This is a genomic window from Pseudoalteromonas phenolica, assembly GCF_005886345.1.
Classification (GTDB): domain Bacteria; phylum Pseudomonadota; class Gammaproteobacteria; order Enterobacterales; family Alteromonadaceae; genus Pseudoalteromonas; species Pseudoalteromonas phenolica_A.
Genome location: NZ_PNEC01000054.1, coordinates 57,672 through 115,342, shown reverse-complemented (window position 1 = coordinate 115,342; position 57,671 = coordinate 57,672). Strand labels below are relative to the sequence as shown.

45 protein-coding genes and 11 tRNA genes (2 of these 56 cut by a window edge) are annotated in these 57,671 nt (G+C 41.4%); 42 read left to right on the top strand and 14 right to left on the bottom strand.

The window, feature by feature from the left end:
• Positions 1-252: the start of a DUF58 domain-containing protein gene (locus CWB72_RS17410; protein ID WP_138634061.1), read on the bottom strand. The gene continues 696 nt to the left of window position 1, outside the view; 252 of the gene's 948 nt are visible here — the first part of the coding sequence; the start codon lies at positions 250-252; its stop codon lies off the left edge, out of view.
• Between the two features lie 2 nt (positions 253-254).
• A complete protein-coding gene (locus tag CWB72_RS17405) occupies positions 255-1,211 on the bottom strand; it encodes an AAA family ATPase (RefSeq protein ID WP_138634013.1) in 957 nt (318 codons plus the stop codon).
• Between the two features lie 303 nt (positions 1,212-1,514).
• Between CWB72_RS17405 and fadI the strand changes: the two genes are divergently transcribed.
• The 6 genes from fadI to CWB72_RS17375 all read left to right on the top strand — a co-directional run bounded on the left by fadI (position 1,515) and on the right by CWB72_RS17375 (position 7,740).
• Positions 1,515-2,825, top strand: a complete 1,311-nt coding sequence (gene fadI / locus CWB72_RS17400; protein WP_138562208.1) for an acetyl-CoA C-acyltransferase FadI — start codon at positions 1,515-1,517, stop codon at positions 2,823-2,825.
• Entirely contained in the window at positions 2,825-5,023 is a 2,199-nt protein-coding gene (gene fadJ / locus CWB72_RS17395) for a fatty acid oxidation complex subunit alpha FadJ (protein WP_138634010.1), read from the top strand. The genes fadI and fadJ overlap by 1 nt, the downstream gene beginning before the upstream one ends.
• 192 nt (positions 5,024-5,215) lie before the next feature.
• Positions 5,216-5,785 (top strand): elongation factor P hydroxylase, encoded by a 570-nt coding sequence (locus CWB72_RS17390; protein WP_138568089.1) that lies wholly within the window; start codon positions 5,216-5,218, stop codon positions 5,783-5,785.
• On the top strand, positions 5,775-6,902 hold the full coding sequence (locus tag CWB72_RS17385) for an ATP-NAD kinase family protein (protein WP_138634007.1): 1,128 nt from the start codon (positions 5,775-5,777) through the stop codon (positions 6,900-6,902). The genes CWB72_RS17390 and CWB72_RS17385 overlap by 11 nt, the downstream gene beginning before the upstream one ends.
• An 8-nt stretch (positions 6,903-6,910) precedes the next feature.
• Positions 6,911-7,186, top strand: coding sequence for a YfcL family protein (locus tag CWB72_RS17380; RefSeq protein ID WP_130255489.1), 276 nt, complete (start codon positions 6,911-6,913; stop codon positions 7,184-7,186).
• A gap of 104 nt (positions 7,187-7,290) precedes the next feature.
• A complete protein-coding gene (locus tag CWB72_RS17375) occupies positions 7,291-7,740 on the top strand; it encodes an MBOAT family O-acyltransferase (RefSeq protein ID WP_130255490.1) in 450 nt (149 codons plus the stop codon).
• Positions 7,741-7,801: 61 nt separating this feature from the next.
• Here the strand turns inward: CWB72_RS17375 and CWB72_RS17370 are convergent, their stop codons facing one another.
• A complete protein-coding gene (locus CWB72_RS17370; protein ID WP_138634005.1) occupies positions 7,802-9,775 on the bottom strand; it encodes a collagenase in 1,974 nt (657 codons plus the stop codon).
• 177 nt (positions 9,776-9,952) lie between these two features.
• Positions 9,953-10,807: an HDOD domain-containing protein gene (locus tag CWB72_RS17365; RefSeq protein ID WP_138568085.1), complete on the bottom strand. Its 855-nt coding sequence runs from the start codon at positions 10,805-10,807 to the stop codon at positions 9,953-9,955.
• Between the two features lie 190 nt (positions 10,808-10,997).
• Here CWB72_RS17365 and CWB72_RS17360 point away from each other — a divergent pair, with 190 nt between their 5' ends.
• Together CWB72_RS17360 and CWB72_RS17355 are read left to right on the top strand one after the other, a co-directional pair.
• On the top strand, positions 10,998-12,548 hold the full coding sequence (locus tag CWB72_RS17360; RefSeq protein WP_138634002.1) for an AbgT family transporter: 1,551 nt from the start codon (positions 10,998-11,000) through the stop codon (positions 12,546-12,548).
• A 461-nt stretch (positions 12,549-13,009) separates the two neighbouring features.
• Positions 13,010-15,592 carry a TonB-dependent receptor plug domain-containing protein gene (locus tag CWB72_RS17355; RefSeq protein ID WP_138633999.1) on the top strand — a complete coding sequence of 861 codons (2,583 nt, stop codon included), beginning with the start codon at positions 13,010-13,012 and terminating at the stop codon, positions 15,590-15,592.
• Positions 15,593-15,891: 299 nt separating this feature from the next.
• Here the strand turns inward: CWB72_RS17355 and CWB72_RS17350 are convergent, their stop codons facing one another.
• Both CWB72_RS17350 and CWB72_RS17345 read right to left on the bottom strand, forming a co-directional pair.
• Positions 15,892-16,671, bottom strand: a complete 780-nt coding sequence (locus tag CWB72_RS17350; protein WP_138633997.1) for a nucleoside-binding protein — start codon at positions 16,669-16,671, stop codon at positions 15,892-15,894.
• A 246-nt stretch (positions 16,672-16,917) separates the two neighbouring features.
• Positions 16,918-18,231: a Na+/H+ antiporter NhaC family protein gene (locus tag CWB72_RS17345; protein WP_138568081.1), complete on the bottom strand. Its 1,314-nt coding sequence runs from the start codon at positions 18,229-18,231 to the stop codon at positions 16,918-16,920.
• A gap of 481 nt (positions 18,232-18,712) precedes the next feature.
• Between CWB72_RS17345 and dapB the strand changes: the two genes are divergently transcribed.
• From dapB to CWB72_RS17320, 5 genes are all read left to right on the top strand, one after another.
• Positions 18,713-19,513, top strand: a complete 801-nt coding sequence (dapB, locus tag CWB72_RS17340; protein ID WP_138568080.1) for a 4-hydroxy-tetrahydrodipicolinate reductase — start codon at positions 18,713-18,715, stop codon at positions 19,511-19,513.
• Positions 19,514-19,724: 211 nt separating this feature from the next.
• Positions 19,725-20,858, top strand: a complete 1,134-nt coding sequence (carA, locus tag CWB72_RS17335; protein ID WP_138568079.1) for a glutamine-hydrolyzing carbamoyl-phosphate synthase small subunit — start codon at positions 19,725-19,727, stop codon at positions 20,856-20,858.
• Positions 20,859-20,874: 16 nt separating this feature from the next.
• Complete coding sequence (carB, locus tag CWB72_RS17330; RefSeq protein ID WP_138568078.1) at positions 20,875-24,093, top strand: carbamoyl-phosphate synthase large subunit; 3,219 nt, start codon at positions 20,875-20,877, stop codon at positions 24,091-24,093.
• Positions 24,094-24,207: 114 nt separating this feature from the next.
• Positions 24,208-24,684 carry a transcription elongation factor GreA gene (gene greA / locus CWB72_RS17325; protein WP_138633994.1) on the top strand — a complete coding sequence of 159 codons (477 nt, stop codon included), beginning with the start codon at positions 24,208-24,210 and terminating at the stop codon, positions 24,682-24,684.
• Between the two features lie 132 nt (positions 24,685-24,816).
• Positions 24,817-26,037 (top strand): hypothetical protein, encoded by a 1,221-nt coding sequence (locus tag CWB72_RS17320; RefSeq protein ID WP_138633991.1) that lies wholly within the window; start codon positions 24,817-24,819, stop codon positions 26,035-26,037.
• 39 nt (positions 26,038-26,076) lie between these two features.
• Here the strand turns inward: CWB72_RS17320 and CWB72_RS17315 are convergent, their stop codons facing one another.
• Positions 26,077-26,517, bottom strand: coding sequence for a VOC family protein (locus CWB72_RS17315; protein ID WP_138633988.1), 441 nt, complete (start codon positions 26,515-26,517; stop codon positions 26,077-26,079).
• A 172-nt stretch (positions 26,518-26,689) separates the two neighbouring features.
• Here CWB72_RS17315 and CWB72_RS17310 point away from each other — a divergent pair, with 172 nt between their 5' ends.
• From CWB72_RS17310 to ihfA, 6 genes are all read left to right on the top strand, one after another.
• Positions 26,690-27,883 carry a GGDEF domain-containing protein gene (locus CWB72_RS17310; RefSeq protein ID WP_138633985.1) on the top strand — a complete coding sequence of 398 codons (1,194 nt, stop codon included), beginning with the start codon at positions 26,690-26,692 and terminating at the stop codon, positions 27,881-27,883.
• 38 nt (positions 27,884-27,921) lie between these two features.
• Positions 27,922-29,004: a DUF2066 domain-containing protein gene (locus tag CWB72_RS17305; RefSeq protein WP_436409864.1), complete on the top strand. Its 1,083-nt coding sequence runs from the start codon at positions 27,922-27,924 to the stop codon at positions 29,002-29,004.
• Positions 29,004-29,711 carry a DnaA regulatory inactivator Hda gene (gene hda, locus CWB72_RS17300; RefSeq protein ID WP_212747902.1) on the top strand — a complete coding sequence of 236 codons (708 nt, stop codon included), beginning with the start codon at positions 29,004-29,006 and terminating at the stop codon, positions 29,709-29,711. Before CWB72_RS17305 ends, hda begins: the two co-directional genes overlap by 1 nt.
• 83 nt (positions 29,712-29,794) lie before the next feature.
• A complete protein-coding gene (gene pheS, locus CWB72_RS17295; RefSeq protein ID WP_058030551.1) occupies positions 29,795-30,775 on the top strand; it encodes a phenylalanine--tRNA ligase subunit alpha in 981 nt (326 codons plus the stop codon).
• Between the two features lie 13 nt (positions 30,776-30,788).
• Complete coding sequence (gene pheT / locus CWB72_RS17290; protein WP_138633982.1) at positions 30,789-33,176, top strand: phenylalanine--tRNA ligase subunit beta; 2,388 nt, start codon at positions 30,789-30,791, stop codon at positions 33,174-33,176.
• A 2-nt stretch (positions 33,177-33,178) separates the two neighbouring features.
• Positions 33,179-33,475 (top strand): integration host factor subunit alpha, encoded by a 297-nt coding sequence (gene ihfA / locus CWB72_RS17285; protein ID WP_058030549.1) that lies wholly within the window; start codon positions 33,179-33,181, stop codon positions 33,473-33,475.
• A gap of 204 nt (positions 33,476-33,679) precedes the next feature.
• On the opposite strand, the gene CWB72_RS17280 is transcribed toward ihfA, so the two are convergent.
• The 4 genes from CWB72_RS17280 to CWB72_RS17265 all read right to left on the bottom strand — a co-directional run bounded on the left by CWB72_RS17280 (position 33,680) and on the right by CWB72_RS17265 (position 39,119).
• Complete coding sequence (locus tag CWB72_RS17280) at positions 33,680-34,534, bottom strand: Tim44 domain-containing protein (protein WP_138633979.1); 855 nt, start codon at positions 34,532-34,534, stop codon at positions 33,680-33,682.
• A 123-nt stretch (positions 34,535-34,657) separates the two neighbouring features.
• Complete coding sequence (locus CWB72_RS17275; protein ID WP_138633976.1) at positions 34,658-35,545, bottom strand: substrate-binding periplasmic protein; 888 nt, start codon at positions 35,543-35,545, stop codon at positions 34,658-34,660.
• Positions 35,546-35,669: 124 nt separating this feature from the next.
• Positions 35,670-36,638 (bottom strand): cysteine synthase A, encoded by a 969-nt coding sequence (cysK, locus tag CWB72_RS17270; RefSeq protein ID WP_138633973.1) that lies wholly within the window; start codon positions 36,636-36,638, stop codon positions 35,670-35,672.
• Between the two features lie 141 nt (positions 36,639-36,779).
• Positions 36,780-39,119, bottom strand: coding sequence for a DUF5916 domain-containing protein (locus CWB72_RS17265; protein WP_138633970.1), 2,340 nt, complete (start codon positions 39,117-39,119; stop codon positions 36,780-36,782).
• Between the two features lie 210 nt (positions 39,120-39,329).
• Here CWB72_RS17265 and CWB72_RS17260 point away from each other — a divergent pair, with 210 nt between their 5' ends.
• The 15 genes from CWB72_RS17260 to CWB72_RS17190 all read left to right on the top strand — a co-directional run bounded on the left by CWB72_RS17260 (position 39,330) and on the right by CWB72_RS17190 (position 45,283).
• On the top strand, positions 39,330-40,478 hold the full coding sequence (locus tag CWB72_RS17260; RefSeq protein WP_138633967.1) for a dicarboxylate/amino acid:cation symporter: 1,149 nt from the start codon (positions 39,330-39,332) through the stop codon (positions 40,476-40,478).
• Positions 40,479-40,663: 185 nt separating this feature from the next.
• Entirely contained in the window at positions 40,664-41,314 is a 651-nt protein-coding gene (gene uvrY, locus CWB72_RS17255) for a UvrY/SirA/GacA family response regulator transcription factor (RefSeq protein WP_130256995.1), read from the top strand.
• A gap of 9 nt (positions 41,315-41,323) precedes the next feature.
• The gene (gene uvrC, locus CWB72_RS17250) at positions 41,324-43,147 is read left to right on the top strand and encodes an excinuclease ABC subunit UvrC (RefSeq protein ID WP_138633965.1); all 1,824 of its coding nucleotides are present in this window, start codon (positions 41,324-41,326) and stop codon (positions 43,145-43,147) included.
• 41 nt (positions 43,148-43,188) lie between these two features.
• A complete protein-coding gene (gene pgsA / locus CWB72_RS17245) occupies positions 43,189-43,734 on the top strand; it encodes a CDP-diacylglycerol--glycerol-3-phosphate 3-phosphatidyltransferase (protein WP_138633962.1) in 546 nt (181 codons plus the stop codon).
• Between the two features lie 167 nt (positions 43,735-43,901).
• Positions 43,902-43,977 (top strand) — tRNA-Gly (locus tag CWB72_RS17240).
• Positions 43,978-43,991: 14 nt separating this feature from the next.
• Positions 43,992-44,065 (top strand) — tRNA-Cys (locus CWB72_RS17235).
• A 34-nt stretch (positions 44,066-44,099) separates the two neighbouring features.
• Positions 44,100-44,186, top strand: a tRNA-Leu gene (locus CWB72_RS17230).
• Positions 44,187-44,284: 98 nt separating this feature from the next.
• A tRNA-Gly gene (locus CWB72_RS17225) sits at positions 44,285-44,360 on the top strand.
• Positions 44,361-44,391: 31 nt separating this feature from the next.
• Positions 44,392-44,478 (top strand) — tRNA-Leu (locus CWB72_RS17220).
• Between the two features lie 22 nt (positions 44,479-44,500).
• Positions 44,501-44,576 (top strand) — tRNA-Gly (locus tag CWB72_RS17215).
• A 45-nt stretch (positions 44,577-44,621) separates the two neighbouring features.
• A tRNA-Gly gene (locus tag CWB72_RS17210) sits at positions 44,622-44,697 on the top strand.
• 111 nt (positions 44,698-44,808) lie between these two features.
• Positions 44,809-44,884: transfer RNA gene (locus CWB72_RS17205), tRNA-Gly, on the top strand.
• A 104-nt stretch (positions 44,885-44,988) separates the two neighbouring features.
• Positions 44,989-45,064 (top strand) — tRNA-Gly (locus tag CWB72_RS17200).
• Between the two features lie 18 nt (positions 45,065-45,082).
• A tRNA-Cys gene (locus tag CWB72_RS17195) sits at positions 45,083-45,156 on the top strand.
• Positions 45,157-45,196: 40 nt separating this feature from the next.
• Positions 45,197-45,283, top strand: a tRNA-Leu gene (locus CWB72_RS17190).
• A 162-nt stretch (positions 45,284-45,445) separates the two neighbouring features.
• Here the strand turns inward: CWB72_RS17190 and CWB72_RS17185 are convergent.
• Entirely contained in the window at positions 45,446-45,778 is a 333-nt protein-coding gene (locus CWB72_RS17185) for a ribonuclease E inhibitor RraB (protein WP_130255228.1), read from the bottom strand.
• A gap of 307 nt (positions 45,779-46,085) precedes the next feature.
• Here CWB72_RS17185 and CWB72_RS17180 point away from each other — a divergent pair, with 307 nt between their 5' ends.
• Genes CWB72_RS17180 through CWB72_RS17165 form a run of 4 tightly spaced genes read left to right on the top strand, consistent with a single transcriptional unit; the run spans position 46,086 to position 53,215 of the window.
• Positions 46,086-47,807, top strand: coding sequence for an autotransporter assembly complex protein TamA (locus tag CWB72_RS17180; protein WP_138633959.1), 1,722 nt, complete (start codon positions 46,086-46,088; stop codon positions 47,805-47,807).
• Positions 47,807-51,499 (top strand): translocation/assembly module TamB domain-containing protein, encoded by a 3,693-nt coding sequence (locus CWB72_RS17175; RefSeq protein ID WP_138633956.1) that lies wholly within the window; start codon positions 47,807-47,809, stop codon positions 51,497-51,499. The genes CWB72_RS17180 and CWB72_RS17175 overlap by 1 nt, the downstream gene beginning before the upstream one ends.
• On the top strand, positions 51,496-52,323 hold the full coding sequence (locus CWB72_RS17170; protein ID WP_138633953.1) for a substrate-binding periplasmic protein: 828 nt from the start codon (positions 51,496-51,498) through the stop codon (positions 52,321-52,323). Before CWB72_RS17175 ends, CWB72_RS17170 begins: the two co-directional genes overlap by 4 nt.
• A gap of 4 nt (positions 52,324-52,327) precedes the next feature.
• Positions 52,328-53,215, top strand: coding sequence for a peptidylprolyl isomerase (locus tag CWB72_RS17165; protein WP_138633950.1), 888 nt, complete (start codon positions 52,328-52,330; stop codon positions 53,213-53,215).
• 10 nt (positions 53,216-53,225) lie between these two features.
• Here the strand turns inward: CWB72_RS17165 and queF are convergent, their stop codons facing one another.
• Positions 53,226-54,071, bottom strand: a complete 846-nt coding sequence (queF, locus tag CWB72_RS17160) for an NADPH-dependent 7-cyano-7-deazaguanine reductase QueF (protein WP_138633947.1) — start codon at positions 54,069-54,071, stop codon at positions 53,226-53,228.
• Between the two features lie 60 nt (positions 54,072-54,131).
• Here queF and syd point away from each other — a divergent pair, with 60 nt between their 5' ends.
• From syd to CWB72_RS17140, 4 genes are all read left to right on the top strand, one after another.
• Entirely contained in the window at positions 54,132-54,671 is a 540-nt protein-coding gene (gene syd, locus CWB72_RS17155) for a SecY-interacting protein (RefSeq protein WP_138634055.1), read from the top strand.
• A 119-nt stretch (positions 54,672-54,790) separates the two neighbouring features.
• Entirely contained in the window at positions 54,791-55,342 is a 552-nt protein-coding gene (locus CWB72_RS17150) for a hypothetical protein (protein WP_138633944.1), read from the top strand.
• Positions 55,343-55,473: 131 nt separating this feature from the next.
• Complete coding sequence (locus tag CWB72_RS17145) at positions 55,474-56,007, top strand: hypothetical protein (protein ID WP_138633942.1); 534 nt, start codon at positions 55,474-55,476, stop codon at positions 56,005-56,007.
• A 107-nt stretch (positions 56,008-56,114) separates the two neighbouring features.
• Complete coding sequence (locus CWB72_RS17140) at positions 56,115-57,002, top strand: hypothetical protein (RefSeq protein WP_138633939.1); 888 nt, start codon at positions 56,115-56,117, stop codon at positions 57,000-57,002.
• Between the two features lie 105 nt (positions 57,003-57,107).
• Here the strand turns inward: CWB72_RS17140 and nfi are convergent, their stop codons facing one another.
• Positions 57,108-57,671, bottom strand: partial view of a deoxyribonuclease V gene (gene nfi, locus CWB72_RS17135; RefSeq protein ID WP_252371584.1) — the 3' portion only. The gene runs 99 nt beyond the window's last position; 564 of the gene's 663 nt are visible here — the last part of the coding sequence; its start codon lies beyond the right edge, outside the window; it ends in the stop codon at positions 57,108-57,110.

The window sequence follows — 57,671 nt, the reverse complement described above, 5'->3', positions numbered from 1 at the left end:
CGTGACTCGCCAGTCGATGGCACGAATGTCGTCACCATATTGATATTGGCGAACTTCAGCAAACTCCATCCCGCGGCCTTTGTGTGGCGCAAGGTATTGGCCTGCTTGGCTGCTTTGAATGCGCTTTTTCGGTTTTAAAGACAAAAGGTGTGCTTTAGATTTGTAGTAAAGCAATTCTTTTAAGTCGAGCTCAGCGCCATTACTGTGACACTGAGTTAACCATTGCGATGTATCGAATACGGCTTGTTGCATCATTATGGCACTGGGACAAGTTCAAGAATACGGCTGATCACTTGGTCTTTACTGATACCATCAGCCTGCGCTTCGTAACTTAAAATAATGCGGTGACGCAATACATTATGCAGTACTGCTTGAATATCATCTGGCGTCACAAAATCACGTTCATGTAACCATGCGTGTGCGCGGGCACATTTATCAAGGGCGATAGTGGCACGCGGGCTGGCGCCAAACTCAATCCAACGACCCAGTTGCTCATCAAGTTTTGCAGCTTCACGAGTTGCTATGATCAGTTGAACAAGATACTGCTCTAGCGGCTCAGCAAGATGCATCGATAACACTTTCTTACGTGCTTCAAATAAGGTGTTTTGACTAATGGCGGTGAAATCACCTTGATGCTCTTCTAGGGCTTCGCCTCGAGTTAAACGAAGGATGGCAAGTTCGTTTTCAGCGCCCGGGTAGTCGATGTTTAAATGCAATAAGAAGCGGTCTAATTGTGCTTCCGGCAGAGGGTATGTGCCTTCTTGCTCCAGCGGGTTTTGCGTGGCCATAACCATGAACAGATCTGACAGCGGATAAGTGTTCTTACCAACCGTCACTTGTCGTTCAGCCATAGCTTCTAACAGCGCTGATTGCACTTTGGCTGGAGCACGGTTAATTTCGTCGGCCAAGATCAGGTTGTGAAACAGTGGACCACTTTCGAAAACGAATTCATTGGTTTGCTGACGATAAATGTCAGTACCTGTGACATCGGCTGGTAATAAGTCTGGGGTAAATTGCACACGTTGGAAAGTGCCCTCTATGCCTTTAGCGAGGGCGTTAACAGCACGGGTTTTTGCAAGTCCCGGCGGGCCTTCAACCAATAGGTGGCCGTCTGCAAGCATCGCAATAAGTAGCGCTTGGGTCAGTTCTGGTTGACCAATAATCTGCGTATCTAAATATTTTTTCAGAGCTGAGAATTCATTTACTGCCATGGTTTGTCCTTTACTGACAAAATTTTTTGCTTAATTTATAAGGATTCTATCGTTACTTCTCAAGTGTTTGCTATCAATAAACACGAAATTTAAAGGAAGATTACGATATTGATTAGACTGCACTACATCAAATAGTTCCCTTGTTTTGTAAAGATATTTTGCGTCTGGTTAAAAAAACATCTAGGGTTGAGTTTGGTGCTCAATTTATAGCCGAATTAAAATTTTTATTGGCATATTTTTGTTGGTTGTTTAGAATCGATGTAAATTCAACAGGTCAGACCTGTCAGCGGGAGAGCAAATTCAATGTCTGAACAAAACATACTAAAAACAAGAAAAGGCGATAGAATCGCGATTGTCAGCGGTCTTCGTACCCCATTTGCCAAGCAGGCAACAGCATTCCACCATGTTCCAGCGCTAGACCTAGGCAAACTTGTCGTTAATGAGATGCTTGAGCGTCTTAACTTTGATAAAAATGAAATTGACCAACTGGTTTTTGGTCAAGTAGTACAAATGCCTGAAGCGCCAAACATCGCGCGTGAAATCGTACTAGGTACAGGTATGCCAGTATCGGTAGATGCCTACTCAGTATCTAGAGCGTGTGCGACCAGCTTCCAAGCCATTGCCAACGTCGCAGAGTCTATTGTGGCGGGTAACGCCCATGTTGGTATTGCAGGTGGTGCAGATTCTTCTTCTGTATTGCCAATTGGTGTAAGTAAAAAGCTAGCTGGCAGCTTAGTTGATTTAAACAAAGCGCGTACATTAGGTCAGCGCTTGAAAATCTTCAGCAAACTTCGTCTTAAAGATTTATTACCAGTACCGCCAGCGGTGGCTGAGTATTCAACTGGTTTATCAATGGGCCAAACGGCTGAGCAGATGGCTAAAACGCATGGTATTAGCCGCGCGGATCAAGACGCATTGGCACACCGTTCACACTCATTAGCGAGTAAAGCATGGAACGATGGCCTACTTGCAGATGAAGTGATGGCGGCACATGTACCACCTTATAAGTCTTTCATCGAACAAGATAACAACATTCGCCATAACTCAACCATTGAAGGTTATGCAAAGCCTCGTCCTGTGTTTGATAGACAACACGGCTCTGTAACTGCCGCAAACGCAACACCATTAACAGATGGCGCAGCGGCCGTACTGATGATGAGTGAAAGCAAAGCCAAGGCGCTTGGTTATGAGATCCTTGGTTATGTTCGCAGTTTTGGTTTCTCGGCAATTGGCGTACACGAAGATATGCTAATGGGTCCAGCGCACTCAACGCCTATCGCGTTAGACAGAGCGGGGATCACCTTACAAGATTTAGATTTAATTGAAATGCACGAAGCATTTGCTGCGCAAGCACTTGCAAACATGAAGATGTTTGGCAGTGATAAGTTTGCGCAAGAAAAACTAGGTCGCTCGAAAGCGATCGGTGAAATTGATATGGATAAGTTTAACGTTAACGGTGGTTCACTGGCTTATGGTCACCCATTTGCAGCGACTGGCGCACGTCTTATCACACAGAGCTTAAATGAATTAAAACGCCGTGGTGGCGGGTTAGCACTGACAACTGCATGTGCTGCAGGTGGTCTTGGTGCGGCCTTCGTATTGGAGAGTGCATAATGTCAGTATTTAGTTATGAGCTAACGGATAGCAAGGTTGCAGTTGTAACCATTGATGTTGCCGATGAGAAAATGAATACCTTGCGTGCAAGTTTTGCTGATGACCTATCGGCAATCTTAAAGCAGGGCCGTGATGATAACATTACAGGTATGGTGTTCATCAGTGGTAAAAAAGATAACTTTATCGCAGGTGCTGATATCAAAATGCTAGATAGTGCAAAAACGCGTAATGATGCGTTAGAGCTATCTGAAATGTGTCAGCAAGCTTTCTTCACTATGGCAAATCAAGCATACCCGACGGTTGCAGCTATCCATGGTGCAGCATTAGGCGGCGGCCTAGAGTTTGCTCTTGCCTGTGATTACCGTGTATGTACAGACAGCGACATCACAAAACTAGGTTTACCAGAAGTACAGTTAGGTTTATTACCAGGTGGCGGCGGCACACAACGTTTACCAAAACTAGTGGGTATTCAAAAGTCGCTAGAGTGGATGCTTACAGGTAAGCAAGTGCGCGCTAAGCAAGCTAAAAAAGCAGGGCTTGTGAATGATTGTGTACCACAAAGTATTCTGCTTGATGTGGCAACTAAATTTGCAACAAAAGGCAAAGCAAAGCTATCTAAGCCAAAACTAGATAAGTTTAGCTGGGCGCTTGAGTCAAACCCATTTGGTCGTAACATCATCTTCAAAAAAGCAGAAGAAGGTGTGTTAAAGAAAACTGGCGGCCATTATCCTGCACCAATTAACATCATCAAAGCCGTGCGTGCCTCTGTTGAGCTTGACCCAATGAAAGCTTACAAAACAGAAGCAGAAGGGTTTGCTGACTTAGTAATGACTGAGGTGTCTAAGTCACTACGTGGTATTTTCTTCGCGACCACTGAAATGAAAAAAGACTACCAAGACGATGTCGCAAAAGTGCAGCGTACAGCGGTACTTGGTGGTGGTTTAATGGGTGCAGGTATTGCCCATGTAAGTGCGGTTAAAGCTAAAGCCTTAGTGCGTGTAAAAGATGTGGCGCAGCAAGGTGTGAGCAATGCACTTCACTACAGCTATAAGATTTTATCTAAGCGTCAGAAGCGTCGCATTATGTCTCATGCCGACGTACAGCAAACCATGAACCGCATTACGGGGTCGACTGATTACTCAGGTTTTAAGCACGTTGATATGGTGATTGAAGCGGTGTTTGAAGACTTAAACCTTAAGCAAAGCATGGTGGCTGAAATTGAGCAAAACTGTTCATCAGAAACTATTTTTGCTAGTAACACCTCGTCACTGCCGATTGCACAAATTGCTGAAAAAGCAGAGCGCCCTGAGAACATCATTGGTTTACATTACTTCTCACCGGTAGAAAAAATGCCATTGGTTGAGATCATTCCTCATGACGGTACATCTGAGCAAACCATTGCGCGTACGGTTCAATTTGCCCGTAAGCAAGGCAAAACGCCTATCGTGGTGAAAGACAAAGCAGGCTTCTATGTAAACCGTATTTTAGCGCCTTACGTGAACGAAGCGGCAAACCTATTGCTAGCAGGTGAGCCAATCGAGAAGATTGATGCCGCACTGGTTGAATTCGGTTTCCCAGTTGGCCCACTGGCATTGCTCGATGAAGTAGGTATCGACATTGGCTCTAAGATTGCCCCAATTCTTGAAAAAGAGCTGGGCGATCGCTTCAAAGCACCAGATGCGTTTAACCGTTTAATCGACAGCAAACGTTTAGGTCGTAAGACTGGTCGTGGCTTCTATAAGTACGACAAAAAAGGCAAGAAAGTCGATGAGTCTGTATACGAGCTACTTGGTGTAACGCCAAGCCCACGCTTGAATAAGAAAGAAATCGCAGATCGCTGTGTGTCTTTAATGCTAAATGAAGCAGTACGCTGTTTAGATGAAGGCATTATTGCTAACGAGCGCGATGGTGATATTGGCGCAATCTTTGGTATTGGCTTCCCACCATTCTTAGGTGGTCCTTTCACTTACATGAACAAGATGGGTATTGAAAACCTGTGTTCACAGTTAGCAACATTCGCGAACGACAACCCGTTTTTCACACCTGCTGAGTGCTTAATGCCTGCAGAGACTGCCAAGCCTGAACTTGAAGTCGTTGCTGAAGCAGAAGAAGTAAAAGTTGAAGAGGAGCCAGAGGCTGTAAAAGCGGATGAATCTAGCGCTGAAGACAACTTGAAGGCGACAGAAAAGCCAGCTTAATAACAAGATAACTAAGTTATACAAACAGTTATTTCCCTACATTGTTTTGAATCTAAAGGCGTCGTCAGACGCCTTTTTTCGTATCAGCAGAAATGGATGAGGCTCATTTTTACTTTCACGGTAAAAAACCTTACAATGCGGCGCAATTATCGACATCAGCATTTTGGATTTCTAGCTCCTTTGATACACCCAATGACAAACCCAATATCGCACCATATTTCGGATCTGACGCAAACCTTTGATGGCCTGTTTTTTGAGGCTTACAACACACGCTTGATAAAAGGTGAGCATGAGCCGATTTATCTACCTGAAAATGCCGACACTCCGTATAACCAAGTGGTTTTTGCCCATGGCTTTTATGCCAGTGCGCTGCACGAAATCGCTCATTGGTTAGTGGCAGGAGAGCGTCGCCGAGAACTTGAAGATTATGGGTATTGGTATTGTCCTGATGGTCGAAGTGCAGAACAACAATATGAGTTTGAAAAAGTAGAAATCAAACCGCAGGCTATTGAGTGGGCGTTAAGCGCAGCGGCTGGGTTTGATTTTAACGTGTCGGTCGACAATTTAAATGGTGAGCAAACCTGTCGTTTTAGCTTTCAAAAGCGCGTACAGGCGCAAGTGTTCGAGCTATTAGAAAAGGGCTTTAACATTCGCACCGAAGAGTTATTAAAAGCACTGAGTGACTTTTATAAAACCCCATGGCCGTTAACTGAAGCACAGTTTGATTGGCAGTGCCCAGAGGAGTTTTTAGATGCAGTTTAAACTAGGATTGATCATTAACCCAGTTGCTGGCTTGGGTGGTAGTGTGGCGCTAAAAGGCAGTGATGGCAGTGATACTGCAGCCAAGGCGATGGCATTAGGTGCTGAGCCAAAAGCCAATGCTCGAACGGCATTAGCCCTTGAACAACTTAAAGAAAACCAAGCAAACATTCATGTTTATACTGTCAATGGTGAAATGGGCGAGCGACTGGCTAAAGAAATGGGCTTTGAGACGTATGTGGCTTATCAAAGTGCCACTCCGACAACCCCTGAAGACACTGAAGCCGCGGCAAAAGCGCTGTTAGCCGAAGGTGTTGATATGATCTTATTCGCAGGGGGCGATGGCACTGCGCGTAATATTTGTGCTGCCGTTGATGATTCAATTCCTGTATTAGGTGTACCAGCGGGCTGTAAAATTCACTCTGGCGTATATGCAATTACACCAAAAGCTGCGGGCCGAGTCGTCGATATGCTGGTAAAAGGTGAGCTTGTCACTTTAGGTGAAGCCGACGTAATGGACATTGACGAAGAGGCATTTCGTCAAGGTACAGTAAAAGCGAAACGCTATGGCGAAATGCAAGTACCAAGCGAGTTACGCTATGTGCAAAGCGTTAAAAATGGCGGTAAAGAGAGCGATGAATTGGTGCTTGCCGATATTGCCGCTTTCGTGATCAGCGAGATGGAAGATGACGAGCAATATATCATGGGCTCAGGCTCAACAGTTGCAGCTGTTATGGAAGAGCTTGGCCTTCAGAACACCTTATTAGGCGTAGACCTTATCTGTGATCATGAGTTGATAGGTCAAGACATGAACGCCGCAGATTTATTGACTGCCGCAGAAAAAATGCCAACCAAATTAGTGATCACTTTGATAGGTGGGCAAGGCCACATCTTTGGCCGTGGTAATCAGCAATTAAGCCCAGCGCTCATTCGCAAAATTGGCAAAGAAAATATTATGGTCATTGCAACAAAGACCAAGTTGCAAGCGCTGAATGGCAGACCGCTTATCGCCGATACTGGTGATGAAGCATTAGATGAAGAATTAAGTGGTTACATCAAAGTGATCACAGGCTACAACGACCATGTGATGTATGCTGTTGGCCACGAAGAATTAAACTAGGAGATAAGATGTTATTTCAACAATACGTAGAGTCAGCGCAGCAGTTTTTTGATGATTTAGTAGATAGAGCCAGTGACGATGAACTATTCGCTGGTGGCTACCTACGTGGCCATTTTGATTTGGCTGTGGGTTACGCACAGGTTGAAGGTGAAGACTTAACACCTGAAGAGCTAAACGAGCAAATCGAAAAAAGCTTAGTCAAAGCGTATCGCAATGGCGAGCTCACAGATGATGACAAAACCCACGTGGTTAATATCTGGGAACAAGTTAAAGGCTTAGCTTGATCTGAGTTTTAACTTTCAGATTAAAATAAAAAACCGCGATCATTTCGCGGTTTTTTGTTTTTGCGATAGGGTAGAGTCGGAAGTAGAGCTTAGTAGGGGACTTAATGGCAACTAAAATCACTTTGGCGCAGTTCGTAAAGCTACGTAATGGCGTGCCTTTAGGTCATGCTGACTCATTAAAAAACATGTTATCTCGCTCTTTCGGGGCAAGCTCTTTTGCTCAGTTCTGGCAATATTGGAATCCAGTGTGGGGCTACTACTTATCTCAATTTGTTTATCAGCCACTTAAACGCTTCTTTGGTAAATCAATCGCGGTTGTTGCGACTTTCTTTGTCAGTGGCTTTTTACACGATTTGGCCATTATGCTGGTAAAACAACAAAGCAGTATTTTGCTGACGGTGTGGTTTACTTTGATGGGGCTAGCTGTCGTGCTGAGTGAAGCCGTAAAGCTGAGATATGGCACATTACCTTGGTTTGTCAGAGCACTAATAAATGCAGGCTTTATAGGTGCTAGTTTTTATGTCGCTAAGCAATTATTGAGTTTGGTGCTTTAAAAAATAAAAAAGCCATCTACTTGCGTGGATGGCTTTGCTAACTCAAAGGGAAACTATTGAATTAATTTTTCTTCTCAGCTTTTAGTGCATTTTCATGCCAGTACTGCCAATGCATGTGCGCTTTATTTTCAGTTAAGTGTTTAGGCTGTAAATAATCTTTGTACGTATAGCGATAAAACTGACGCGGCTTTTTCGGATCTGTTTTCGCTTCGTCTTTTGTTTGCTCGGCTTTGTGTGCTTGCAACCAAGTTTTGAATTCAGCACCATATTTTTCACCAGACTCATCTAGCAGTTTTTTATAGCCATCGAAAAAGTCGGTACGTAAAAAGTGCGCGAGCTTTAAATAATCATCACGGTGCTTTTCAAACATAAAGCGTACGGCCAAATAGCTCCATTTATAAACGCGGTCTTGTCCATCTTTATATTCAGTGTCGAACACCTCTTGTAGACTCGGCCAGTCCTTCTCATTAAGCTCAAATGCTTTTATAAATGCACGCGGGTTATTGTCGCCTTCAGCAATATATTCGGCTAGGCCTTCAGACCACCAAACCATATTGCTTGGGAAGTGGTTAAAGGTGTCGTATTTATTGAATCGGCCATCTAGATAATGCACAAATTCGTGATTTAGATTCCATACCGCAAACTTAGGGCGTACCCAGAAGTGCTCAAAAGTATAGAAGGTTGCTATGTTATCAGGGTCTTGGGTTGTGCCTTCGATATACATGCCGCCATTATCAGTGTGAATATCAAAGATAAGTTGGCCCCAGCGGTTGTACTCGGCATGGTTATCAAAGATCACGATGCGAAGCTGGTCGTTGAAATCATTCGCGACCGGTTGGCGTTGCGTTGCGAGTTTCTCATGGAAGGTATCAACTTGCTCGTTTAAGCGCTGACATGAATCATCCAACTCTTTTTTACTCATTGCTTGCGCCAAAATGTAAGCACTTTTTGAGCACTCATGCTTAATCTGTAACACATCGGCAATTTTAGGCTCAATACAACGCCCTGCTAACGGTGCTTCACTACACTCTGACTTACCTCTAAACGACGTCACCACATACGGAATGCTATAGAGAGTTTGCTTTTCAAGCTCTGTGAGCATGCTGTTTTTGCCAAGTGCTTGCCATACTTGATTGTCGAGCTTATCTAGTTCGGCTTCAACAGGCAGACTGGTTTTATCGTCGTTTAGGCTCTTTTGGGCTTCTTCGTCTAAGGTATAGTATTCGTTCCAATATTGTGTGGCGTATAAGTTGTAATGCTGTGCCAATGCCCATAATGCGTGTTGCTTAGGCCAGTCATCTCCCTCTCGCACTGCATTTTTGCTGCTAATAAAATTAACTAATGCAGTTTGTAAAAAGTTTTGATGTTGAACGGCGCTCGAAAATGCTTCACTATTTTTACGTTTCGCTTCATAAGGCAGTACCGCACCGGCTCTTAGTATTTCCCACATCGCATAATCGACGGCTTTGCCCATAGATGTATTTCCTTGAGGCAACGCACTTTCACCATAAAGCGTAATCAGCTGACTGAGCGGTTGAATCTGCTCGGCAGTTTTACCTTGTAGCGCCTCATTGAAGTATAAGCGAAATAGTGCAGTGGCGTAGTTTTCATGAATGCGAGCAACCGTCTCATCGATGGTGTAAAAGTCGCTATGCTCAGCAATGGCAAGTAAGGCTTGGTTTAGTGATTCAGCAGTGCCAGATTGCCAGTCTTTGACAGGACCAAAACTACTAAAAATACGCAGGTAATAAGTTAAGCGCTCTAATTTTTGGCTTGTTAGTCCGTGTTGTTTTACTTCTTCACGAATGGCTTCTGAAACCGCGAGCAATAAACCGGCTTTGTGATGATCAAATTCAGTGCTCCATAAAGTATCAAGTTCGGCGTTAACAATGTTTTGCACTAAAGCTTTGGCCTCATCACTTACGACGACAATAGGCGTTTTTGATTCATCAGATGTGTTTTTGGTATCAAGGGTATTACAGCCAACAAGGCCTAGTGCGACACTGGTCGCTAATGCAAGTGCTGTTATTTTCATTGTTATCTGCTCAATAGTAATTATTGGATACAATATACATATTTTTATTGTAGTAAGAAACCTTGTTGGGATAAAACAGCTAAAGCATTGCTTAAATGAGTTCAATTTATGGAAGAGAAAAGGGCAGAGCTAACTAGATTGTAAGCTCTAACGTTGTGATATAATTAGCTTTAAAAGCTAACCAAACTTCTCTTGAAAATAATCTTCAACATCTTCTTTGATGTCTAGATAATCATCTTCTTCTAATTCGAGAGCATTAAGCACTTTGTCTTTAATAAACGGCCAGTCAGGATCGGCAATAAAGCGTTTCTGCGTATGCACAAGGTTTTCGGCCATCTTTAGCGTCGCGAGGGTCATGTGCTCTTCGTCAGTGTGCTTTTCATTGAAATACTCGACATCATGGTGACGTAAAATAAGCTGACAAGTATGCTTTGGCAGATGCCAACTATTCGCTAAAAAGAAGCCAATAACAGCATGATTGGTTTTGTAGGCTTCTTCTTCGTGCTTGACCAGGCTTTTGTCATAATCTCGGTTTGCGGCGCCGAGTACTTTTACATAGTCGTTGTATCTTACGGCAAGCGCGGGAATACCTGCATCATGGAATAAACCTAACATATGAAGGTTTTCGGTGGGTACTTTAGATTTTATCTTCTTGCCAATCAATGTTGCAACATCAGCAATTTCTGTCGCCGTGTCCCAAAAGCGCTCTAGTTTAATACAACAACTTCTTTGATCGAATGCTTGTTTTAGTAAAAAGCCCGTTACAAGTGTAGCAATACTGTTTAATCCTAAAAACATTACCGCTTGGCGGATATCAGTAATAGTTCTAGCAAGGCCATAGCTTGGCGAGTTAATGACTTTTAATACCGCAGCTGAAGTCGCTACGTCTGTTGAGATTAAACTTGCGATGTCATTTAAATCAGGCTCTGGATCTTTGAGCGTTTGCTGAAGCTGAGTCAGCAGCTCAGGTTTAGGCGGTAGATTAAAACCGGATTTAATGTCTTTAAGCACTGAATCATCAATATTTATCATGGTAAATCGGATCCCTCTTATGATTTACGCACATTCTAAGTGAAGTTTTATTACTGATTATTGCGATAACGCAAAAAAATAATTTTATGCTCATTAACTAAGCGGATTGTATGGCCTTTGGGGCCGTTGCCTTGCTTGAGACTAGCAATCTAAGTTAAGGTTAAGTAATTTTGTTTTATTGGAAGAAAGCATGACTCAACAAGCGAATACGGCTCAGCCAACTGGTGCAGTGGCTAAGTTTCTTAATGGCATTGAGCGAGTAGGTAATAAGCTGCCTGATCCAGCCATTATATTTTTATCTGCCATGTTACTCATATGGTTACTCTCTTGGCTATTTTCAACCACGACTTTCGATGCAATCGATCCGCGTACTGGCGAAGCAATCGTTGTACATAACCTGTTAAGCGGTGATGCACTGGCAGGTTTCTTGGCCTCAATGGTTAAAACTTTCACAGGCTTCGCACCATTAGGTGTTGTGCTTGTTGCTATGTTAGGTGTGGGTGTTGCTGAGCACTCAGGCTATATCAATGCTGGCTTAAAAATGATGCTTAAGCGCACGCCGCAGGCATTATTAACACCGTCAATTATTTTAATCGCGATTGTGAGCCACACAGCCACTGATGCAGGTTATGTATTGGTTATTCCAATTGCGGGTGTAATTTATTATGCCATGGGCCGTCACCCTCTAGCGGGTATCGCAGCGGCATTTGCAGGCGTAAGTGGTGGGTTTAGTGCCAACTTCGTACCATCTGGTATTGACCCATTACTACAAAGCTTCACACAAAGCTCTGCACAAATCATTGACCCAACGATTGCGGTTAACCCGTTAAATAACTGGTTCTTTACCTCAGCATCAAGCGTATTTATCATCCTACTAGGTTGGTACATTACTGATAAAATTATTGAGCCACGTTTACAAGCCACTAAAGTAGATGGCGACACAGATAACCTTCCTTCTTTTGATGAAGTCACTTCTAAAGAGCGTAAAGCATTCATGGTTGCGTCTTCTGTGATGATTGCAGGCCTTGCATTATTGGCTTATGCATCAAGTGGTGAAGACTCAGCACTTCGTAGCCCGAACGGTTCACTGACAGACTTTAGCGCACCGTTAATGCAATCAATTGTGCCACTTATATTCTTATTATTTTGGATCCCAGGTGCCATCTTTGGTTTTATGGTTGGTACTTTTAAATCGTCTAAAGACATGATTGATGCCATGAGTAAGGCAATGGGGAGCATGGCTTACTACATTGTTATGGCATTCTTCTGTGCTTTGTTTATCTCTGCATTCAGCCAGTCAAATCTAGGGGCATTATTGGCAATTGAGGGTGCGCAAGTACTTAAAGCTCTTGCTTTACCAAGCTACATCACTGTGATTGGTATTATTTTCTTAACTGCTTTTGTTAACTTATTTGTTGGCTCAAGCTCTGCAAAGTGGGCGTTACTAGGTCCAATCTTTGTGCCTATGCTAATGCAACTTGGTATTTCACCAGACTTAAGCCAAGCGGCTTACCGTGTTGGTGACTCAAGCTCAAACATCATTACTCCGCTGATGCCTTACTTCCCGCTAGTGGTTGTATACTGTCAGAAGTATGTGAAAGACACAGGTATCGGTACACTGATCGCGATGATGCTACCTTACTCAATTGCTTTCTTAATTGGCTGGAGCTTGTTCTTATTGGCTTACTGGGGTCTTGGTATTCCTCTAGGCTTGCAATCAAGCTACACCTATCCAGGCTAACACTTGGTTGATATAGAAATAAAAAACGCTTCATTATGAGGCGTTTTTTATTTTTGAAAAGACATGCATAAAAATTAGAATAATGATTTTTTATGCACTTTTTATTCGCTTTTTATTCACCAACTTTTCAATACCAACTCTTCAACTTTATATCTTAATTCTGTTTACCTTCATTTACCAAATTGAGTTGAAAAATTGTGCATTTACATTAGATAACAACTATTACTGCTAACTTTACAAAGGTTTTCCTATCTTTTCATTTTTATTAAATTGTTGTTTTTAAATGTTTTAATTTGTTTTTTTAAACGTGTTTTCACTGGTTTCTTTCGGGTTTTTTTTGTTGTGTGTATTTTTTGTTGCTCTATTCATTTTTCGTTCAGTTTTGCAATCATACCTTCCTTTCCCAAGACATAGCAGGATTACAAATCAAAATGTGCTTTATGCATTAAGAGGGTATAAATATGAATAAATCAGTAGTAGCCATTTCTATCGCAGCTATTTTACCTGTGTTCTCTTCACAGGCAGTTGCTGAAGAATCTGTTACACAAATAGAAAAAATTCAGGTTACAGGCTCGCGTATTAAGCGTTCAGATATGGAAACATCGAGCCCTGTTACGATTATCGGTGCAGATGAGATTAAGTCATCTGGCGCGGTAACAATTGATGATGTACTTCAAGACCTAACCGCTGCTGGTGGTGCAATGACTAACCCAGGCGTGAACAACGGTTCAGGTGGTAATGCAACAATTAACCTAAGAGGTATGGGTTCGCAGCGTACTTTGGTACTTGTTAACGGTCGTCGTATGATCAACTCAGGTACAGGTGCGGCATCAACGGTAGATTTAAATACCATTCCTGTTGCTATGGTTAAGTATGTAGAAATACTAAAAGATGGTGCTTCAGCAGTATACGGTACAGACGCAGTAGCTGGTGTAGTGAACATCATCTTAAAAGATGACTACGAAGGTGCAGAGCTAAACGTGCAAACAGGCATGAGTGGCGAAGCCGACGCAGAAAAGAGCAGCATTGACCTAACAGTAGGCACAAGCTTCGATAAAGGTAACATGGTATTAGGTATCCAATACCTAGATAGAGGTCAAGCAAGCCAGGCTGACAGAGATTTTTCAAGCTGTCCAATTCAGGAAGTGAACACAGACAAAGGTATTGAACTTGTTTGTGGTGGTTCAACAATTACACCAAATGGTCACCTTTACCTAGAAAATGGTAAAGAACTTCAAGGTTCACCAGATGGTAATTATAAAGAATATGACCCGACTGCTGATGCGTATAACTACTCAGAAGACAGCTATCTGTATACGCCAATGAGAAGCTTAAACCTAACAGGTTTAGTGAACTATGAGTTAAATAGCAATACTACGTTATTTACTGAAGCTATGTATACAAAGCGTTGGTCAGAGCAACAAATGGCGCCACAGCCAATTTGGTTTGACTTTGAATACACAGAAAACATGGGTGAAGGTCTATTAGAGCACGGTGCAGAGTACGGTGAAACAATTCATTACCGTCGCAGAATGTCAGACACGGGCACGCGTGACTTCTCACAGGTTGTAGATACAGTTAGAACGGTTGTAGGTGTTGAAGGTGATTTAGATAACGGCTTTAACTGGGACTTCGCGGTAAACTTTGGCCGTAACGACTCAGTTGATCAGTTATCAAATCTACACAATGTTGGTAGCATCACAGAAGACATCGAAAACGGTAACTTTAATCCGTTAGATGAAAGTCAGTGGCAAGCTGACAACATGGCTGACTACCTATATACAGAGCAAAATACTGGTGGCAGCCAGATGCTAAACATCAGCACGTCTTTAGCTGGTGAGTTATTCGAATTACCAGCAGGCTACATGGGTTTTGCAACTGGCCTTGAAAGACGTACAGAAAAAGCTTGGTATACGCCAGACTCATTAACATCACAAGGTTTAGCGAACGACCCTAAAGTAGAGCCAACCAGTGGTTCTTATGATGTAAGTGAAGCATTCGTAGAGCTTGCTATCCCAGTACTTGCAGAAAAGCCATTTGCAGAGCAAGTTGATATCAGTACAGCCGTGAGAGCTTTTGATTACTCAAGCTTTGGTAGCGACTTAACTTGGAAACTTGGTTTTACTTGGAAAATGAACGACCAACTTATGTTCCGAGGTGTACGTTCAACAGCATTCCGTGCGCCAACGGTTGATGAACTATACGGTGGTAAGTCTCCGTCATTTGAGCAAATCGATCACGCTAAACTTGATAGCCAAGCAGAAGTTATCGTAGGTGGTAATGACGCGTTAACACCTGAAGAAGCAGATACACTAACTTTAGGTATGGTCTATGAGCCATCTTGGTTAGATGGCCTTTCATTCACCGTAGACTACTATGATATTGCGATTGAAAATGCCATTGGTGGTGTTGATAACCAGTACATCGTAGATAACTGTATCGATGATAATGGTCAGCTTAAGAACCAAGGGACTGCGCTATGTGAGTCTGCAAACGTTCAAGTTTCAAATGGTAAAGCGACATTCAATAATCAGTTACAAAACATTGGTGAAGAAACGACTCGCGGTTTAGACGTGAATGTAATGTATAAATTTGATGCAATGGGCTACAACTGGTCTGCAGCATTAGATACGTCTTTCTTACATGAGCGCACAGTAACGAATGCGGGTGAGACAATTGATTACACTGGCTTAATTACTTCAGGTTCAGGTGGTTATGCAGATGTTAAGTCTAACTTAACATTGGGTGTTAAAGCAGATAACTGGACAGCGAGCTATAAAGTAAGATATATCTCAGGTATGGACAGCTACGCGTGTTTAACTGACCCTACGGCATGTTATGCACCGGCAACACCAAGTGTAACTTACCACGATATTTCGGGTAACTACTTTGTGAATGAGTCAGTAACTGTATCGGCAGGTATTAATAACCTATTCGATAAGCAGCCTCCTTATTTCACAGGTAATAATGACTCAAATACAGACCCATACACGTACGACACATTAGGCCGTTACTTCTATGCGGGTATGAACGTTAAGTTCTAATCGAAACAGTTCAACATATAACCAAAGGTGCTTTCGGGCGCCTTTTTTCGTTTTTATCGTTTATTGATACCTTGGTATAGGTTTGTACCGTTTAAATATAAAAATATGCTAAATTATATCTAACCGAAAAGGAGTTTAGAGTTGAGTTGGCGTTTTCAGACAGTGTGACTTTCGCTAAATTGCAAAAACAACAGGGCAAAGGAAATATGCTGGGGTTTGCACATAAAAGTTTAATGGCACCGCCTATTGGTGTTTATGTAAATCGGCAGTGCCCGTTCGGCAACTTACTTAAGTCTTCCTTAAAAATGCCAAACTAGGTGTAACTGAGGAGAAGATTCTGTGACATCGGTGCCTAGTTTATTACGCCACCATTGCCACTCAATGCCTAGCATGAGCTGTTTTTCTTTACCCATTAAAACATGGCCAATATCCCAGCGCAGAGCAGGCTGAGCTAAGATCCAACCTTTTACATCATTGCCAAATTCATCTTCACGACTGGCAATGTATTCCACATGTCCGGTGAAATAAAACTTATGTTCAGAGATACTAAATGGCATGCCCCAAGCAACATCGAACATCCAGCTGTCGGTCTGAGTAGGTGCGCCGCCTTTTGCAACGCCTTCGCTGTCATCAATATACGCCGTAAAAGTCGTTGAAAGAAAATCAAAGCCCGATGCCTTCCAATTTAATTTAACGCCCGGTAAGTACTTAATGACTTTGGCATCGCCAGACACGTTAATACCTGCCACAAAGCTGGCACTTTGCATTGCTGAGTTTGTACTAGGTTGCCATGCTTTTGGCATCAAAAAGCTAGAATACCATTCACCGTAAAAGTCATTATTGTTATAGCCATCATCTAAATCATCTTTAGTAAAGTCGATAAAAAAGAAGTTATCGCCATAGTCATATCCAGATGCATGTTGCACGGAATAAATTTGCGTTTGCGCACTTTGCTGACTAAATGGGTTTTTTACATCGCCAGAGTTAAAGTGAAATTGCGTGTCGCTCCAATTCGCAGCAGTAGCAGAAAAAGAACTACATAGTGCGAGAGAGGCAAATAAGCGGATGTTTTGATTCATGATAAATTATTCGCAGAGGGTAGATGGTGTGAATTATATACCCAAATTACTTCAAGTGACGAGGTTCAGCGAAAATTGATTGGCTTTAAGACATGGTTCTAAATCGAAAATAGATGACGCAGTATGAAAGTCAATCAAACTCGCCCAAAGAAGCGCTCTGAACATTGTTTTTGAGGTATTTTGGGTATACACATAGCCCCAAAGAAATTGGGGCTATAAATCAAGAAAAGTGGTTTTTATTAATCTTTATGCTTTATTTCTGCGCAAGCAGATAACAGCGATGGCGGTGAATGCCAAAATAAAGCAGTAGAAAGATGATGTTGAGACATCCCACGGACTGATCTTGAAGGTCGCGCCAAGTAATAATGCTTGCGCGCCATAAGGTAACGACCCTTGCATTACACAAGCAAAAATATCGAGTAAGCTTGCTGAGCGTTTCGCTGAGATTTTTCCGTCTTCAGCTAGCTTCTTAGCAACTGGACCTGCAACAATGATACTCACAGTATTGTTAGCAATACACAGGTTAGAGGTCAGTACCAGTGCAGCAATACCTAATTGATCAGCCACTTTACGGTGAAACTTCGCGATAAACGCCGTTAAACCCTGAATTTTATGTGCCAGATAATCAAGACCGCCATTCACGCGGATAAACTCAGACAGGCCGCCAATGAACATAGATAGCAAGAAGATCTCTTGCATATCACTAAAGCCTTTATAAACATCTTTTGCGAAACTGCCAACTTCATAATTGGCTGTAAAGCCCATCGCTGCCGCGAAAATAATACCACTAAATAGCACCACGAATACATTTAGACCCGCAACAGCCAGCACTAAAATAAACGCATAAGGTAGCACTAACAACCAATCAAAGTCCTTGGTTTCTACGGCCTGTGGTTCAGGAGTTAAGAAAGTCAGTAGGGCGATAGTCAAAATAGCTGCTGGGATGGCAATCTTTAAGTTTTCTTTAAACTTATCTTTCATTTCACAGCCCTGCGTACGCGTTGCAGCAATGGTGGTGTCAGAAATAATAGATAAGTTATCACCAAACATCGCACCCGAAACTATGGTACCCGCCATAAGCGCTGGGTCGATACCTGTTTTAAGTGATACGGCATACGCAATCGGACCGATAGCACCTATGGTACCCATTGATGTGCCCATCGCAGTTGAAACTACGGCTGCAATTAAAAATAGGCCCGGCAGAAGCATTGAAGGTGGAATAAGCGATAAACCGGCATTTACAACCGCATCAACACCACCCGTTGCGCCAGCAACAGCAGAAAACGCACCTGCTAGTAGGTAAATTAAACACATGGTGATGATGTTTGAATGACCTGCACCTTTTATAAAGGTTTCAACACTGTCATTTATTGGTTTGCGGTTAACCCAAAATGCGATAACGATGGCAGGTAAAATTGCTACAGGCGCAGGCAACTGGTAGAACGCATAATCTACGCCTTGCGATTGTAGGTATAAGCCTGCACCTAAAAAGAGTGCCACAAAGGTTAGTAAAGGCAGTAGCGACAACTTGGCTGCTACCTTGTTTACAGACGCCTGCATGTAAACCTCATATTAAGAAATAGTTATTTTTATTATGCAGCCATTGTTCACACAATTGCGTGCATAATTCAAGCAATAAAAAGGATGTGTGAATGTATAGATGGCTAAATGTTTTGTCAAACTTAATCCATGAAAAAAGCCCTAAGATGCGACTTTAATCTTTTATCTATAAATTAGTGGATAGCTGCATATCATATAAGGCTAGGAAGGCTTTTTGAAAAGCATAAATCTATTTAAATGAACCTTAACACGTATTGCTTATCTCGTTTTATGACTTATCTATTAACTTCTAAACCTTTATTGCATTCCATGCCGATTTCGTCAGTTAAAGTAGTTAATACTCTATATTAGCATTGTATGGACCTAATTTAAGTACGGAGGCTAACTTTAGTTTCAGCGAAAACATAATATATGAAATTTTTAAAGATGATTTATGGCTACAAACTCTGTATAAACACAGAAAATTTGAATGGGGATAAATATGACTAACATCGCAATTTTTGGCGCCAATGGCCGAATGGGCAAAGTGTTGTGTGAAGCAGCGCTTATTTCTGCTAACACTTCACTCGCAGCAGCTTATGTACGTGACCAACATGATTTAATTGGCACGAAAGTGCAGCATTTTATTAATCAGGGTGAAACGGACGTTGCTTTCTCAACAGAAGCTGTTATTGCCGAAGACGTCGATGTAGCCATTGATTTCACTTTACCTGCAGGTATGAAAAAGCACTTAGCAACAGCGCTAGAGCGTAAAACGCCTTTAGTTATTGGTACGACAGGTTTAACCGCTGAAGATATGGCTGAACTTGAACAAGCAGCGAAACATATTCCTATCGTGTTTTCTCGTAATTTCTCTGTTGGTATCAACTTATTAGAAAACCTTGTAAAACAAGCTGCAAAAACGCTGAGCGATGATGTAGACATTGAAGTGTTCGAGTTGCACCACAGACATAAAATCGATGCCCCATCGGGTACTGCTTTAATGATTGGTGAAGCGATAGCTGAGGCTAAAGGCTGGGATCACGATGAAGTCGCTATCTTTGATCGTAGTCAAGATGAGCATGAAAAATCTCAAAAAGAGATTGGCTATTCTGTCATGCGTGGCGGTGACATAGTAGGTGAACATACGGCTTATTTTGCTGCAGAAGGCGAAAGACTTGAATTAACCCACAAAGCAAGCTCTAAAATGACCTTTGCTAAAGGCGCTGTAAGGGCTGCAGCCTGGTTAAAGGACAAGCCTGTTGGACTTTATACCATGCAAGATGTGCTAGGATTTAGATAGAAAAGTTACTTTTTTAACCGTTTCAAGTAAAAAAACAGTTAAAGGGGATATTTTTAATTTTTGAAGGTTTTCTCATAGACCTTTCTCAAGTTTTCATCTAAAATACTTGGAATTTGCCAAATTTTTATAAGTGGCGTGTTACCAAGCGCTTTTTAAACGGGTATTCCGGCTTTGTTGGCTGGGTCCCGTTTTTTACCATTAGGAGGTTAACTTGACTAAATCCGCTCTGTTAGTCCTAGAAGACGGCACAGTGTTCCGCGGTACAGCTATCGGTGCTGACGGTATGTCAGTTGGTGAAGTTGTATTCAACACTTCGATGACTGGTTATCAGGAAATTTTGACTGATCCATCGTACGCAGAACAGATCGTAACTCTGACTTACCCACATATCGGTAATACGGGTACTAATAGCGAAGATGAAGAAGCGAACAAAATCTGGGCTAAAGGCCTAGTAATTCGTGACTTGCCTTTGCTTGCTAGTAACTTCCGTAACGAGCAATCACTAGATGATTACTTAAAGCAGCGCAATATTTTAGGTATCGCAGATATCGATACACGTAAGTTAACGCGTATTTTACGTGATAAAGGCGCGCAAAACGGTTGTATCATCGCTGGTGATATTGACGAGCAAAAGGCACTAGAAGCTGCACAAGCTTTCCCGGGCCTAAAAGGTATGGATTTAGCCAAAGTTGTGTGTACAAAAGAGCAGTACACATGGAACGAGACAAGCTGGACGCTTGGCGAGGGCTTTAAAACACTTGCTGATGAAGATGCAAAATTCCACGTTGTTGCTTATGACTTCGGTGTGAAGAAAAACATCCTTCGTATGCTAGTAGACCGTGGTTGTAAACTAACAGTTGTTCCTGCAGAAACCTCCGCTGCAGACGTGTTAGCACTAAACCCAGATGGTATCTTCCTTTCAAATGGCCCTGGTGACCCAGCGCCGTGTACTTACGCAATCGAAGCAATCAAAACTTTCCTTGAAACAGACACGCCAATTTTTGGTATCTGTTTAGGTCACCAGCTTTTAGCACTAGCTTCAGGCGCGCAAACGGTGAAAATGAAGTTTGGTCACCACGGTGGTAACCACCCGGTTAAAGACCTAGACCGTAATGTTGTTATGATCACTGCACAAAACCACGGTTTCGCAGCTGATGAAGCAAGCCTACCAGAAAACCTACGTGCGACGCACGTATCGTTATTCGATGGCACATTACAAGGTATTCACCGTACTGATAAGCCAGCATTTAGCTTCCAAGGTCACCCAGAAGCGAGCCCAGGTCCTCACGACGCTGCGCCACTGTTCGACCATTTCATTGAACTAATGCAAGCACGTAAAGCGTAATTAGAGCGGAGTAACCATGCCAAAACGTACCGACATACAAAGTATTCTAATTTTAGGTGCAGGCCCGATCGTTATCGGTCAGGCGTGTGAGTTTGACTACTCAGGCGCGCAAGCTTGTAAAGCACTTAGAGAAGAGGGTTACCGAGTTATCCTAGTTAACTCAAACCCTGCAACTATCATGACTGACCCAGAAATGGCTGATGCGACTTATATCGAGCCAATTCACTGGGAAGTTGTTGAACGTATCATTGAAAAAGAAAAGCCAGATGCTGTACTACCTACTATGGGTGGTCAGACTGCGCTTAACTGTGCACTTGACCTAGACAAGCACGGCGTACTTGCAAAGCATGGCGTTGAGCTAATTGGTGCAACAGCAGATGCAATCGACAAAGCAGAAAACCGTGAGCGTTTTGATGCAGCGATGAAGGCAATTGGCCTTGAGTGTCCTCGCGCAGAAATCGCACACTCAATGGATGAAGCACGTGACACGTTAACACGTATCGGCTTCCCATGTATTATTCGTCCTTCTTTCACCATGGGTGGTACCGGTGGTGGTGTTGCTTACAACATGGAAGAGTTCGAAGAGATCTGTACCCGTGGCCTTGACCTTTCACCGACTAGCGAGCTTCTTATTGATGAAAGCTTACTAGGTTGGAAAGAGTACGAGATGGAAGTTGTTCGTGACAAAAATGACAACTGTATCATCGTATGTTCTATCGAGAACTTCGACCCAATGGGTGTTCACACAGGTGACTCAATCACTGTAGCACCAGCACAAACACTAACTGATAAAGAATACCAGCTAATGCGTAACGCATCGATGGCAGTTCTTCGTGAGATCGGTGTTGAAACAGGTGGTTCAAATGTACAGTTTGGTGTAAATCCAGATGATGGCCGTATGGTTATCATTGAGATGAACCCGCGTGTATCTCGTTCATCTGCACTTGCATCAAAAGCAACTGGTTTCCCAATTGCTAAAATCGCTGCAAAATTAGCAGTAGGTTACACGTTAGACGAGCTTCAAAACGACATCACAGGTGGCGCAACACCTGCATCTTTCGAGCCGTCAATTGACTACGTTGTAACTAAGATCCCTCGTTTCAATTTTGAAAAATTTGCAGGCTCTAACGACCGTCTAACGACTCAAATGAAGTCGGTAGGTGAAGTGATGGCAATCGGCCGTAACCAGCAAGAGTCACTTCAAAAAGCGCTTCGTGGCTTAGAAGTTGGTGCAACGGGTTTGAACCCAGTTGTAGCACTAGATGACCCTAGCGCGAAAGAAAAAATCGTCCGTGAACTACGTGAGCCAGGCGCAGAGCGTATTTGGTACGTTGCTGATGCAATGCGTCACGGCATGAGCGTTGAAGATGTATTCGAGTTGACTAAGATTGACCGTTGGTACCTAGTGCAAATCGAAGACATCATCAAAGACGAAGCGAAAATCGTTGAAGGCGGCATGGCTGGCCTGAACAAAGATTTCTTACGCCGTTTGAAGCGTAAAGGTTTTGCTGATGCACGTATCGCAGAGCTACTTGGTGTAAGCGAGTCTGAAGTACGTAAGAAGCGTCATACTCTAGAAGTTCTTCCTGTATACAAGCGCGTAGATACGTGTGCGGCAGAATTTAGCTCAGATACTGCTTACATGTACTCATCATACGATGAAGAGTGTGAAGCGAACCCGTCTGACAAAGACAAAATCATGGTTATTGGCGGTGGCCCTAACCGTATCGGTCAAGGTATTGAATTCGATTACTGTTGTGTACACGCGGCGCTTGCGATGCGTGAAGATGGCTACGAGACTATCATGGTTAACTGTAACCCTGAGACTGTTTCTACTGATTATGACACATCAGACCGTTTATTCTTTGAGCCAATCACGCTAGAAGACGTACTAGAAATCGTACGTGTTGAAAAGCCTAAAGGCGTTATCGTGCAGTATGGTGGTCAAACACCTCTTAAACTTGCCCGTGAACTTGAAGCGAATGGCGTGCCAATTATAGGTACTTCGCCAGATGCAATCGACCGTGCTGAAGACCGTGAGCGCTTCCAGCAAATGGTTGAGCGTTTAGACCTACTTCAGCCTGAGAATGCAACGGTTACTTCTCTAGAAGAAGCAGTCGCTAAGTCTCAAGAAATCGGCTTCCCACTGGTTGTACGTCCTTCATATGTACTAGGTGGTCGTGCGATGGAAATCGTATATGACGAAGACGATTTACGTCGTTACATGACAGAAGCTGTTCAAGCATCAAACGAAGCGCCAGTACTACTTGACCGTTTCCTAGATGACGCGATTGAAATCGACGTAGATGCTATCTGTGACGGTGAGCAAGTGATCATCGGTGGTATCATGGAGCACATCGAGCAAGCAGGTGTTCACTCAGGTGACTCAGCATGTTCACTACCAGCTTATTCATTAAGCCCTGAAATCCAAGACCGCATGCGTGACCAAGTAACACGCATGGCGTTAGAGCTTGGCGTTGTGGGTCTAATGAATACCCAGTTTGCTGTTAAAGATGGCGAAGTATACCTAATCGAGGTTAACCCTCGTGCAGCGCGTACTGTACCTTTCGTATCAAAAGCAACAGGCGTAGCGCTTGCCAAAGTAGCCGCACGTTGTATGGCGGGTCAGTCACTTGCAAGCCAAGGCGTAACGAAAGAAATCATTCCACCTTACTACAGCGTAAAAGAAGTGGTACTTCCATTCGCTAAGTTCCCTGGCGTTGACCCAATGCGTGGTCCTGAAATGCGCTCAACAGGTGAAGTAATGGGTGTGGGTGACACATTCGCTGAAGCATTCGCTAAAGCACAGCTTGGTGCAGGTAACGTAATGCCACGTGGTGGTCGTGCGCTACTTTCAGTTCGCAACAGCGATAAGAAGCGTATCGTTGAGCTTGCTCGAACGATGCGTGAATTAGGCTTTGAACTAGACGCAACTGGCGGCACTGCGAAAGCATTAGAAGACGCAGGTATTGAAGCTCGTCGTGTAAACAAAGTATTTGAAGGTCGTCCTCATATTCTTGACCGTATCAAAAATGGTGAATACAGCTACATTGTAAACACTACTGAAGGCCGTCAAGCAATTGAAGACTCTAAAGTACTTCGTCGTGGTGCACTACAGGGCAAAGTGAACTACACAACAACGCTTAATGCTGCATTTGCTAACTGTAAAGCAAACTCTGCAGATGACCGTGCAACGGTTTCTTCAGTACAAGAGCTACACAAGCGCGTAAATTAATTGTCGAAGCATTGCCTAGTCTATGCATCGTGATATAGACTTAGTCAATTAATTGAAATATTAAAGCCCGGTTTTACCGGGCTTTTACTTCTGTACTTCTGGGAAAGAATGACAATGCAACAAACTCCGATGACAGTACGTGGTGAGCAACTACTACGTGAAGAGCTAAACGAATTAAAAACAGTTCGTCGTCCTAAAATCGTGGCTGACATTGCGGAAGCCCGTGAACACGGTGACTTAAAAGAAAACGCGGAATACCATGCTGCTCGTGAAGAGCAGGGTTTCTGTGAAGGTCGTATTCAAGAAATTGAAGCAAAACTGTCGACTGTACAAATCATTGACGTTACTAAGATGCAAAATAACGGCAAAGTTATTTTCGGCTCAACAGTGACAATCGTGAACTGTGATACAGACGAAGAAACAAAGTATAAAATCGTTGGTGATGATGAAGCAGACATCAAGAGCAATCTTATCTCGTTTAATTCACCTATTGCGCGTGGCTTAATTGGTAAAGAATTAGATGATGCAGTAACAATCAAAACACCAAACGGTGACGTTGAATTCGAAATTATTGAAGTTGAGTATATCTAACTTCAATGACTTCTTGCTCTGCATACTTTAAAAAGCCAAGCATTCGCTTGGTTTTTTTGTGTCTGTAATTCGCTGTAATGGCTAAATTCTATAAATAGATTAGAGTTATCACTTCAACAAGGAGTGCTAACTATGGTTGCAAATTCCCATTTTCAGTTTTCTTTGCAACATCAATTTTTTGATGCATTACTAGATAAATTTTCTGAACTCATTTCTGCAAAGTCTTTAATTCAGTTACATAATCCTAATATTACTATGCCGAATAAGTCATATTCAGCAATGAAGGCCTGTGTTTATTTCGGTGGGCGCTTTTATTCCTTCGAAGGTGAAGGTTTTAAAACTTCTGAAGCAATGCTTGTTTATCAAAATGGCGAGATATACTTTGGCCCATTCAAACAGATAGGGCTTTTATTACAAGAACATAATATTTCTGCTGATTTTATCGAACTAGCATCAGAGCAAACGGTGATCCCTAGTTTCAAGAAACGCAAGTTATCTTTGGTTACTGCAGCGTTATTGCAGCAGTGGTTCCATTTTGGCCCTTTTGGCTTTCATGGTGAGTGGTTGAAGGAAATGCCGAATTACAATATGGGCTATATTGAAAGAGCGGTACTTTATCTTGATAAAAGTTTAACACCTAATGAGTGGTTGCTTGGGTATGGCTTACAAACTTTGATTATGCCTACTTCAGACACCACGCTTTCTGTATCAAGTTTATTAAGTAGACTCGATATTTGTAGGCCAATTTGCATATTAGATGCGCATACTCCTTTTGCATACATTAATGATATTGCTATAACACAAATCTTTGATTCATTGGAAAGTAAATTAACTAAAAAATTTGGTAATAAAGAGGCGTTTCATCAGTTGATAAAAGAACAAGGCGGTTTATGCAATGAGCAATTACTCTGGCTTGTGGATGCGTTTCCCAATCAGCAGTTTCAGTTACACGCCTTTAATCTTTTAAATACCATTGAAAAAATGATTACAAATAGCAATAGCTTGGGGATCTCATCGATAGAGCTTGAAGACACCCATCCGTTCTCATTGGCCTTAATTACTTATTATGAATCCCTTCATAAATCTTTATTTCAAAAAAACAGAGATGCTATTGAATTTGATGGTAAGTACAGCCCGATAAAGCAAAGTTATCCTATTGAGCCCCTATCTCCGTTAAGAGAAGCTTATCATTTGGCAAAAAGTTATAAGTTGCATAATTTGGAAGCAGTTTTGAAGGTGAGTGATAAAAAATCAAATAATCTTCATACGAATTACATATTGTTAGACAGAGACCCATCAGCCACGTCGACAGAAGATCTACTATCACTGCAAATAATTAAAAATTTTTATTAAACAAAGGGAGTTATAACCGCTCCCTTCTCAATTAAATATTTACCAAGAACCAGTATTTGGCATGTCGAGCCAAGGTTGTTGTGGAGCTAAAGCATCGCCTTTTTGCAGTAGCTCTATCGATATCCCATCAGGAGATTTTACAAATGCCATATGACCACAACGTGGCGGGCGATTGATGGTTACGCCAGCATTCATCAATTTTTTGCATAATTCGTAAATATTTTCGACCGCGAAAGCAAGGTGTCCAAAGTTACGGCCACCAGAATAATCTTCTTTGTCCCAGTTATAAGTTAGCTCTATAGTAGGAGAGAAAGTCTCTTTTGCCCCTTCTAATTGACCTGAAGCGGCAAGGTAAACCAAGGTAAATCGACCCCTTTCACTATCGTAGCGTTTTACTTCATGTAACCCTAATAGATCACAGTAAAACCTCAATGATTCTTCTAAGCCCTTAACTCGGACCATAGTATGCAAAAACTCCATACTCACTCCTAACGCTTGTGAATTTCTAGCTAATTTGTATATCAAATTATTCAAGAGTTAAAAGATTACTCCAATTTGAAAAAACAGCTAATTGTTCTAAGTTATTTAAATAAGCCTAGCTTAACGGACTATACTTAACTAGGGTAGAGCAGATGAGTGTACAAGGCATTTTATGGCCAAAGTTTCTATAACAGAAGATAGCAGTGTTCTTGATAGCATGACAGACATTGTAGCTTGTCTAAATACGAGTGATTCTATTCAACGATTTTTGCTAGATATTCACTGTATTTTACAAAAAGTGACCTATGCAGATAATTTTTATGTGGTGCTTTTCAAAAATAACGGTGAGCTATCTTTTCCTTATTTTCATGATGTAAAAGATGACATCAGAGCAGAAGATTTAGAGGACATTAAATTTGAACAGATCCAAAAAACGTTGACTGCCTATGCAATTGAGAAAAAGACAATTTGCAATTTTACTGATGCAGAAATTAATAAATTAATAGAGTCGGGTACCTTACAAGTTTTGGGGACAGTCCCTAAGCAATGGCTTTGCTTTCCATTGAAAAATCGCAACCATTTTCTTGGCGCTTTTATTATTCAGTCTTATCGGAGAAATGACGAGTACTCCGGTGTTATTGTTGATGTGCTTTACACAATAAGTCATGTCATCTCTTCTGCACTTGATGCTTTCAATAATCAACAGGTGCTCCTTGAAGCAAACCAGACATTGCAAGATTACCAAGCTGAATTAGAACATCATGTTTCAGAAAGAACTAAAGAATTACAACAAAGTTTAGAAGATTTGCAAAATGAGGTCGCAAAAAGCGAGAAGTTGCAACAGCAACTGGAATACGAGTCATTACATGATAATTTAACAAACTTGGCAAACAGAAAGTACTTATTTAAAGAGTTATCAAGACTGGCGTTGAAGTCAGAACGGAGTGCTTTTGAAGTATATGTTTTGTATTTAGATTTGGATGATTTTAAGCCGATTAATGATGAGTTTGGTCATAAAAGTGGTGACTTGGTTTTAAGAACTGTAGCTGAGCGGCTCACTAACGAAGTTAGAGGGTATGATTTAGTAGCACGTATTGGTGGAGATGAATTTGTTGTTTTCATTATGGACCCTTTACATTTTGGTGTATTAGAGCAGCTCTGCCATCGTTTATTAAAAAGTATTCAGGAACCCATTCAGCTCGAAGATGGACAAATTGTTAAATGTGGTTGCAGCATTGGCGTTGCGGGCAATTATACACAGCAGTTTTCAGCTGAAAATTTATTACATCAAGCTGATCAATCTTTGTATGCTGCAAAAAATAAAGGAAAGAATCAGATCCATTTTGCGATGAGTGAGCAGCAGTAGGTTTAACTTGCTTTATCTTTTAGTTCCTTTAGGATCAAATGCAAACGTTTTTTTATTTGCTTGATATGACTTTAAGACTGCTTGTTTTTTTATGTATATTGTTCCCAGCTTTTGCTAAAGCCATAGAAGTACTCGATCTCTATGAAAGCACGCTTTATATAGACGATAAAACGCGTGCAAGTCGTGTTGAAGCGAGTAAAGCAGCGCTCACTAATGTCATTAAAAAGCTGACAGGTAAATCACAAGCCAACTCCCACCCTTTAATTCGTCAAGCTATGCTTTCAATTTCAGATTACATGTTGAAATATGAGTACTTAGAAACCCGCGAAGGTGATCTGCAAATTAAAGTAAAGTTTGAAGCACAAAAAGTCGAAGAGTTAGTTCGAGATTCAAACTTACCTTTATGGGGAAATAGAAGACCTAAAATTGCCATATGGCTTGCGATTGAAGATGGTTTTCGTAGAGATTTCGTGACTCAAGAAAGCTACCCTCAGTTAGAGCGTCTTATTTATGATACTGCCCAAGATTGGGGCGTGCCGATTGTTGTACCACTGATGGATTTAGAAGATAGAAGTAAAGTAGGTATCGCTGAGGTGTGGGGTAACTTTTCTGAGCCAGTTGAAATTGCGTCGATGCGTTACCAAGCAGAGCGCGTGATCACAGCGAGAATGTTCAAACCAGAAGCCAGTGATTTCTGGCAATTAGAATGGCGCTACACCGATGCTGAATTATTTGAATCGAATCAATTGGTAGGTGACAAGCAACAAGTGCTTATTCAAATGGTCAATAATTTCTCTGATGCTTTGGTCAAGCAGTTTGCTATTGATCCCAACAAGACCTATGCATCAGCTAGCTCTGTTCTGACTGTTGATAAGTTAACTGATTTTGTGACCATAGAGCAGGCGAGAAGACAGCTTATCAGCATCAGTACCGTTGTCGAAGTAGACGTCATCGAACGCACAAACGATGCGGTAAAGTTTTTGGTTGAGCACACTTCGGATGTCACTGACTTAGTTAAAGCGATTAAACTCGAGCAAAGCTTTACGCCATTTGTTGATCCTAGAGCTTTTTATCAACTTGAAGACAGCCACAACCTAAAGTACTCATGGGTAGGTGAGTAATGCAATTTCAGCCCATACAAATGGCTTTGCCAGTGACTTTACCCGATGATGAAACATTCAGTGCCTATTTTGGCGGGGAAGAATCTCTAGAGGTGAATCATCTAAAGGCTGCATTAGAAAACCGCAGTGAAGATTTCCAGTTTACTTATTTATGTGGTTTAGCTGATTCTGGAAAGTCACACTTGCTCTATGCCACTTGTATTGCGGCACAAGAGTTAGGCTTATCGACTATGCTATTAAGCCTTCGAGAAGTAATCAGTTTTGGCCCAGAAGTTCTCGATGGTTTAGAGTCTTTAGATGTACTGTGTATCGATGACGTGCATTTAGTTGCAGGTGTTGATGTGTGGGAAAAAGCGCTATTTAACTTTTTCAATCGTTTCAATGAAAAAGGTAAGTGTTTAGTGGTCACGGCAGATTTACTGCCAGATATGCTACATATCAATTTGCCTGATTTAGAGTCTCGTCTAAAGTGGGGCACAACTTTCCAAATTCGCTCTATGAGTGATGATGATAAAGCAGAAGCCTTAGTTAAACGTGCCAATATGCGTGGCCTTGAGTTAACCGACGAATGTGCGCGTTTTTTACTGACCAGACTAAGCCGTGATATGCGCGCTTTACTCGATATTTTAGACAGACTCGATCATGCATCCATGGCTGCACAAAGAAAACTCACAATTCCTTTCATAAAAGCCACTTTAAAACTGTAGAAGGGCTAGAATCCAGGCCTTGCTTTCAGTTATCATTGTCGATTAATAAACAGCAAATTACCTCAATAAAGATCAGGTAGAAAATGAACTTAGAGAATATCTTAGCCGAAGCGCTTGAAGCCGTTTCGAGCGCGAGCGAAATTGCGCATCTAGAAGATGTACGCGTAAAATACCTTGGTAAAAAAGGTGAGATCACAGGTCTTTTAAAGACTTTAGGTAAATTAGCACCAGAAGAGCGTAAAGACGCAGGTGCTGTGATCAACAAAGCTAAAACGCAAGTACAAGACGCAATTAACGAAAAGAGAGAAGCATTAGTTGCTGCTGAGCTTGAAAAGAAACTCGCTGCAGAAACAATTGATGTGACTTTACCAGGTCGTGTAATGCCGACAGGGGGCATTCACCCAGTAACTCGTACAATTGAAAGAATTGAAACTTTCTTTGGCGAGTTAGGTTTTGCTGTTAAATCTGGTCCTGAAGTTGAAGACGACTTCCACAACTTTGATGCACTGAATATTCCTGAGCATCATCCAGCACGAGCTGATCACGATACTTTCTATTTTAACCCTAAGTTGGTTTTACGTACGCAAACAAGTGGTGTGCAGATCCGTACTATGGAAACTGAACAGCCGCCACTACGTATTATCTCTCCTGGCCGTGTTTACCGTAACGACTACGACCAAACACATACGCCAATGTTCCACCAAGTTGAAGGCCTAATGGTTGATACTGATGTGAGCTTTACTGAACTGAAAGGTATTTTGCACGACTTCCTTCGCAACTTCTTTGAAGAAGATATGGAAATCCGTTTCCGTCCATCTTACTTCCCGTTCACAGAGCCTTCTGCTGAAGTAGACGTAAAAGGTAAAAACGGTAAATGGTTAGAAGTATTAGGCTGCGGTATGGTGCATCCAAACGTACTAAAATCTGTTGGCATTGACCCAGAAAAATACACAGGCTTTGCATTCGGCATGGGCGTTGAGCGTTTAACTATGCTTCGCTACGGTGTGAACGACTTACGTGCGTTCTTCGAAAATGACATGAAATTCCTAAACCAATTCAGATAAGAGCGGAAGAAATATGAAATTTAGTGAAAAGTGGTTACGTGAGTGGGTAAATCCAGCTATCGATACCGAGGCTCTTTCTGAACAACTTTCAATGGCTGGCCTTGAAGTTGATGGCGTAGACGCTGTTGCTGGTGACTTCAGTGGCGTTGTAATTGGTGAAGTGGTTGAGTGTGGTCAACACCCTGATGCTGACAAATTACGCGTAACAAAAATCAATGTAGGCGAAGACGAGCTGCTAGACATCGTGTGTGGTGCAGCAAACTGTCGCCAAGGTCTAAAAGTTGCGGTTGCTAAAGTTGGCGCAGTATTACCTGGCGACTTCAAAATTAAAAAAGCAAAGCTTCGTGGTCAACCTTCTCACGGCATGTTATGTGCGTTTGAAGAGCTAGGCATGGCTGAAAGCTCAGACGGTATTTTAGAACTGCCAGCAGATGCACCAATTGGCCAATGTATTCGTGAATACTTTAACCTTGATGATGTAACAATTGACGTTGATCTAACAGCGAACCGCAGTGACTGCTTAGGTATCAAAGGTCTTGCACGTGAAGTTGGTGTATTGAACAGCCAAGATGTAACAGAAGTTGCGATTGCTGCAGTTGATCCAACAATAGAAGACACGATTAATATTGAGCTAGTAAACAGCCAAGCTTGTCCTCGTTACTTAGGCCGTATCATTAAAGGTATTAACCTTGAAGCGACAACACCGCTTTGGATGGTTGAAAAGCTTCGTCGTTCAGGCGTACGTTCAATCGACCCAGTTGTTGACGTAACAAACTATGTGTTACTAGAGCTTGGTCACCCAATGCATGCGTTTGATTTAGCTGCAATTGAAGGTGGTATTAAAGTTCGCAACGCAAACGAAAATGAAGAGCTAGTGTTACTTGACGGTAATATGGCAAAACTTAACCCTTCAACGTTACTTATCGCTGATGAAAATAAAGCGTTAGCAATGGCGGGTATTTTTGGCGGCGAAGGCTCTGGCGTTAAAGAAGGCACGCAAGACATCTTACTTGAGAGCGCTTTCTTCGCACCATTGGCGATTGCAGGCCAAGCGCGTAGCTACGGCTTACACACAGATGCATCACACCGTTATGAGCGTGGTGTTGACCCTAAACTGCAACGCGATGCTATGGAGCGCGCAACAGCACTTCTACTTGAGATTGTAGGTGGTGAAGCAGGTCCAGTTGTTGAGGCAGTATCTGAAGCAGATCTTCCAGCTGAAAAGTCAGTAACTCTTCGTCGTGAGCGTTTAGACCGCGTAATCGGTTATCACATTGAAGATGCTAAGGTAACAGATATCCTAACTCGCTTAGGTTTAACGGTTGAATTTGCAGACGATACTTGGAGTGCACAAGTGCCAAGCTACCGTTTCGATATTAGCATCGAAGAAGACCTAATCGAAGAAGTGGCGCGTGTATTTGGTTATAACAATATTCCAAATGTAGCACCGACAGCTGCGCTTAAGATGACAACACACCAAGAAGCTAAACTTCCAGTTGCTAAATTCAGAAATGAGCTGGTTGCACGTGGCTACCAAGAAGCGATTACGTATAGCTTCGTAGACCCTAAAGTACAGCAGCAGCTTCATCCACAGAGCGATGCATTAGTATTACCACACCCAATTTCGATTGAAATGTCGGCAATGCGTGTAAGCTTACTGACAGGTTTAATCAATACGGTTGTATATAACCAAAACCGTCAGCAATCACGTTTACGCTTCTTTGAGCATGGCTTAAAGTTCTTAAAAGATGAGACTGCAGAAAACGGTGTGAGCCAAATCGCGGTTCTTGGTGGTATCATTTACGGTAATACCCATAACGAGCATTGGTCAATCGAGTCTAAGCCAGTTGATTTCTTTGACGCTAAAGGCGATGTAGAAGCGCTTATCGCTTTAACAAATGACGTAAGTCGTTTCTCGTTTAAAGCTGAAGCAAATGATGGTCTTCACCCAGGTCAATCTGCTGCAATTTACTTAGACGATAAGAAAGTTGGTTTTATTGGTGCTGTGCACCCTCAGCTTCAAAAGTCTCTTGGTTTAAACAATTCGGCGTTTGTATTTGAAATTGAAGCAGATGCATTAGTTGTTCGTAAGCTGCCAGAAGCGGTTAGCGTGTCAAAATTCCCATCAAATCGCAGAGATATTGCTATTTTAGTTGCGGATGACGTAAAAATAGGCGATATTTTAAATAGCATTGAGAAAGTTGGCGGAAATCAATTAGTTGACCTAAACTTATTCGATGTGTACAAGGGCAAAGGTATTGAGCCGGGCTTTAAGAGCCTAGCGATTGCTCTAACATTGCAAGCTGCTGATAAAACGCTCGAAGAGAATGATATCAATGCGCTTGTAGAAAACGTGGTGGCAGAACTTGCCAACAAATTTAATGCATCGTTGAGGGACTAGATATGGCGCTTACTAAAGCAGACATAGCTGAACACCTATTTGAAAAATTGGGGATGAACAAAAAGGATGCCAAAGACATAGTTGAAGCGTTTTTTGAAGAAATCCGCTCAGCGCTGGAAAAAGGAGAGCAGGTAAAGCTTTCTGGTTTTGGCAACTTTGATCTAAGAGACAAAAAAGAGAGACCAGGACGTAATCCTAAAACGGGAGAGGATATTCCAATCTCTGCGCGTCGTGTTGTAACTTTCCGCCCTGGGCAGAAGTTAAAGACACGTGTAGAAGTAGGAACAAGCAAAGAATAGTCTATCTAGTCTCACCTGATTTATAAAGAAAACCCTAGCGAAAGCTGGGGTTTTTTATTTTTTTAAAAGCTAAAAGCTAAAAGCTAAAAGCTAAAAGCTAGAACATAGAGTAACGAGCTATAAGAGTTGAATGACTAGAAAAGACCTAAAATTCGGGCATAAAAAACGCCCCATATAGAGGCGTTTTCAATATTTATTGATAAATTAATCAATCAGGTCTTCAACACCAACGATTAACCAAGGCGCATCACCTTGAGTTTGGCGCTCTAAGTGCCAAATCTCATGAATAGGCTCTTCTTGATTGTCACCAAGGTCACGGTATTTACCTTTAAACATAATGCTCACTTCCCAAACATGTGGGTGCGTGTCTGCACGAACAAGTTGAGCATCAACAAACATTACTTCAGTTTTAACACTGTCATGTTGTTCACGCTCAGATTTAAATTCTTCAACTAATGCTGGACTTAGGTACTCAGCCATTTTTTTGTAGTCTTTGTCATTCCACGCTTTTTGTACTGTGTGATAGTGCTCACGTGCGCCTTGTAAGAAGCCGTTAATATCGAAATCTTTAGGCAGGTTAAATGGCACATCATTTTGCTGTCCGAAACCACCTGAAGACTGGAGAGGCTGCTGCGATTGGAATTGCTGCGGTTGTTGTTGGAATTGTTGTTGTTGACCAAACTGAGGAACACCTGCCATTTGCGGCTGCTGGCGCTTTGCCATCATGCCTTTGATCAGCTTGAAAATAACAAATGCTGCAATCGCTAGCAGGATCATTTCTAAGAACTGGAAGCCTTCAAAATCATCACCCATCATAGCAGCAATTAAACCACCTGCTAATAAACCACCAAGTACACCGGCCATAATGCCTTTTTTACTTGATTTACCAGCTGTTTTTGCAGGTAAGCTTTTTGTATCAACTTGTTGTTTTTGCTGAGTAGTTGAAGTGCTGTGTGTTTTTCCTGATTTCTTTTTACCGAACTTCTTACGGGCTTCAGCATCGAAGCTAGTTGCGAATAAAAGTGAGATCAGTGAAAAAATAACGAGAAAGTTTTTCATACTATTCCTATTAAACTGAAATTTTGTTTAGTTTAAATAATGAATAGTTAAAGTTAAATAAAATTTTATAAAAAAGTGCTTAAGGACAGCTTTAATCGAACTAAATGTCAGCAAATATGGAATTTAGTAACACTCAGTGATCCCCATATCGACGATCCGATCTGTTTCACCACTGTTGTTGAATTGATATAGGCTTTTATTGATGTCGCCCAGCAATGTTTGCCAGCGAGAAGATTGCTTGCTCAATGCAAAATAGAGGTTATTGTACTGAAGCGAATGGGTTTCTCGCTCTATATTTCGCAACAGAGTCGCTTTTTCTGGTCGTGGCAGTTCAGAGTAACTGACGGTGAATTTAAGCACTTTTGGGTCGCCAATGATTAGGTCAACACGTTTGCCAACCAATAGTTTGACCAATTGTAAGTCGTCCACAGCTTCAATTATAGTAAACTCATTGTTGTCCATCATGGCATCAAATTCAGGGGTGTTTTGATACCCTCTGACAACTCCAATTTTTTGCCCCTTAAGTGACAGTAAGTTTCCGGTAAATCTATCAGCATCTCCTTTGCGTTTTAAAAAGCCAATCTCCCCGCCAGGAAAGGGGTTTGAAAGCGCGAGGAGTTCTCGCCTAGTTTTGCCCTCAACAGTGTCTGAAGGGGCTGAGTCTTCAATGTAGTACTCTGGCATGAGAATATCTGCTTTGCCAAGTTCTGCGGCTCTTACAGCCCTTGCCCAAGGTAAAAACTCAACATAAACGCTATACCCTTGTTCTACCAGCAAAGCCACTGTGAATTGGTACACCCAACCTTTATTGCACAACTGGCTACCAATATAAGGCGGCCAATCAAGTGTTACGATGTGAACAGGGTCTGAGTCATTAGTATTAAACAGCAGGCCATTTTTGTAAGTTTTGCCTTGTACCACCTGATAGATGTTATCTTTGAAATAGCCAACATTCATAATGGCTAAAGCACTGGCACTAAAAAAGAGAAATAAAAAAATCAATAGTCGCATGAAGGTGTTAGTTTGATAAAAACTTAATTCTAAGTTTAGGAAGCCCAGATGAAAACGCAAAGGCAAAAACGAACAAAGCCGACAATAGTCGGCTTTCCTATGTGCTAAAGAGTCAGTAATTCGATTACTGAACTAATTCTTGATCGCTGAACTTGTCTGCAAATAGAGGGCTTGATAGGTAACGCTCTGTTGCACTTGGTAAAATAACAACAATGTTCTTACCAGCGTTTTCAGGCTTCTCAGCAAGGCGTTTAGCTGCAACAACAGCAGCACCTGAAGAAATACCCACTAGGATACCTTCATCACGCATTAGCTGATGTGCCATTTCAATTGCATCTTCATTTGAAACTAGCTCAGTACCGTCAATAAGTTCTAGGTCAAGGTTACCTGGAATGAAGCCCGCACCAATACCTTGGATTTTGTGAGGACCAGGTTTAACTTCTTCACCTGCAAGTGTTTGCGTGATAACTGGAGAATCAACAGGCTCAACCGCGATAGCTTTTACATCAAGACCTTTCTCTTGCTTAAGGTAACGTGTAGTACCAGAAATAGTACCGCCCGTACCAACACCCGCTACGAAGAAGTCAACTTTACCTTCCATTGCTTCAAAAATTTCAGGACCCGTTGTTTCGAAGTGAATTTTCGGGTTAGCTGGGTTCTCGAATTGCTGAAGTAATACGTACTTTTCTGGATCGCTCGCTAGGATCTCATTCGCTTTTTCGATAGCGCCTTTCATACCTTTAGCGCCTTCAGTCAGAACTAGGTTAGCACCTAGCGCTTTTAGTAGCTTACGACGCTCAAGGCTCATTGTATTTGGCATAGTTAGCGTTAGTTTATAACCACGAGATGCAGCAACAAACGCAAGTGCGATACCTGTGTTACCTGAAGTTGGTTCGATGATTTCTTTGCCTTCAGTTAAAGTACCAGCTTTTTCAGCTTCCCAGATCATTGAAGCACCGATACGGCACTTAACACTGAAACTTGGATTACGAGCTTCAACTTTAGCGAAAACGTTACCACCTGTTACACGGTTTAATTTAACGATCGGAGTATTGCCAATAGTTAGGCTATTATCTGCAAAGATTTTAGACATTGTGTTCTCTTTCATGATCTAGATTTAATTAGTGTTCACTTTACTGAGGTCGAACAAAAACAGAAGGAAAGATTGGCTATAAGATATATCAAATATGCTTATAGCCGAAAAGTATAAAAAGTTTGTTTTATATGCTTTACATTACATTAACCATGCATAGCTAAACTTCATAAAGAAAGTCTTTGAGTCCTTTGTAATTTCTTCTAACTCGTCATCTTGATAACCACTGTCAGAGAAGCCTGCAAAGAATACAGTTTGAGGGTTTAACTTATAAGAATAAAGTAGTTGTGTGCTTAACCCTTTATAAGTTGCATCAACTGAATCGATGTAATTACTTGGGTTTCGTTCAATATCTGTGTTGATCACAGCCAGCCTTAAATAGCTATTTAAATTAAACTGATAAGTCACTCTCACATCAGTCAGGTTAGCTGTGAATACATCAGCGCCATCTGCTTCTAATGTTTGGTAAGTATGTCTGAATCGTAACTCAAAATGCTTGCCTAAATTCAGATTGATAACTGGTCGTACTCTGAACTCTTCACCTAGGCGGTTGTTTGCAAGATCAATTTTATTACCTGTACTGATATTAAGACTGGTAAAAACTCCAGATACAGGCTTCATTTCCATGTAAGTCCACAGATTGTTTTCGGTAAACAAATCTGTGTTTCCATCAACAGCAAGACTTGCTTCGTTATGGCGAAGACCGGTGCGCTTTCTATGTTCAACACCTGTGTTAATGCGGCTTTGTAGTGGGCCATTAATAGAGAAGTTAGTTTGTACTTCTTTCTCTAACAACTCGTCATTGTCGTTATGCGTAATATCCCAGTCGGTGTACCAGTTGGCACGGTTCCACCAAGTACTCTCATCGCCATACCAACGATACTCGTAACCGGCTAAAAATTTATTGAAGTCGATTTGCGACATAAAACCCAAATCAGAGCGCAGGCCTTTATCTCGATATTGATAGCTAGTGAATGCACGCCAATGCTTTTCATTGTGTTCATAGTTTAGGTAGTAACCTAGCCCTTTTTGATCATCTTCATTAAGAACGCGCAGCGTACTTTCATTTAAGTCACAGTCTGAATTGATTTCGCATTCAGGCAGAGAAGGTTTTTGGCAATCACCTTGTTCGCCATCGCACAGCTCATCGACAAAAGCTTGTGTATAGTCAGTATCAGAAATGAGTACTTGTGCTTTGAATACATCGTTATTAGTGAGTTTATACTTACTGTCTAAACTTATTACTTGGTTATTATAATCATCACTTTGTCTAGCTGTTGTAGTGGTACCGACGGAAAGTTTAGAGTTAAAGTCATAGCGATATCGCAGGGCAAGGTTTTCACTTTTTTTATCAAACGAAACAACGCGTGAACCTAAATTACCAGGGATCATGACATTCAGTTTGTCATCGTTTGCGACAAATGCACCGACAGTATGACCTTGCTTGCTACTTGTAAACTTTATTCCATAGTCTGGGGCAGCTATATTTCGCGTATGGATCAGGTTCAAGTGAGATGAGAAATAATCTGCATTATCCAAAAAGAATGAACGCTTCTCTGGAAAGAATAAACTAAAGCTGTTGTTAACGCTTAACTGGCCTGTATCAGCTTCTACTTGAGAAAAATCAGGATTTAATGTGGCGTTTAAAGTCATATCAGGGGTAATGGCCCATTTAACATCTAAACTTGGTTCGACATTGTCTTCATCCTGCCATTCTCCAGCCTCACTGCCGTCGATATCCCTTGTTTGTTGTTTACTCGCAACGAGTGAAGGGATCAAGGCGACTTTGCTACTTTGCTTTGCTTGCTCAAATCCTGAATATTCAGGCATTTGACAAATCCAGCAATTGTTAGCGTGCTCAATTTGCATATTAGAAATGCGCAACCTTTGGTCTCGAGGGTAGAAGCGTACAAATTCCATAGCCATGGTTTTTGTTTTGATGCTGTCATCAAAGTTTAAAACTCGGAGCGGGACTTCTACTTCAACAAAGTAACCACTTTCGTGAATACTCCCCGCACTGTCCCAGATCCCATTCCAAGAGCTGTCCTCACGTTTAGTCAGCTCATTTTCGATTGAATCCTGTTGCACCCCAAGTGGGTTTATGAATAACTGATAAGCGCTTAGGCTATTGTTAAAAGAGTCTATTTTTATGCCTACTAAATCGTCATTCCAGGCAGCATCTCTATCACGGTAAAAAGCACGAATGAGCTCTGGGTTCGGATCTTTTGCATCAAAAGCAATGAATAACGATGAGCCATTTTCATAAACATAAGCCGTTGTCTCTACTGGGCTAACAGCATTTTCTTGAGGCCAAGTTACATTATTGATCTTAATTTTTTTTGCTTGATGCCAAACTGCTTCGTCCAGTTTGCCATCAATTTTAGCTGCAACGTTAATATAAGGTAGAGATTCATTGGCATAAGAGTGAGAAGACACAGAGAGTAATGCTGCTGAAATAATAGAAAGTGAAGTTTTAAACATTATGGCGTTATTTTATTGCACGATAAATTAGCATAAATTAAATAGTACTCTAGGTTTGTTAACAATGCTTAATCGTTAGAGGCACCATTTTTTAAGTTAAGTGATCATGACTGTACCTAATAGATAAATTCTGTAGAAGAATAACGAATTTATAACAATCAAAGGTCAAAACGTGTTAAAACAGCGCATCGTTTTTATCAAGGAATACTCATGTCGTTAATTTTGAAGTTACTTGCAGGTATTACCGCAGGTATTGTGGTGGGGTCATACCTACCGTTACCGCTTGTTGAACTGCTTTATACATTTAAAGTGATTGTAGGTCAGTTAATTAGTTTTACTATTCCATTAATTATCTTGTTCTTCATTGCCTCAGGTATAGCTGGTTTGCCTAAAGGGGCTGGTCACTTACTTGGTAAAACAGTCGGTTTTGCTTATGGTTCAACTATTTTAGCGGGCACTTTAGCCTTCTTGCTAGTAAACGCATTCGTACCATTTTTTGAAGGTAATACGACTTATCAAGCTGTTCAAGCTACAGAGCTGAAAAGTTTTATTAATATTGAAATACCACCATTGATGGGTGTAATGACAGCATTAGCAGCAGCATTTGTTTTTGGTATTGGTATTAGTCAACTGGCATTGAAAGATTTGCAAAAAGTCGTTGATCAGGGTCGCGATGTCATTGATGCCTTACTGGCAAAAGTCATTATTCCAGCACTACCTTTCTATATTGCAGGTGTATTTGCAGAAATGGCAGTTGCAGGCACAGTGGCAGATACACTAAGCACATTTGGAATTGTCTTAGTTGCAGCGGTTGTTATGCATTGGTTGTGGTTATCGGTATTATTTATTGGCTCAGGTATTTTACTAAAGCGTAGCCCAATTGAATTAGTGAAAAACATGCTACCAGCTTATTTTACAGCAATTGGTACTATGTCTAGTGCGGCCACTATCCCAGTTTCTTTACGCGCAAGTAAAGCCAATGGTGTCAAAGATGAAGTCGCAAACTTCTCTGTGCCTCTATGTGCCACTATTCATCTTTCGGGTTCGACTATCACTATTGTGACTTGTGCGATGGCAGTAATGTTGTTATCACCAGAGATGTCTATGCCAAGCATTACCAGTATCTTGCCATTTATCTTTATGCTGGGTGTGGTCATGATTGCAGCACCAGGTGCGCCAGGTGGCGCTGTGATGTCTGCACTGGGGTTACTCACTTCAATGCTTGGTTTTTCAGAGGGAGCAGTTGCACTTATGATTGCACTTTACCTTGCTCAAGATAGTTTTGGTACAGCATGTAATGTCACCGGTGACGGTGTGATTGCTTTATGGGTAAATAAGTTTTCAGAGCAGAGCAAATAGTCTAACAATTACTTGTTTTTGAGCATTAAAAGGCCAGGCGCTAAATTCTGGCCTTTTTTGGTTCTTTTGTATGATTTTTTAACTAATACAAAAGTTTATTCGTTATTTTTTACATAATTATGTGTTAATCTCGAATTGCTATTTATGTGAATACGATTACCAAAATATTCTGTGAGGGTGTGCCATTGATTAATGTGTTATTAGTTGATGATCATGAATTGGTCCGAACTGGCATCAAACGAATTTTAGATGATGTTCGAGGCTTTAAAGTGATAGGTGAAGCTAAAACGGGTGAAGAAGCGGTCAAGTTTTGCCGTGATAATAACCCTGATATTGTGTTGATGGACATGAATATGCCTGGGATCGGTGGTTTAGAAGCAACGAAGAAAATTTGTCGATACAATCCTGATATAAAAGTGATTGTATTAACCGTACATTGTGAAGACCCGTTCCCAAGTAAAGTAATGCAAGTGGGTGCACAGGGCTACTTAACGAAAGGTACGGGCTCTGATGAAATGATCAATGCTATTCGAGCTGTGAACTCAGGACAGCGTTATATTGCTCCTGAGATAGCTCAACAAATTGCACTCGCGCAGTTTAGTGGCCGTAATGATGAAAATCCATTTCAATCACTTTCGGAACGCGAGCTGCAGATCATGTTAATGATCACCAAAGGTGAAAAAGCGCAAGATATTGCTGAACGACTGAACTTAAGTTCTAAAACTGTGAATAGTTATCGATATCGAATGTTTGAAAAGTTAAATGTTGGCGGTGACGTAGAGCTGACACATTTAGCCATTCGCCATAAAATGATCGATATAGACACATCTAACTAATCATTTTTAATGGCAGTATTTGATTCAAAAGCCTTTTTAAAAACATTATCTACAGAACCTGGTGTTTACCGTATGTATGATGCGCAGCATCAGGTTATTTATGTTGGTAAGGCGAAAAATTTAAAAAAACGTGTTTCGAGTTATTTCCGTAGCAATATTCCCGATGCTAAAACCCGAGTTCTGGTAAGCAACATTGCCAATATAGAGGTAACACTCACTAATACTGAAACCGAAGCACTACTTCTCGAAAATAATCTCATTAAACAGTATCAGCCCAGATACAACATCTTATTAAGAGACGATAAATCTTATCCTTATATTTTCTTAAGTGGCCATAAACATCCTAGGTTAGCTTTTCACCGAGGAAGTAGAAAACAAAAAGGGGATTACTTTGGTCCTTACCCGAGCAGCGCAGCCGTATCTGAAAGTTTGCGCTTAATGCAAAAGATTTTCCCCGTGCGTCAATGTGAAGATGCTTATTATCGAGCCCGAAGTCGCCCGTGTTTACAGTATCAGTTAAAACGTTGTTCCGCGCCTTGTGTTGGTAAAGTCTCTGATGATGAATACAAAGAGCAAGTTGAGCTGGTAAAACAGTTTTTATCAGGAAAATCACATCAAGTTATCGCGACCTTAGTTGAAAAGATGGAGCAGGCCAGTATGGCCTTAAATTTTGAGCTCGCAGCGAAAGTGCGAGATCAAATTGCGATTCTGAGGCAGATGCAAGAGCAGCAGTTTGTGGCCGGAAACCTTGGTGAAATAGACATTATTGGTTTCCAGCAGCAAAACGGTATTTGTGCCATTCACTTGTTAATGGTGCGAGATCATAAAGTATTAGGCAGCAAAACCTATTTTCCTAAAGTGCCCAAAGACTCGCAGCAAGACGAAATCGTGACATCGTTTATTGGTCAATATTATGTAGGTGCGGGCACACAGCGCCAGATCCCAAAAGAAATTGTGTTGCCTTTTGAGTTACAAGAGCAAAACGAACTGGTTAATGCGCTATCGCAACTGGCAGATAAAAAAGTAGAGCTAAAAGCATCGGTGCGTTCTGAACGTGCGCAATACCTCGCACTAGCAAATAAAAATGCATTAAACAGCATTGTTGTAAAACAAAACGCGCAAGATTCTATTACTAAACGTTACGCATTATTAAAAGAAGCATTACAACTGAGTGATATCAACCGTATGGAGTGTTTCGATATCAGTCATACCATGGGTGAAAACACCATTGCTTCATGTGTGGTATTTGATGGCAGTGGACCAAATAATAAAGAATATCGTCGCTATAACGTTACGGGGATCACGCCTGGTGATGACTATGCGGCGATGGCATTTGCATTGAATAAACGCTACGGCAAGTTAAAAGATGAGGAAAAAATCCCTGACGTTATCTTCATCGATGGTGGTAAGGGGCAGTTGAATAAAGCTGAAGCATTTTTTGAAGACTGGTCTCATAACAAAATGCCGTTGCTAGTCGGTGTAGCGAAAGGCACAAGCCGAAAGCCCGGTCTTGAAACTTTATTAATTGATGGTGGCAGGCGAACAGTGAACCTTGATTCTGATTCTCCTGCTTTACATTTAATTCAGCATATTCGTGATGAGTCACACCGTTTTGCAATCGCCGGACATAGAAACAAACGGCAAAAACAGCGAACTCAATCTCTGTTAGAAGAAATAGAAGGAGTCGGGCAGAAACGCCGGCAAGCCTTGTTAAAATACTTAGGTGGTATGCAAGGTGTAAAATCGGCTACTATAGCGCAGTTAAATCAAGTGCCAGGGATCAGCCAAGATATGGCTGAAAAGATATTTAATCATTTGCATGACAAAGCCTAATTGATCATGCAACACTATAAAAAAAGATACACAAAGTAGTTATGTGGAATATTCCTAATACCTTAACAACATTTAGATTGTTACTTATCCCTGTTTTTGCAGTGGTGTTTTATTTGCCTTACTCATGGGCTTTTTTTGCTGCCGCCTTTATTTTCTGGCTAGCATCGGTAACCGATATTCTTGATGGCTACTTGGCACGAAAACTCGATCAATCAACGCCTTTTGGCGCGTTCTTAGATCCTGTTGCAGATAAAGTCATGGTCAGTGTGGCTTTAGTTGTCATAGCAACCCATTATCAAAACATCTTTATTACTTTGGCTGCGCTTATCATTATCAGTCGTGAAATTGTGATTTCAGCATTGAGAGAGTGGATGGCCGAACAGGGCAAGCGCGGCAATGTGGCTGTTAGTAATATGGGCAAGTTTAAAACTGCTGCACAAATGTTAGCCATTATTGGATTGATTTGGCAACACTCATCTTGGATGACCATGCTAAGTTATGCGCTTTTGGCAATCGCAACCTTGTTAACTGTGACTTCGATGTTGGCCTATTTGAATGCGGCAAAGTCGGAATTGATTAAATCTTGATATTTTACGGCTATATAGCCAGCAGTTTAGATAAAAATTGAGCAAACGATTAAAAACATTCATTTTTTATATTGACGCATTATTAAAGATCTGTAGAATGCGTCCGTGTTGAGAGGGCAGTATGCCTCGAAATGATAAAAGAGTGAGTGCTTAACTTACTTTGGAATGCGAGTATAGCTCAGCTGGTAGAGCGCGACCTTGCCAAGGTCGAGGTCACGAGTTCGAACCTCGTTACTCGCTCCAATCTTTTATACGTCGGCGGAATGGCAGAGTGGCCATGCAGCGGATTGCAAATCCGTCTACCTCGGTTCGACTCCGGGTTCCGCCTCCATTTCTCAACACTCCACATGCGTAAGCAGCCCGATGCCCGGGTGGTGGAATTGGTAGACACAAGGGATTTAAAATCCCTCGTCAGTAATGACGTGCCGGTTCAAGTCCGGCCCCGGGCACCATTGGTTTTAGAATCAATTGATGCGAGTATAATTCAGCTGATAAAACGTAAAGGCGCGACCTTTGTTTCTTTCAGTTAGATTAAAAAGCAACATGGAACGCGAGTATAGCTCAGCTGGTAGAGCGCGACCTTGCCAAGGTCGAGGTCACGAGTTCGAACCTCGTTACTCGCTCCAAATTGATTTTACATGCAACGCAGAACCCGATGCCCGGGTGGTGGAATTGGTAGACACAAGGGATTTAAAATCCCTCGTCAGTAATGACGTGCCGGTTCAAGTCCGGCCCCGGGCACCATTGATTTTAGAATCAATTTGATGCGAGTATAGCTCAGCTGGTAGAGCGCGACCTTGCCAAGGTCGAGGTCACGAGTTCGAACCTCGTTACTCGCTCCAAATTGGTTTTAAAAAGAACTTGCTTAATGCTTAGTTCAGAAGAATGCGAGTATAGCTCAGCTGGTAGAGCGCGACCTTGCCAAGGTCGAGGTCACGAGTTCGAACCTCGTTACTCGCTCCAATTCTTCTTAGATAGGTAAAAGCAAAATTCGAATGCGAGTATAACTCAGCTGATAAAGGTAAAGACGCGACCTTGTTTTTATCTCGGTTGAATTAAAAAGCAATATGGAACGCGAGTATAGCTCAGCTGGTAGAGCGCGACCTTGCCAAGGTCGAGGTCACGAGTTCGAACCTCGTTACTCGCTCCAATTCGAATTAATGGTTCTTTACAATATGCGAGTATAGCTCAGCTGATAAAGGTAAAAACGCGACCTCGTTGTTATCTTAGTTGAATTAAAAAGCATTATGGTACGCGAGTATAGCTCAGCTGGTAGAGCGCGACCTTGCCAAGGTCGAGGTCACGAGTTCGAACCTCGTTACTCGCTCCAATTTATTTGGAACATTTAGGCGGAATGGCAGAGTGGCCATGCAGCGGATTGCAAATCCGTCTACCTCGGTTCGACTCCGGGTTCCGCCTCCATTATCGCAAGATAACTCTCCACATGCGAAAGCAGCCCGATGCCCGGGTGGTGGAATTGGTAGACACAAGGGATTTAAAATCCCTCGTCAGTAATGACGTGCCGGTTCAAGTCCGGCCCCGGGCACCATTTTTATTCTCAAGACTTTTTTTCTCATCCTAATCAAATCTATTATTTTCTAACTTTCTAACTTTCTAACTTTCTAACTTTCTAACTTTCTAACTTTATTTTTCGCATTAAAAAAGGCGCGTATCGCGCCTTTTTGTCACTCAAAATGGTTGAGTATTGGTATTATTCGGCATCAGCCATAATGCCCCAGCCATCGCCATAACCTTCATGTGAATTGGCAATGCTTTCTAAGTACTGTTCAGTTTGGCTTAACAGCTGATGATCTGGCACCATTTGAACCGTTGTCACAACTTCCCATACACCTGTATCTTTGCACTTTTGTAGTTCGGTCTTTGGGGCAAGCTCATCTTCAACAATGGCTTTTTCAAAAGATTCTGCCTGCTCTTTTTGTTCAAACAGAATAAAAAAATCGACCATGTGCATTTGGTTTAAATTAATGCCTTCAGCAGCCATTTCAGCTAATAATTGGCCGTTATCATCATCAGGAAATTGCATAGTGTTACCTAGTATTTTTAACTGGGTGTATTGTCGGTGAAATCAATAAAAATAAAAAGCTTTAAAGCAAGATTTAACGAATTCTTGTACCAAATCTCTTAATTAAGCGTTCATTTTTGAGGCAAGGAAAACTGTTCGATAGCAAGGCGAAAATTTTGCTATTTAGTTTTTCTAAATGAGAAATTTTTAACGTAGCTAGCGTCAGTTTTAGTCCCTCAAAATGATTGAGTATTATTGAGAGTTGGTACATTTATCTATTGTTGATTTTAAATATGCTACACTGGCGTTTCTGCTGGGAGGGAAGTATTTGAAACGGTTTGCGATTATTATCACTTGTTGGTGTCTTTTTTTCTTTTCAAATGTCAATGCAGAGCCTACTTGGTCTGTTGAAACCATCGAGCTTAACGATATACCCGATGAGTTGAGCGACAATATTCATGGCTCTTTAAAGCCATTCTTAAATCAACCATTTTCAAAGTCCTTAGAAAAAAAACTGTACTTTCAGACTGAGCGCGCAATGCAAGCTTTAGGTTATTATGACACTACAATAAAGTTTTCAAGGGAAGCAGAAACAAATCGCTTAAAACTGCACATAGAGGTGGGCTCTCCTGCGACTTGGAAAACTATTCAGATTGAAATTAGCGGGCAAGCAAACAAAGATGCATTTCTTCAAAAAGTGTTATCTCAGATTCCAATTAAACCTAATATCAACGTGGATCATGGTGACTACGAACGAACAAAAAGTATGTTAGAAGCCAGCCTTATTTCGAAGGGATATTTTGATTTTAAATGGTTAAGCCATAAATTAGAGGTACATAAAAAAAACAACTTTGCTGTCGCCAAGCTAAAACTAGACTCAGGAGATAGGTATCGCTTTGGTGAAATAGAAGTGACAAAAAAAAGCTTAGCGAAGCATTATATTCAATCTCTCGCCCCATTTGATAAACACACTTTTTATGATGAGCAGTTACTTTCTGACTATAACCTTGCACTAAATAAAACACCGTATTTTAGCGCCATTAAAGTTTACCCCCAATTACAAAACCGGCAAAACAACTTAGTACCGATTAGAATTGAAGCCGTTGATAAACCCGCGAATACATTTGAGGTTGGTGGCGGTTTTAGCACCGAGATAGGCGCCAAAGCACGATTAAAATGGTCGAAACCTTGGATCAGTGATACAGGGCACTTTTTTGATAGCAATTTATTTGTAGCAGAAAAACAGCAGCGGATCACTGCCAGTTATAGTATCCCTGTTTCAAACCCAAACGATGATTTATGGCGAGTAACCGGTGGTTATGCAATAGAAGATGAATTAACCGACGGTATAAATAGCAAGATATGGAATGTTCAATTACAAAGACAATGGCTCACTCAAGGAAACTGGATCCGTACCGCTTTTATAAAAAGAGAGCACGAAACAACCACTCAAGCCCAAGAGACAAGTAAATCTGAAATGCTGATCCCCGGGATCAGCTACGCAAAAAAACAAGCGATTGGTGGGGTTACGCCTTCGTGGGGACAACAAACTTTGGTTTCATTAGAGTTTGCAAGTGAAGACTTAATTTCGTCAACTTCGCTAGTTAAAGCGAGGTGGGAGCAGGCTTGGCTCAGAAAGTATGAGCTCAGACACTGGTTTATAGCACGTCTTAATGCAGGGGCAATCATTGCAGATGACATCAATGATGTGCCTTTTAATTTGAGGTTCTTTGCTGGGGGTGACCAAAGCATTAGGGGATTTTCTTATCAGTCTGTTGCGCCATATGAAAATGATGTTTTGTTAGGCGGTAAATATTTAGCGACCGCATCAGTGGAGTATAACTATCAGTTTATGCCAAATTGGCGTCTTGCCTTATTTATTGATTCAGGTACCGCGACTAATGACTTTTCAGAATCATGGGCTATTGGTGCAGGATTTGGTTTTAGATATGAAACACCTGTTGGCCCTGTGCGATTAGATCACGCATGGGGACTAAGTAAGGAGAGTAAAAGTACTAGGCTGAGCATTATCATTGGGCCGGAGATTTAATGGTGACATCTTTAAAAATAAAAAAGATCATTAATGGCTTTGCAGCTGTATTCATTCTGCTAACTTGTTTGTTTTTCACCAGCGTTGGGCACCAAAGTCTATTATGGTTAGCCAATAAGTCGACAGACGGATTAGAAATTACATTAGAGCAAGGGCGGTTACTTTCTGGTGAAAGAATTGATATAACTTGGCAAAGTGAAACACTCGCTGTCACATTAACTAACTTTAGACCTCAATTAAATTGGTTCACTTGCGCCACGCTATGCCTTGACATTGTTGCGGATAAACTTGATGTCAAAGTCACCCAACAAGATCCAGCTTCTAAGGTTGAGCCTGAAGTTAACAAAGATATAAATGAAGACAATAAACACAGTTTAGGCTTACCTTTAGACCTAGGTTTGGCACAAGTTGAAGTTAAAGAGTTTCAATTTCAACAAGGCGCTTTGAGTGTTCAAATATCGGACATAAAATCATCAGCGTCTATTATTGATAATATTGTTAAGCTCGAAAATACATCCATTTCTCATATTCATATTATCGATAAACAAAAGAAAGAAATTACAAACCAAGTACTTACTGAACTAGCAGCATTACCAGAGATTATTTTACCGCCGGGGCTAGACATTGAAGTCACACGATTAGGCGTTAACACATTTACTTTTGAAACAGCGACAGGCTCTCAAGTTTTTACTCATTTTGTCGTTGGCTCAAAATTCACCTCAGAGCAGGTCGAATGGCAAGACCTGTATTTCGAACATGGACCCTATATTGTTCGAAGTTTTGGGGTATTAAACAGTGATAAGCTACTCGGCCCTTTTAACTCTATTCGTAGTGTGACCACCTTAACAACCACTGAAGACTTAATGCGATTACATTTAAAAGGAAAGCTTTCTGCGCTTGATATAGCGGTTATTTTACAAGGCAAAAAGTCAGCGTCGTTATCAGGTAAAGTTAATTTCACGAAAACAAATTGGCCGTTTGAGTTATCAGCCAGCGTTTATGACTTGCCGTTTTCTTACAACATTAGAGGAAAGAATTACTATGCAGAGATGGATGAAGCGCAGATCAGATTACGCGGTCAAGCAAATGACTACCATCTCAATCTTGATGTAACTGCAGACCAAAAAGAACTCACAGAATTGAGTGCCAGGGTAGCTGGTAAAGGCAGTTTAACCGCAATCAATGAGATAACCGGTCGGTTAACTGCCTCAGAGGGCAATGCGCAAATAACTGCAAAGGTTGATTGGTTGCATGGTTTAGAAGCTAAACTGCAACTAGCCATGGATGAACTACCTCTGTTTTTTATTGATGACAGTTCTTTTTTGAGTGGCAGTATGGCTGTTGAAGCAACACAAGTGTCTTCAGGCTGGCAAATTGATATTCCTGATGTGGATGTTGATGGTTCTATTTCACAGCTTCCTCTGGCATTAGATGCTAGCTTTAAATTGAATGAACAGCTGTTTGGAGAAGTTGATAAATTTAAACTTCAGTTAGGCAAAAGCTATATAGAGCTTGCTGGCTCTTTACAAAAACAGCTTGATCTCACAGGTACACTCAAAGTAACGCACCAGCAAAATGAATTACTGCCTTTTGATGTGAATGCACACGGTAAACTGAATATTGCAGGGCCTCATCACCAACCTAATATTAATTTAACCGCAGACATTCCCTATTTTCAAAGTGACGGAGTCGATTTAAAAGGCGCAACTTTAGCGACTCATGTTGATTTATCCAAGCAATGGCAGACGGACATGCAATTGAAGGTAAACGCTCTGTCTGTGGCTAAACAGCACTTTAATCAGGTTCAACTCGACGTCACAGGTGATCAACAAGCGCATAAGTTAAACATTGCAACAGAGGGAGATGTTCAGGCTGAGTTATCGCTATTGGGCCAATTTGTAAATCAAGTATGGCAGGGGAAAGTCTCTTCTGGACACATTAATTATCAGACACACTCTGCGACTTTAAACAGTCAATCAGAAATTAAGTTTGCAGATGCTACTCAGTGGCAAACAGGTAAATTATGCGGGTCGCTAGATCAAGCTCCTTGGTGTATAGAAGCAAAACAGGTTGGAGAAATAGGTCACTTTGATGGCCATATAAATGACTTTGACTTGGCCTCGATAAAGGCTTTTTTACCGAAGCAACTTAACCTCATCGGTGAAGCAAGCTTAGAGTCTAACTTATCATGGATAAAGAATAAGTTAACTAGCCTGCAAGCAAAAGCGGGCATAGCAGATATTGAAATCAAGCATAGTGATACTTCAGTCCCGGTCGAGTACATTGAGGTCAATTTATCAGGTGATGAACAAAAGATAGCAGGGAATTGGCAGTTATCATCGACACTAATAGGCCTAGTTTCAGGGCAATTAGCTGCAAATGTCGAAGACAATCGCATTCACACACCTACCGCATCGATTAAATTAGATGATTTAGCATTGCAGCCTTTAGGAGATTTGGCAAACCGCTTTTTGCCCCAACCAATTAATATTGCAGGTCAAGTTTCCACTGAACTATTACTTTCAGGTGATATAAAACAGCCCGATATCGAAGGGCAAATTGATTTAAAAGAATTTGCCATTGCGCAATCGGCACTTCCCCTTAGTTTTGTCGATTCTGCAGTAAGTGTGGAGTTTAAAGGTCAAAGTGCCAGATTAAATGGTGCATTGAATACAGATAAGCAAGGTCAATTAGACTTAAAAGGCATACTCGATTGGCAGCAAGAGCTAAGCGCAGATATCAGTGTATCAGGTAAGCAAGTGAGTATTACCCCTCAACAAGGAATGATCTTTTCGGTATCACCAAAATTATCGTTAGCTTACCGAGATGCGCACTTATCTTTGACTGGGCGAGTAGATATACCACAAGGTCGTATCAAGATTTCTCAGCTTCCTGAGCAAGTAGTTGCAGTATCTGACGACCAAGTCATTGTTGATTTACCGACAGACACACAAACTAACTTGCCGTTTAATTACATTCTAGATTTAGAAGTGGCTCTGCAAGATGATTTTAGAGTTTATGCATTCGGCCTCGATAGCTATGTATTTGGCCAGATCAGTTTAGATAAAACGCCTGATACACCTTTACTTGCGAGTGGAGAGTTTGCTTTGCGAGAAGGTGTTTACAAAGCGCTGGGGCAAGATTTACTCATACAGCAAGGGCAAGTTGGTTTTAATGGGCCACTGTCTAGACCTTATTTAAATGTTAGAGCGATCCGTAATCCAGAAGTCACCGCAGATGATGTGATTGCCGGTATTGAATTAACAGGCAGTGCAAGCAACCCAAGTTTGAATATTTTCTCGCAGCCAGCAATGGACCAAGCCCATGCACTGTCTTATTTACTGAATGGTCAGCCTCTCGAACAGAGTGAGAACAACAATAACGCATTGTTATCACAAATGCTGTTGGCGCAAAGCATTAACTTTAGTGAAAGCTTTATAAATAAAGCCGGTAAAAAATTCGGCATAGAAGATGTCAGCGTGAGTGCTAAAGGCAGTGGTGATGATACTCAGGTCGAGTTATCTGGTTATATTACGCCTAGTGTGCAGGTGAGTTATCGCGTAGGGGTGTTCGAAGCCATGAATGAGATTGCAATTCGCTATAGAGTTTTTACAAAATTATATATTGAAGCGACTAGTGGTTTATACGATAGTATAGATCTACTCTATCAATTTGATTGGGATCCTGAATGAAGTGGATTGTAGTCCTATGTTTTAATGCCTGTTTTTGTTTCTCAGCCTGTGCCGAGCAAACCGTGCGTATTACTTCAGGGGCTGATCCTTATGTGATTGAGCTTTTAAAGCATACGCTAAGCTATCAAAGAGAAGCTCATACGTTAGATTTTGTTGAAAACATTCCTACTCAAAGCCGCGCAATCCGTTTATTAGGTGATAAAAATGGTATTGATGTCTTCTGGTCTGTCACATCAGATGAGAGAGAGAAGCAAGCGTTAGCTGTTAGAGTTCCTATTGTTAAAGGCGTACTTGGTTACCGTCTTGGGATAATCAAAAAGTCTCGCTTAGACTATTTTTCAAAGTTAAAAACCGATGGTGAACTCAGAAGTTTAAGGTATGGCCTAAGAGCTGACTGGCCAGATACGGTTATTTTCGAAGACAATGATTTTAATGTTTTAGAGTATTCTCAAGAAAACTCAGGCTATGAATTACTTGAAGCCTCACGCATAGATGTATTGCCTATCGATGCCCTATATGCCAACGATATTACTAATATGACAGACTTAGCAATCGATCCAGCGCATGTATTCTATTACCCTTCAGCAGTTTATTTTTTCGTAAAAAAAGATAATCAAGCTTTGTACCAAAAACTTAAAACAGGTTTAGATAAAGCCATTGAAGATGGCTCGTTTGATACTTTATTTAACCGCTACTTCAAGGGCGAGTTGGCAGAATTAGCGTTAGAAAAACGACAAAAAATTACCCTCGTAAATACTTTACTCCCCGCCAGTGCACCTATTCATACAAAAAAATACTGGTATAACAATAATCAAGGAAAATAAACAAATGCTTTTACGCGCTTTTGGCCTAACTGCTTGTGTATTGCTCGCAGGTTGCAGCAGCACGCAAAATACTGAATCGGCACCGAATAAATCTGAAGTTCGCTCACCAAGTACCATTATTAGCTCTGCATCTGCCGATCTATGGCAGCAAGTAAACAACAACGATGTGTTAAGAATTGATTTACCAACAGGCCGTGTTTACGTACAACTTAACCCACAACTTGCACCTGGGCATGTCGATAATATTAAAAAGCTTGCGCGTGAAGGCTTTTATGACGGCTTAAATGTGTACCGTTTTGTGGAGAGCTTTGTGGCGCAAGGTGGCGATCAGTCAGGAGAAAAGCAGCCAACGCAAGGCAGCAAAGGCATTGCGGGTGAAATGTTTTTAACCACCGAGCATGCGCTGGAGATCACCTCAATTAATGCCGTAGATGGGTATGCTGACAACACCGGCTTTTTAAATGGTTTTGCAGTGGCGCAAAATAGCGATGGCAAAAAGACTTGGATGACCCACTGTACGGGCACATTCGCGATGGCGCGCGGCAACGAAATCGACAGTGGCGGCACAGAGTTTTATATCACTTTAGCGCCACAGCGTTATCTTGATAAAAACACCACGGTATTTGGTCGAGTGCTAGAAGGCATGGAGCATGCACAGCGTTTATTACGCACACCTGTAGAAGGGCAGCCGTTTAACCCAATCAGCCAAGTGCGAGTGTTAAGTGATATTGCGGGTGAAGATAACAGTGCTTTTACGGTGTTTGATACCAGCTCAGAAGATTTTAAAGACTTGATTGAATCTCGTAAAAACCGCCCAAGCGACTGGTTTATCGATAAGCCAAATCATACAGACGTTTGCTCGGTATCTATCCCGACCAAACGCCTTAATTAAAAACAATAGTTTACTGACGGTTTGTACGAATGTGATAAGCCGTCTTATCGTTTTCGCTGCTGCGGTAAGGGTTAATGTCTAAACCGCCACGTCTTGTGTAGCGTGCATATACTTCTAACTTGCTCGGCTTTAATTCACGCATCAAGTCACAGTAAATTCGCTCCACACACTGCTCATGAAACTCATTGTGATCTCTAAAAGAGATAAGATACTTAAGCAGTGACTCTTTGCACACAGGCTTACCCGTGTAACTTATCACTATACTTGCCCAATCAGGCTGAGAAGTAATTAAACAGTTCGATTTAAGTAAGTGACTATGCAGTGTTTCGGTCACTTCATTACCATCTTTTATCACGATCAAGCCTTCTTGCGGGCTGTAGGTATCAACTTCGATATCAAGCTCATCAATACATTCGCCCGGCATGGCCGTGAATGGAATACAGGCATAGTCTTCAGCTTTGAATAACGTCACTTCGACGTCAGTCTGTGCTGCTTTGCTTAAATCATTGGTTAAAATAGTTTGTACTTCGTCAAAGCTGGCAAACTTAGTTTGGTTAAAACTATTTAAATACAGCTTGAACGACTTAGACTCGATAATATGAGAGCTTTGGCATGGGAACACAAACGTCGCCACAGCCACTTGTGGTTTACCTTTGCTATTCAGCCAAGATAGCTCATAGCCAGTCCAAGTATCTTCCCCTTTAAATGGCAAGTTCTGCTCATCTACCGCGATTTGGTCACGGTTTAGCTTTCTTGCAATTGGGAATAATAAACTTGCATCGTATTGCGACGCGTACTCGGTCGTTTTACCTAACACTGATGCTTTCAGCTCAGGTGCATTGTTGTAATCTGTCATGTTTCACCAATAGTGGTTACAATGGCGCGTATTATAGCGTATCGCACACAGGTTAACAGTATGACAATTAAGCCGCTTTTATCAGAGCTTCACGACAAGTTTAAATCTCACTATCAGCAACAACATGGCACTTTACCTTGCATGTATCATGACGCTGACTGGCCAAGCCCTTGTGAAGTTGGCGAAGTGCTCAGCGAGCAACAAATTCAGTGGCAAGCTGTGCCGCAGCCAGCAAAAAATAGCTTAGATGATTTAGCAAGCGCGTTAGAGTGTAGTTTTCCTGATGCGTTGAATGAGTTCTACAGCAGCTTTTATGCGGGCAATATCATTGGCAACGTAGAAGGTCATCAAATCGAGTTATTACAAGCGTGGAATGAAGGTGACTTTGTGCGTTTACAGCAAAACATCACAGGTCATGTATTGATGAAACGCAAACTCAAACATGCAGATACAGTGTTTATCGGTTTAACCGAGCAAGATGATTTGTTGATCACCGTTGAACTAGAGACTGGCAAAGTCTGGCTAGAGTATGTCGGCAAAAGGCCACATCATGTTTTGGCTGATAGTCTAGAAAAATTTTTGCAAGCGGTTGAGTTTTAATATTCATGTGATTGTCTCTAGTATGTCATGGTATGTCGCTTACAGAGCGTCTATGTATGTTGAGTTCATTAACCGGTACTTTATACAATTTGGCGTATAAGAATTGGTGAGGGGTAAAGGTGTTAAGAGAATTAGAATCAGTCGTATTTGGGCATATATTTTTTTGCTTCATAGATTATTCATGGGACTTTGAGGACGAAGAGCTTCAATATGGTTGGTTGAGAACAGGGATTTATGATTATTTGGATCGCCTCGACTCTCAATATAAACAAGGAAAGTTTACTAAAAGTGATGTTAAAGATGCCCTTGTTAATGCTTTTAAACAAGATGACTATACTTGGTGGTGGTTGAATAGTTACAAGCATTCAGATGTACAAGCTTGGGAAGATCAAAAACAACCTAATGAAGGTATGCAGGTAGTTGCTGCCTGTGCTTGGTTAGAACACTTTGATATTATTGGTATTAATGACGAGCCTAACTGGGAGTTAGAAGAGTTATACATCTTAAAATATTATCACCCAGAATTTTTAAAGTTATTTGTTAAAAAGTTTGTTTGGGATGTGATGTTTCCAAATGAAGTGCTACCTAACTATACAGAGCCTAAATCAGGTGATGTTAGGTCATTAGATTATCCGTTTGATATTGATTTTTGCGACCTAGTAGCGAGTTAACCCATTAAATAAAAGCATCTGCCCCAAAAGATGGCATTCAATAAATCAACAAATAATAAAGATAACTACGACGGTGTTAAAGGCACTTTCTATATCATGTCTATACTCTCAACTAAGCAAGGCAGTTACTGATGAGTAATCATATTGGTCTTATATATCCTATTCTGAATTATATAATTTTACCTTTACGTGAAGAGTTTGGCCCAGGTATATGTCATTTAGATGAGTTTAAAAAAAGACAACTGCCTGAACCTTATTTTGGTCAACTAACATTGAGAATACTCGATCTAGTTGAACGTTATAACGAAAAAGTAGAAAGAGATTATCCCCAAAACGGCAAAGAAAAGTTGCGAGTTGAAATGCTTGCATTATACGATGCTGATTGGGCTCACTGGTGGGGGTTTAACTCTGTTTCACAAACTGTTGCAGACAAAGAACAGCAGGATCCGTTTAGTGGAGGTATACAATGCAGCTGTCATGTTCTGTGGGAAGAAGCCTTTGGCGATTATGACCTTGACTGTGAAGAGGTAGACCACTACCACCCGGAAATGCTTAAGTTTTTAATAAAACGCTGTGTCTGGGATATCTTTTTCCCGGGTGAGGCGTTACCTAATTACACAGAGCCAAGTTCTGGTGACTTAACGTTGTTAGATTTTAGTGTTTAAAGCTAAATACTGCTTATTACTATCATGATTACTAAAGTTTCACACAACACTCAGCAAAGTAAATAAAGCGCTTATTGTTTAGAAGTGCTTTGCAAGGAAGTAATGACATGAGATACCAAGCACCCGCGTTAGTTATTTTTGAGGCTTTATCATTAGAAGAAGGCCTCTACTATCATCATGGCACGCCCTTTACGGGCGTAGCTGTATATACTGAAGATGATATCGTCAAAAATAGCCAAGCATTTGAACAGGGTAAAGCAGTCGGAGAATACCAGTTCCCGTATATTAAAGTACGGCAACCTTGTATTTTAGACTCGCTTCTTGATGATGAGTCTGGTCGATATACATATCAAGGTGATGTTTTTGACGGTACTGTATTTGTACTTGAAGGCGACTACATTCGAAAGATAACTTTTTGTGTTAAAGGTTTTTATGAATATGGCACAGAACAGTACTTTTCAGACCCTGAGTGTTACTCATCACTCTATTATAAAATTGAAAACATGGAATATTCTTATGATTGGGAATCTCCAGAGATAATATCAAAATACACGGCTATCTACGACGGGCCATCTAAAGAGATGCTGCAGCTATACTTCAATGATAAAGGTGAAATCAGAATAATTGAATTTAGTGGAGAGTATAAGAGTATTTTTGAACAAAACAGTCTATTACCTCAATCGGCTTTAAAAATAGATTGCTTTTCAGCAATTGCTCATTTTATTGGCAAAACACCAATAGAATTAGAGTTAAGTAGTTGTGATAAGAGTACGACTATTGAAATCTTGCAAGCTGCTCAACATTGGCCTATATATCAAGTGTTTTTTAAAGAGTTAGCGATGAGTAATTTGGAGACGTTAAAAGAAGTACCAATAACGGCTGTGACGAGCGTTCGTGCATTTCGACTGAATGCAGTTACTTTAGAGCAGTGTTTGGCTTATAGAGATACACACTTTCCACATATTGAAATATTAATCGACAATATAGATGATTAGTTTTTAACTATTAATCAAAGTGTTGATTTGGATCAGTAAAGCCCAGCTAGTAAGCACTTGCTGGGCTTTTCTATTTTTGTATCTCTATTCTAATGATATAGCTTTCTATGTTAGCTCAAGTTTTGACTTAAGTGTTTTATTGACCAGTTGATCGGCTTGACGTGTGGTCTCGGGGAGTCGATATTTTGGCGAGAGTTTTAATACCCATTCAGCGGCTGTATCTAGACTGATTTTGTGGCCAATAGAGACAAATACCGGCTTCACATTGTGTTGAGTGCGCAGCACCTTTCCAACTACGTCTTCATTAATTAATAAGTCACTCATCTGGCCACGAGCTTGCTCTACTGGCAAAAAATCACCGATAAGTTTAGTTTTAGCACAACCAATAGTGGGTAAGTTTAACTTGACACCCAAGTGGCACGCTAGACCAAAGCGCCTCGGGTGGGCGATACCATGACCATCACAAACAATAAGGTCGGGTTTGATTGTGAGCTTTGCAAACGCATTCAGTAGTGGCGGAAGTTCACGAAAAGAAAACAGCCCCGGCACATAAGGAAAGCTAATTTCCTCAATGCTCACTTGAGTTTCTAGTAACTCTAGCGTGTCAGCGTCAAGCACTGAAATAGCGCCAACAACCTGATTAGATTGTTCATGATAAGCAACATCCAC

Coding starts and splice junctions, on each gene's coding strand:
- CWB72_RS17265 (WP_138633970.1), bottom strand. CDS start 39,119: ATGTTTAAAACTTCACTTTCTATTATTTCAGCAGCATTACTCTCTGTG.
- greA (WP_138633994.1), top strand. CDS start 24,208: ATGCAACAAACTCCGATGACAGTACGTGGTGAGCAACTACTACGTGAA.
- CWB72_RS17275 (WP_138633976.1), bottom strand. CDS start 35,545: ATGCGACTATTGATTTTTTTATTTCTCTTTTTTAGTGCCAGTGCTTTA.
- dapB (WP_138568080.1), top strand. CDS start 18,713: ATGACTAACATCGCAATTTTTGGCGCCAATGGCCGAATGGGCAAAGTG.
- CWB72_RS17320 (WP_138633991.1), top strand. CDS start 24,817: ATGGTTGCAAATTCCCATTTTCAGTTTTCTTTGCAACATCAATTTTTT.
- CWB72_RS17170 (WP_138633953.1), top strand. CDS start 51,496: ATGAAGTGGATTGTAGTCCTATGTTTTAATGCCTGTTTTTGTTTCTCA.
- CWB72_RS17280 (WP_138633979.1), bottom strand. CDS start 34,534: ATGAAAAACTTTCTCGTTATTTTTTCACTGATCTCACTTTTATTCGCA.
- CWB72_RS17305 (WP_436409864.1), top strand. CDS start 27,922: ATGCAAACGTTTTTTTATTTGCTTGATATGACTTTAAGACTGCTTGTT.
- queF (WP_138633947.1), bottom strand. CDS start 54,071: ATGACAGATTACAACAATGCACCTGAGCTGAAAGCATCAGTGTTAGGT.
- cysK (WP_138633973.1), bottom strand. CDS start 36,638: ATGTCTAAAATCTTTGCAGATAATAGCCTAACTATTGGCAATACTCCG.
- CWB72_RS17405 (WP_138634013.1), bottom strand. CDS start 1,211: ATGGCAGTAAATGAATTCTCAGCTCTGAAAAAATATTTAGATACGCAG.
- CWB72_RS17375 (WP_130255490.1), top strand. CDS start 7,291: ATGGCAACTAAAATCACTTTGGCGCAGTTCGTAAAGCTACGTAATGGC.
- uvrC (WP_138633965.1), top strand. CDS start 41,324: ATGGCAGTATTTGATTCAAAAGCCTTTTTAAAAACATTATCTACAGAA.
- CWB72_RS17370 (WP_138634005.1), bottom strand. CDS start 9,775: ATGAAAATAACAGCACTTGCATTAGCGACCAGTGTCGCACTAGGCCTT.
- CWB72_RS17315 (WP_138633988.1), bottom strand. CDS start 26,517: ATGGAGTTTTTGCATACTATGGTCCGAGTTAAGGGCTTAGAAGAATCA.
- CWB72_RS17260 (WP_138633967.1), top strand. CDS start 39,330: ATGTCGTTAATTTTGAAGTTACTTGCAGGTATTACCGCAGGTATTGTG.
- CWB72_RS17385 (WP_138634007.1), top strand. CDS start 5,775: ATGCAGTTTAAACTAGGATTGATCATTAACCCAGTTGCTGGCTTGGGT.
- pgsA (WP_138633962.1), top strand. CDS start 43,189: ATGTGGAATATTCCTAATACCTTAACAACATTTAGATTGTTACTTATC.
- carB (WP_138568078.1), top strand. CDS start 20,875: ATGCCAAAACGTACCGACATACAAAGTATTCTAATTTTAGGTGCAGGC.
- ihfA (WP_058030549.1), top strand. CDS start 33,179: ATGGCGCTTACTAAAGCAGACATAGCTGAACACCTATTTGAAAAATTG.
- syd (WP_138634055.1), top strand. CDS start 54,132: ATGACAATTAAGCCGCTTTTATCAGAGCTTCACGACAAGTTTAAATCT.
- hda (WP_212747902.1), top strand. CDS start 29,004: ATGCAATTTCAGCCCATACAAATGGCTTTGCCAGTGACTTTACCCGAT.
- fadJ (WP_138634010.1), top strand. CDS start 2,825: ATGTCAGTATTTAGTTATGAGCTAACGGATAGCAAGGTTGCAGTTGTA.
- CWB72_RS17345 (WP_138568081.1), bottom strand. CDS start 18,231: ATGCAGGCGTCTGTAAACAAGGTAGCAGCCAAGTTGTCGCTACTGCCT.
- pheT (WP_138633982.1), top strand. CDS start 30,789: ATGAAATTTAGTGAAAAGTGGTTACGTGAGTGGGTAAATCCAGCTATC.
- CWB72_RS17355 (WP_138633999.1), top strand. CDS start 13,010: ATGAATAAATCAGTAGTAGCCATTTCTATCGCAGCTATTTTACCTGTG.
- CWB72_RS17380 (WP_130255489.1), top strand. CDS start 6,911: ATGTTATTTCAACAATACGTAGAGTCAGCGCAGCAGTTTTTTGATGAT.
- CWB72_RS17365 (WP_138568085.1), bottom strand. CDS start 10,807: ATGATAAATATTGATGATTCAGTGCTTAAAGACATTAAATCCGGTTTT.
- fadI (WP_138562208.1), top strand. CDS start 1,515: ATGTCTGAACAAAACATACTAAAAACAAGAAAAGGCGATAGAATCGCG.
- CWB72_RS17185 (WP_130255228.1), bottom strand. CDS start 45,778: ATGCAATTTCCTGATGATGATAACGGCCAATTATTAGCTGAAATGGCT.
- CWB72_RS17360 (WP_138634002.1), top strand. CDS start 10,998: ATGACTCAACAAGCGAATACGGCTCAGCCAACTGGTGCAGTGGCTAAG.
- CWB72_RS17140 (WP_138633939.1), top strand. CDS start 56,115: ATGAGATACCAAGCACCCGCGTTAGTTATTTTTGAGGCTTTATCATTA.
- CWB72_RS17350 (WP_138633997.1), bottom strand. CDS start 16,671: ATGAATCAAAACATCCGCTTATTTGCCTCTCTCGCACTATGTAGTTCT.
- CWB72_RS17165 (WP_138633950.1), top strand. CDS start 52,328: ATGCTTTTACGCGCTTTTGGCCTAACTGCTTGTGTATTGCTCGCAGGT.
- CWB72_RS17390 (WP_138568089.1), top strand. CDS start 5,216: ATGACAAACCCAATATCGCACCATATTTCGGATCTGACGCAAACCTTT.
- CWB72_RS17145 (WP_138633942.1), top strand. CDS start 55,474: ATGAGTAATCATATTGGTCTTATATATCCTATTCTGAATTATATAATT.
- CWB72_RS17310 (WP_138633985.1), top strand. CDS start 26,690: ATGGCCAAAGTTTCTATAACAGAAGATAGCAGTGTTCTTGATAGCATG.
- CWB72_RS17175 (WP_138633956.1), top strand. CDS start 47,807: ATGGTGACATCTTTAAAAATAAAAAAGATCATTAATGGCTTTGCAGCT.
- pheS (WP_058030551.1), top strand. CDS start 29,795: ATGAACTTAGAGAATATCTTAGCCGAAGCGCTTGAAGCCGTTTCGAGC.